The organism is Enterobacter quasihormaechei (assembly GCF_004331385.1).
Classification (GTDB): Bacteria; Pseudomonadota; Gammaproteobacteria; order Enterobacterales; family Enterobacteriaceae; genus Enterobacter; species Enterobacter quasihormaechei.
Map to the genome: position 1 here is coordinate 113,481 of NZ_SJON01000009.1, position 57,671 is coordinate 171,151.

The 57,671-nt window shown below is 56.8% G+C and carries 49 protein-coding genes and 1 pseudogene (1 of these 50 only partly in view); 29 read left to right on the forward strand and 21 right to left on the reverse strand.

The genetic code is table 11. From position 1 onward, the window contains the following. Positions 1-2 precede the first annotated feature (2 nt). Positions 3-1,292, forward strand: coding sequence for a glycoside hydrolase family 10-like protein (locus E0L16_RS13490; protein ID WP_131637130.1), 1,290 nt, complete (start codon positions 3-5; stop codon positions 1,290-1,292). Between the two features lie 37 nt (positions 1,293-1,329). Here the strand turns inward: E0L16_RS13490 and dsbG are convergent, their stop codons facing one another. The 9 genes from dsbG to E0L16_RS13535 all read right to left on the reverse strand — a co-directional run bounded on the left by dsbG (position 1,330) and on the right by E0L16_RS13535 (position 13,152). After that, positions 1,330-2,106 (reverse strand): thiol:disulfide interchange protein DsbG, encoded by a 777-nt coding sequence (gene dsbG, locus E0L16_RS13495; RefSeq protein ID WP_107535383.1) that lies wholly within the window; start codon positions 2,104-2,106, stop codon positions 1,330-1,332. A 64-nt stretch (positions 2,107-2,170) separates the two neighbouring features. Beyond that, the gene (locus tag E0L16_RS13500; protein ID WP_131637131.1) at positions 2,171-3,721 is read right to left on the reverse strand and encodes a methyl-accepting chemotaxis protein; all 1,551 of its coding nucleotides are present in this window, start codon (positions 3,719-3,721) and stop codon (positions 2,171-2,173) included. A gap of 98 nt (positions 3,722-3,819) precedes the next feature. Continuing rightward, complete coding sequence (locus tag E0L16_RS13505; protein WP_063451279.1) at positions 3,820-4,836, reverse strand: LacI family DNA-binding transcriptional regulator; 1,017 nt, start codon at positions 4,834-4,836, stop codon at positions 3,820-3,822. A gap of 28 nt (positions 4,837-4,864) precedes the next feature. Then, positions 4,865-6,271 (reverse strand): sucrose-6-phosphate hydrolase, encoded by a 1,407-nt coding sequence (locus tag E0L16_RS13510; protein WP_131637132.1) that lies wholly within the window; start codon positions 6,269-6,271, stop codon positions 4,865-4,867. Then, positions 6,271-7,641 carry a sucrose-specific PTS transporter subunit IIBC gene (locus tag E0L16_RS13515; protein ID WP_003857085.1) on the reverse strand — a complete coding sequence of 457 codons (1,371 nt, stop codon included), beginning with the start codon at positions 7,639-7,641 and terminating at the stop codon, positions 6,271-6,273. The genes E0L16_RS13510 and E0L16_RS13515 overlap by 1 nt, the downstream gene beginning before the upstream one ends. A gap of 66 nt (positions 7,642-7,707) precedes the next feature. Next, a complete protein-coding gene (locus E0L16_RS13520) occupies positions 7,708-9,225 on the reverse strand; it encodes a carbohydrate porin (RefSeq protein ID WP_131637133.1) in 1,518 nt (505 codons plus the stop codon). Between the two features lie 170 nt (positions 9,226-9,395). Then, entirely contained in the window at positions 9,396-10,292 is an 897-nt protein-coding gene (locus E0L16_RS13525; RefSeq protein WP_131637134.1) for an aminoimidazole riboside kinase, read from the reverse strand. Between the two features lie 88 nt (positions 10,293-10,380). After that, complete coding sequence (locus E0L16_RS13530) at positions 10,381-11,592, reverse strand: diguanylate phosphodiesterase (protein WP_131637135.1); 1,212 nt, start codon at positions 11,590-11,592, stop codon at positions 10,381-10,383. 84 nt (positions 11,593-11,676) lie between these two features. Beyond that, entirely contained in the window at positions 11,677-13,152 is a 1,476-nt protein-coding gene (locus tag E0L16_RS13535) for an alpha/beta hydrolase (protein WP_131637136.1), read from the reverse strand. 267 nt (positions 13,153-13,419) lie between these two features. Here E0L16_RS13535 and E0L16_RS13540 point away from each other — a divergent pair, with 267 nt between their 5' ends. Genes E0L16_RS13540 through E0L16_RS13570 form a run of 7 tightly spaced genes read left to right on the forward strand, consistent with a single transcriptional unit; the run spans position 13,420 to position 20,248 of the window. Further along, positions 13,420-14,274, forward strand: coding sequence for a MurR/RpiR family transcriptional regulator (locus E0L16_RS13540; protein ID WP_131637137.1), 855 nt, complete (start codon positions 13,420-13,422; stop codon positions 14,272-14,274). A gap of 12 nt (positions 14,275-14,286) precedes the next feature. Next, complete coding sequence (gene ddpX / locus E0L16_RS13545) at positions 14,287-14,859, forward strand: D-alanyl-D-alanine dipeptidase (RefSeq protein ID WP_131637138.1); 573 nt, start codon at positions 14,287-14,289, stop codon at positions 14,857-14,859. Between the two features lie 15 nt (positions 14,860-14,874). Further along, a complete protein-coding gene (locus E0L16_RS13550) occupies positions 14,875-16,407 on the forward strand; it encodes an ABC transporter substrate-binding protein (protein WP_131637139.1) in 1,533 nt (510 codons plus the stop codon). A gap of 23 nt (positions 16,408-16,430) precedes the next feature. Continuing rightward, positions 16,431-17,453, forward strand: coding sequence for an ABC transporter permease (locus E0L16_RS13555; RefSeq protein WP_006810693.1), 1,023 nt, complete (start codon positions 16,431-16,433; stop codon positions 17,451-17,453). After that, positions 17,450-18,346 carry a D,D-dipeptide ABC transporter permease gene (gene ddpC / locus E0L16_RS13560; protein ID WP_131637140.1) on the forward strand — a complete coding sequence of 299 codons (897 nt, stop codon included), beginning with the start codon at positions 17,450-17,452 and terminating at the stop codon, positions 18,344-18,346. Before E0L16_RS13555 ends, ddpC begins: the two co-directional genes overlap by 4 nt. Next, the gene (locus E0L16_RS13565; protein ID WP_131637141.1) at positions 18,343-19,329 is read left to right on the forward strand and encodes an ABC transporter ATP-binding protein; all 987 of its coding nucleotides are present in this window, start codon (positions 18,343-18,345) and stop codon (positions 19,327-19,329) included. Before ddpC ends, E0L16_RS13565 begins: the two co-directional genes overlap by 4 nt. Then, a complete protein-coding gene (locus E0L16_RS13570) occupies positions 19,322-20,248 on the forward strand; it encodes an oligopeptide/dipeptide ABC transporter ATP-binding protein (RefSeq protein WP_131637142.1) in 927 nt (308 codons plus the stop codon). Before E0L16_RS13565 ends, E0L16_RS13570 begins: the two co-directional genes overlap by 8 nt. Positions 20,249-20,279: 31 nt before the next feature. Here the strand turns inward: E0L16_RS13570 and E0L16_RS13575 are convergent, their stop codons facing one another. Next, entirely contained in the window at positions 20,280-20,708 is a 429-nt protein-coding gene (locus E0L16_RS13575) for an OsmC family protein (protein ID WP_063866672.1), read from the reverse strand. Between the two features lie 69 nt (positions 20,709-20,777). Continuing rightward, the gene (locus tag E0L16_RS13580) at positions 20,778-21,665 is read right to left on the reverse strand and encodes a LysR family transcriptional regulator (RefSeq protein ID WP_233157664.1); all 888 of its coding nucleotides are present in this window, start codon (positions 21,663-21,665) and stop codon (positions 20,778-20,780) included. 111 nt (positions 21,666-21,776) lie between these two features. Between E0L16_RS13580 and E0L16_RS13585 the strand changes: the two genes are divergently transcribed. The 7 genes and pseudogenes from E0L16_RS13585 (at position 21,777) to adhP (ending at position 28,937) form a co-directional block, all read left to right on the forward strand. Further along, positions 21,777-22,628, forward strand: coding sequence for a Vmh family MBL fold metallo-hydrolase (locus E0L16_RS13585; protein ID WP_112792353.1), 852 nt, complete (start codon positions 21,777-21,779; stop codon positions 22,626-22,628). A gap of 51 nt (positions 22,629-22,679) precedes the next feature. Beyond that, positions 22,680-23,201 (forward strand): VOC family protein, encoded by a 522-nt coding sequence (locus E0L16_RS13590; protein WP_131637143.1) that lies wholly within the window; start codon positions 22,680-22,682, stop codon positions 23,199-23,201. 141 nt (positions 23,202-23,342) lie between these two features. Further along, on the forward strand, positions 23,343-23,558 hold the full coding sequence (bdm, locus tag E0L16_RS13595) for a biofilm-dependent modulation protein (protein ID WP_022648192.1): 216 nt from the start codon (positions 23,343-23,345) through the stop codon (positions 23,556-23,558). 95 nt (positions 23,559-23,653) lie between these two features. Beyond that, positions 23,654-23,791, forward strand: coding sequence for a stationary-phase-induced ribosome-associated protein (gene sra / locus E0L16_RS13600; RefSeq protein ID WP_003857059.1), 138 nt, complete (start codon positions 23,654-23,656; stop codon positions 23,789-23,791). A 176-nt stretch (positions 23,792-23,967) separates the two neighbouring features. Continuing rightward, a complete protein-coding gene (locus E0L16_RS13605) occupies positions 23,968-25,665 on the forward strand; it encodes an NAD-dependent malic enzyme (RefSeq protein ID WP_131637144.1) in 1,698 nt (565 codons plus the stop codon). Between the two features lie 344 nt (positions 25,666-26,009). Further along, entirely contained in the window at positions 26,010-27,719 is a 1,710-nt protein-coding gene (locus E0L16_RS13610) for an ABC-F family ATP-binding cassette domain-containing protein (RefSeq protein ID WP_131637145.1), read from the forward strand. 208 nt (positions 27,720-27,927) lie between these two features. Then, a pseudogene (gene adhP / locus E0L16_RS13615) lies at positions 27,928-28,937 on the forward strand (alcohol dehydrogenase AdhP). A 40-nt stretch (positions 28,938-28,977) separates the two neighbouring features. On the opposite strand, the gene E0L16_RS13620 reads toward adhP, so the two are convergent. Next, entirely contained in the window at positions 28,978-29,487 is a 510-nt protein-coding gene (locus E0L16_RS13620) for an RrF2 family transcriptional regulator (RefSeq protein WP_063451263.1), read from the reverse strand. A gap of 130 nt (positions 29,488-29,617) precedes the next feature. Here E0L16_RS13620 and E0L16_RS13625 point away from each other — a divergent pair, with 130 nt between their 5' ends. Continuing rightward, positions 29,618-30,820 carry an NAD(P)/FAD-dependent oxidoreductase gene (locus tag E0L16_RS13625; RefSeq protein ID WP_131637146.1) on the forward strand — a complete coding sequence of 401 codons (1,203 nt, stop codon included), beginning with the start codon at positions 29,618-29,620 and terminating at the stop codon, positions 30,818-30,820. Positions 30,821-30,860: 40 nt separating this feature from the next. On the opposite strand, the gene araJ is transcribed toward E0L16_RS13625, so the two are convergent. Continuing rightward, complete coding sequence (gene araJ, locus E0L16_RS13630) at positions 30,861-32,036, reverse strand: MFS transporter AraJ (RefSeq protein ID WP_107535400.1); 1,176 nt, start codon at positions 32,034-32,036, stop codon at positions 30,861-30,863. Between the two features lie 161 nt (positions 32,037-32,197). Between araJ and ppk2 the strand changes: the two genes are divergently transcribed. Continuing rightward, complete coding sequence (gene ppk2 / locus E0L16_RS13635) at positions 32,198-33,016, forward strand: polyphosphate kinase 2 (RefSeq protein ID WP_112792358.1); 819 nt, start codon at positions 32,198-32,200, stop codon at positions 33,014-33,016. A 61-nt stretch (positions 33,017-33,077) separates the two neighbouring features. On the opposite strand, the gene fdnI is transcribed toward ppk2, so the two are convergent. The 3 genes from fdnI to fdnG are packed head-to-tail and all read right to left on the reverse strand — an operon-like array spanning position 33,078 to position 37,670. Continuing rightward, the gene (fdnI, locus tag E0L16_RS13640; RefSeq protein ID WP_063451259.1) at positions 33,078-33,734 is read right to left on the reverse strand and encodes a formate dehydrogenase-N subunit gamma; all 657 of its coding nucleotides are present in this window, start codon (positions 33,732-33,734) and stop codon (positions 33,078-33,080) included. Further along, the gene (gene fdxH, locus E0L16_RS13645; RefSeq protein ID WP_003857048.1) at positions 33,727-34,611 is read right to left on the reverse strand and encodes a formate dehydrogenase subunit beta; all 885 of its coding nucleotides are present in this window, start codon (positions 34,609-34,611) and stop codon (positions 33,727-33,729) included. Before fdxH ends, fdnI begins: the two co-directional genes overlap by 8 nt. Before the next feature lie 11 nt (positions 34,612-34,622). After that, positions 34,623-37,670, reverse strand: coding sequence for a formate dehydrogenase-N subunit alpha (gene fdnG, locus E0L16_RS13650; RefSeq protein ID WP_131637147.1), 3,048 nt, complete (start codon positions 37,668-37,670; stop codon positions 34,623-34,625). A 220-nt stretch (positions 37,671-37,890) separates the two neighbouring features. On the opposite strand from fdnG, the gene yddG reads away from it, so the two are divergent. Beyond that, positions 37,891-38,769 (forward strand): aromatic amino acid DMT transporter YddG, encoded by an 879-nt coding sequence (gene yddG / locus E0L16_RS13655; RefSeq protein ID WP_063451255.1) that lies wholly within the window; start codon positions 37,891-37,893, stop codon positions 38,767-38,769. Between the two features lie 624 nt (positions 38,770-39,393). Next, complete coding sequence (ompC, locus tag E0L16_RS13660; RefSeq protein WP_063866659.1) at positions 39,394-40,467, forward strand: porin OmpC; 1,074 nt, start codon at positions 39,394-39,396, stop codon at positions 40,465-40,467. 43 nt (positions 40,468-40,510) lie between these two features. On the opposite strand, the gene E0L16_RS13665 is transcribed toward ompC, so the two are convergent. Further along, positions 40,511-42,001: an MFS transporter gene (locus tag E0L16_RS13665; protein ID WP_063451253.1), complete on the reverse strand. Its 1,491-nt coding sequence runs from the start codon at positions 41,999-42,001 to the stop codon at positions 40,511-40,513. 116 nt (positions 42,002-42,117) lie between these two features. On the opposite strand from E0L16_RS13665, the gene E0L16_RS13670 reads away from it, so the two are divergent. The 6 genes from E0L16_RS13670 to narI all read left to right on the forward strand — a co-directional run bounded on the left by E0L16_RS13670 (position 42,118) and on the right by narI (position 51,011). Continuing rightward, positions 42,118-42,693, forward strand: coding sequence for a TetR family transcriptional regulator (locus tag E0L16_RS13670; protein WP_131637148.1), 576 nt, complete (start codon positions 42,118-42,120; stop codon positions 42,691-42,693). 211 nt (positions 42,694-42,904) lie between these two features. Continuing rightward, on the forward strand, positions 42,905-44,290 hold the full coding sequence (locus tag E0L16_RS13675) for a NarK family nitrate/nitrite MFS transporter (protein WP_063451251.1): 1,386 nt from the start codon (positions 42,905-42,907) through the stop codon (positions 44,288-44,290). A 67-nt stretch (positions 44,291-44,357) separates the two neighbouring features. Beyond that, positions 44,358-48,098, forward strand: coding sequence for a nitrate reductase subunit alpha (locus E0L16_RS13680; RefSeq protein ID WP_131637149.1), 3,741 nt, complete (start codon positions 44,358-44,360; stop codon positions 48,096-48,098). Then, a complete protein-coding gene (gene narH, locus E0L16_RS13685; protein WP_063451249.1) occupies positions 48,095-49,639 on the forward strand; it encodes a nitrate reductase subunit beta in 1,545 nt (514 codons plus the stop codon). Before E0L16_RS13680 ends, narH begins: the two co-directional genes overlap by 4 nt. Further along, a complete protein-coding gene (gene narW, locus E0L16_RS13690) occupies positions 49,639-50,334 on the forward strand; it encodes a nitrate reductase molybdenum cofactor assembly chaperone (protein WP_063866655.1) in 696 nt (231 codons plus the stop codon). The genes narH and narW overlap by 1 nt, the downstream gene beginning before the upstream one ends. After that, on the forward strand, positions 50,331-51,011 hold the full coding sequence (narI, locus tag E0L16_RS13695) for a respiratory nitrate reductase subunit gamma (protein WP_063451247.1): 681 nt from the start codon (positions 50,331-50,333) through the stop codon (positions 51,009-51,011). The genes narW and narI overlap by 4 nt, the downstream gene beginning before the upstream one ends. 65 nt (positions 51,012-51,076) lie before the next feature. Here the strand turns inward: narI and nhoA are convergent, their stop codons facing one another. Next, on the reverse strand, positions 51,077-51,922 hold the full coding sequence (nhoA, locus tag E0L16_RS13700) for an N-hydroxyarylamine O-acetyltransferase (protein ID WP_131637150.1): 846 nt from the start codon (positions 51,920-51,922) through the stop codon (positions 51,077-51,079). A gap of 105 nt (positions 51,923-52,027) precedes the next feature. Here nhoA and E0L16_RS13705 point away from each other — a divergent pair, with 105 nt between their 5' ends. Further along, positions 52,028-52,600 carry a flavin reductase family protein gene (locus tag E0L16_RS13705; RefSeq protein ID WP_131637151.1) on the forward strand — a complete coding sequence of 191 codons (573 nt, stop codon included), beginning with the start codon at positions 52,028-52,030 and terminating at the stop codon, positions 52,598-52,600. A gap of 204 nt (positions 52,601-52,804) precedes the next feature. Beyond that, entirely contained in the window at positions 52,805-53,236 is a 432-nt protein-coding gene (locus tag E0L16_RS13710; RefSeq protein ID WP_131637168.1) for a YqhG/Tai3 family protein, read from the forward strand. Positions 53,237-53,299: 63 nt separating this feature from the next. Here the strand turns inward: E0L16_RS13710 and fusA are convergent, their stop codons facing one another. After that, positions 53,300-55,402 (reverse strand): elongation factor G, encoded by a 2,103-nt coding sequence (gene fusA / locus E0L16_RS13715; RefSeq protein WP_131637152.1) that lies wholly within the window; start codon positions 55,400-55,402, stop codon positions 53,300-53,302. Positions 55,403-55,563: 161 nt separating this feature from the next. On the opposite strand from fusA, the gene E0L16_RS13720 reads away from it, so the two are divergent. Further along, positions 55,564-55,875, forward strand: a complete 312-nt coding sequence (locus tag E0L16_RS13720) for an ArsR/SmtB family transcription factor (RefSeq protein WP_131637153.1) — start codon at positions 55,564-55,566, stop codon at positions 55,873-55,875. On the opposite strand, the gene E0L16_RS13725 is transcribed toward E0L16_RS13720, so the two are convergent. Beyond that, positions 55,864-56,796 carry a LysR family transcriptional regulator gene (locus E0L16_RS13725; RefSeq protein ID WP_131637154.1) on the reverse strand — a complete coding sequence of 311 codons (933 nt, stop codon included), beginning with the start codon at positions 56,794-56,796 and terminating at the stop codon, positions 55,864-55,866. The genes E0L16_RS13720 and E0L16_RS13725 overlap by 12 nt on opposite strands. Before the next feature lie 85 nt (positions 56,797-56,881). On the opposite strand from E0L16_RS13725, the gene E0L16_RS13730 reads away from it, so the two are divergent. Further along, positions 56,882-57,358 carry a GNAT family N-acetyltransferase gene (locus E0L16_RS13730; RefSeq protein ID WP_131637155.1) on the forward strand — a complete coding sequence of 159 codons (477 nt, stop codon included), beginning with the start codon at positions 56,882-56,884 and terminating at the stop codon, positions 57,356-57,358. Between the two features lie 141 nt (positions 57,359-57,499). Here the strand turns inward: E0L16_RS13730 and E0L16_RS13735 are convergent, their stop codons facing one another. Continuing rightward, positions 57,500-57,671 carry the 3' portion of an ECs1377 family protein gene (locus tag E0L16_RS13735; RefSeq protein ID WP_063867068.1) on the reverse strand. It continues 464 nt past the right edge of the window, so 172 of the gene's 636 nt are visible here — the last part of the coding sequence; its start codon lies off the right edge, out of view; it ends in the stop codon at positions 57,500-57,502.

The following is a 57,671-nucleotide window of genomic DNA, read 5'->3' on the forward strand; positions in this document are numbered from 1 at the left end:
AAATGATGCGACACGTAAAACGGACCGGCACGCTGCTTGGCTGCGCGCTTTTACTGGTAAGTTGCACCTCCAAACCACCCAAATCACTCGTTACCCCACTGCCGCAGGCGAAACCTGTACAGCAGACCAACGAACCCATGCGCGGGATCTGGCTGGCGACCGTCTCCCGTCTCGACTGGCCACCCGTTTCCTCGGTGAATGGCCGCAGCGCGGACCAGCGTATCGCCCAGCAGCAGCGGGCGCTGACGGACAAGCTCGATAAGCTGAAAACCCTGGGGATCAATACCGTCTTCTTTCAGGTAAAACCGGACAGCACGGCGCTGTGGTCCTCTAAAATCCTGCCGTGGTCGGATACCCTGACGGGGACTATCGGGGAAGATCCCGGTTACGATCCGCTCCAGTTTATGCTGGATGAAGCGCACAGGCGCGGCATGAAGGTTCACGCCTGGTTTAACCCGTACCGCGTTTCCACCAATACGAAGCCGTCGACCATTGCCGCGTTAAACCGGACCTCGTCGCTTCATCCCTCCAGCGTGTACGTTCAACATCCGGAGTGGATCCGCACCTCGGGGGATCGTTTTGTTCTCGACCCGGGCATTCCCGAGGTGCGGGACTGGATAACCCAGGTGGTGATGGAAGTGGTGAATCGCTACCCTGTCGACGGCGTTCAGTTCGATGACTATTTTTATACCGAAACGCCGGGTTCAGCCCTCAATGATGCCTGGACCTTCAGGCGCTACGGCGAGGGATTTGCGTCAAAAGCCGACTGGCGGCGGCACAATACCCAGGAGCTGATTGTGCAGGTCTCCCGGGCGGTTAAGCAGGCTAAACCTGAGGTAGAGTTTGGCGTAAGCCCGGCGGGCGTCTGGCGCAACCGCTCCTTCGACCCGGCAGGTTCGGACACGCGCGGTGCCGCAGCCTACGATGAATCCTACGCTGACACACGCAAGTGGGTACAGCAGGGGTTACTGGATTACATAGCGCCGCAGATTTACTGGCCCTTCGCCCGCGACGCAGCACGTTACGATGTGCTGACAAAATGGTGGGCTGACGTGGTGAAACCGACCCATACCCGCCTGTATATCGGGATCGCGTTCTACAAGGTGGGCGCGCCTTCCAGAAATGAACCGGACTGGACGGTGAACGGCGGCGTGCCGGAGCTGAAAAAACAGCTCGATCTCAACGATTCCCTGCCTGACGTAAAAGGCACTATCCTGTTCCGGGAAGATTATCTTAACCAGCCCCAGACGCAGGACGCGGTGAATTACCTGCGGGGACGCTGGGGTAGCTGATAAAGAAAAGGCAGAAACGCCCTGTTCTGCCTTTCTTTTAGGGCTTCGGCCCGAACATCGCCTCAAGCTGTTTCGCGTCGGGCATGCCCACGACCTGTTGCAGTTCGTTTTGTTCATTCAGGTAATAAATCGCCGGCGTGGCATTCGCGCCGAGGCCGTCCATTAACGTCTGATGATTTTGCAGGATCTCAACGGTTTCCCGGGAGGCCGCGCCTTCCGGTTTCGGCAGCTTTTTGCCGCCGGAGAGTTCGTACTCTTTCCAGGCCGATACCGGATCTTTCGCATTCAGGATCGCCGAAGCATTGCGCCCGCTGTTCGGGTTGAGGAACGCGACCAGCAGCGTGTTGAGCTGGACTTTCCCGGCCTTCACCCACGGCTGCGCTTCTGCCCAGAACTGTTTGCAGTACGGGCAGAACGGGTCGGCAAAGACAAAAACTTTCTTCGGCGCAGTCTCCGCGCCCTCTTTTAGCGGATGCGCCGCATTGAGCTTCTTCCACATCTCGCGGCCCATCGGGGCGTATATTTCCTTCTGGAAATAGGCCTCGCTGAGGTTTGTTCCCTTATCATCATAAAGATAGCCAGACACCACGTGCTTTCCGTCAGGGGTCAGAAAGAGCGTCACGCCCATGTCCTGATACTGCCCCAGCCACGCAGGCGCGCCGCCGGGGGCATCAATTTTCTTTATGATTTTGATGTCCTGCTGTTCGCTGAAGTGCTTCACCACATCCGGAAGCGTCTCCTCTGCCCTGACCAGCCCTGACGCCAGCAGAGCAGAAAGTAACAGCACCTTTTTCTTTGCAAACCGTTGAAGCATAACGACCTCTCTAAGATAGAGTTTTAGAGTGGTCGAAGATGCGTGCCCTGTCAACGCTTGCCCGTTACGCCGTCCTGGGCAGACTGAAACTTGAAATACTCTGCGACAGCTGCTGCGCCTGCTCCTCCAGCGAGGCTGCCGCAGCGGCGGACTGCTGCACCAGCGCCGCGTTCTGCTGGGTTACGCCGTCCATCTCGGTTACGGCCTGCCCAACCTGACCAATTCCGCGGCTCTGCTCTTCAGAGGCAACCGAAATCTGCTCCATCAGCGCATTCACTTTATTCACAGAGCTGATAATAGAATGAATCACCTCTCCCGAGCGGTTCACCAGCTCCGCCCCGTTTTTCACGCTGGAAACAGACTGGGCGATAAGGCTTTCGATATCCTTCGCCGCCACCGCGCTTTTCTGCGCCAGCGTGCGGACTTCACTCGCCACGACGGCAAATCCTCGCCCCTGCGTACCGGCACGCGCCGCTTCAACGGCCGCGTTCAGCGCCAGAATGTTGGTCTGGAAAGCAATGCTGTTGATGACGCTGGTGATGTCTTCGATGCGCTTCGAATTGGACGCGATGGTATTCATCGTCTCGATGACTTCACGGGTTACCGCTTCGCCGGTACGGGCATTTTTCACGGCATCCTGCACCAGCTTACCGGCCTGGAAAACGTTATCGGTGTTATTCGCCACCGTCGCGCTCAGCTCTTCCATGCTGGCCGCCGTCTGGGTCAGGGCGGAGGCCTGCTGCTCGGTACGCGAGGCCAGGTCGATATTACCGGAGGCAATTTCCTGCGCCGCGTGGGTTACGGTATGGCTGGCATCGCGCACCTGAGAAAGCGTGGAGAGTAGCGCCTGACGCATCTGCTCCATCGAGCCCATCAGGCGATCGATTTCATTCCCGGAATCACCCTTGACGGGTACCGGTACATCCAGCTTCCCTGCCGCAATCTGGCTACAGTGCTCACGCGCCAGGTCAACCGGCGCAAAGACAAGGCGTTTCATCAGCAGGCTGACGGCGAGGATCACCACCACGAACAGCGCGGCAATGCAGGCGATAATGACCAGCCCCGACACGAAATTACGGCTCGCATCCTCGTTCAGCGTTTTCGCGTACTTCTGGTGAACGGAAAGCACCTGATCGAGCACGATTTCATATTGGCGATCGAGCTGGGACACCACGGGGATGAGGGTATTGAAGCGTGACACATCGTGAGCGGCAGCCGCAGCGATCAGCGGCGCCAGCCCCTGATTACGGTAGTTTTGCCACGCCACCTGGTAGTCATTGACCAGTGGGGCTTCATCCTGCAAACGCGGCGAGGCCATAAACGCCGAAAAGGCACGGTCGGCTTTGGTCAGCGCCTCTTTTACCGAGGCCAGTTTTGCGGACGAAACGGCTGCGTCCCCCGCTTCCACCATTTTCACATACTCCATGACCCTGACGCGCAGGGTTCGGCTGTGGTTAATGGGGTCAATAATCGACAGAACCACCTGAATTTCTTTGTTCACGTTATCCAGCGAATTATTACTTTTGATGATGAGCCCAACGCTGGTGATGGTGCTCGCCACAAAGAAGAAAAGCAGGGAAAACAGGATAATCAGTGATGATTTTTTCAACGACATAACAACAAACCTCAGGAATATAGTTTCCCTTTGGTTATCGGCGAAAACAGATCTTTAATTAATTAAAGTTATGGCCGTATTCGCGAGTTGCTCATCTTTTATTCGGCTGACCGGTAACGACGTTGCAGGGTTGCATCCAGCTTGCGCTGAATCGGCTCCGGCGTCTCCCCCTCAATCAGTTTGCCAATCAGATCAAAGCAGTGCCAGGCGAGCTGTCGGTTATCCTGACGAACGGTATCGACAGGAATAGACAGAGAGTCATAGAGATAGTGATCGTCGAAGCTGGCCAGACGGATATCACTTTGCAGCAGGTTATGTTGCCCCATGTAGCGCAACACCCCTTCCAGCAGGCCACAGGCGGCGGTAAAAAGGGCTTTTGGCGGGCGGCCCAGGCGAGCGCAAAGCTCGGCAAACATTTCGTAGCCGGAGCTCGGATGGTAATTACCATGAATGATCCACTCCGGACGTAACTCGACGCTGGCGTCGCGCAGCCCCTGCTTAAAACCTTCAAGACGGTCACGGGTTGGGGAAAGCCGCGGCTGCCCGCCGAGGAAGTAGAACTCGTCCGGATGCTGGCGCGCAATGTCGGCCACCAGTCTGGCGGTTGGGGTAATCGAATCGGTGATGACCAGCGGCAGAGAGCTGTCGTTCATATGACGGTCAAAGAGCACAACGGGCAGCTGTTCGCTCAGCTTTTGATAGTCCGCGTCGTTGAGCATGCTGGAGGCGACAATCAGCCCGTCCACCTGGCGGGCCACCATGTTGTTGACCACCACCGTCTCCTGGCCCGGATTTTCATCGCTACAGGAGATCAGCAGCTGAACGCCCGCCTCGCGGCAGAGGGTCTCAAGCTCGTGCGAAAAAACGGCAAAACCGTAGTTGGTGATTTCGGGCACCACCAGTCCAATGGTGTGGCTGCGGTTATCCCGCAGCGAACGGGCGTGAATACTGGGCTGATAATGCTGTTCTTTGGCAATCGCCAGCACGCGCTCCCGCGTCTCTTCCGCCACGCGAAGCTCTTTGCTGCGGCCGTTCAGAACCAGGCTGGCGGTGGCTTTTGATACCCCCGCCAGCTCCGCGATATCTTTGATGGTGACGCGTTTTGTTTTTCTCACAACGACTTAGATCCGGCTGCCAAAACGCCTATTCTATCATGCAGGTGCGCAGCGACCAGTAGCGTAATGTGATGTCGGACGCACCTTCGACGCGCACCCGTGCCGGATGGTCAGGAAAATAGCGGCTGCTCATGACCCCTTCACCGTGATTGATGAAAATTTCGACGCTGGAACGGTCACACAGCACGCGCAAATGATTAACGTCACCCTTCCAGTAGCGGGTCAACGTTTCTCCGGTTTCCAGACTGGTGCGCGCCAGACGTAAACCCTCATCATCCATAACCAGCCGCAACGCACCGGCAAAATTCACCTTCACGTGCGAAGCGCTTAACTCGAACTCAAGGCGCGTCCCGTCCAGGTCCGGCGCATCGTCGGCGCGCCCCTGCCAGTGATGTTCATCCTCGCGCAGCGCTTCCAGCTCACGCACCGGCGTTTGCCAGAGCTTACCGTCGCGGTAGCGCAGCTCGCGTGGACAGGTCATCTGGTGGATCCAGCCGTGCGCGCGGGTGGGCTGAAGCATCTCCTCGCCGTCCGGCACGCCCATCCAGCCGATGAGAATGCGGCGGCCATCCTCTGCCACCGCGGTTTGTGGCGCATAAAACTCAAAGCCAGCGTCAAGCTCGTGCAGTTCGCCATGCGCAAAGGCAGACGTTTGATAATCAAATGCCCCGCTCATCCAGACGGCCGGATAGGTATTGAGATAGCGATGCGGCTCGCGCGCCAGCCCCTGCGGGCAGCAGATCAGCACGTGCGTGCCGTCGAGCGCAAAGAGATCCGGGCACTCCCACATATAGCCTGCGTCCGTAAGCCCGTTGACGCCGTGACCGGCGATTTCGCCGCAGGAGACCCAGGCGTGCAAATCGGCTGACGTAAACAGCAGCACCTTGCCGCGCTTATGCCGATCCTGCGCCCCGAGCACCATGTACCACTGCCCGTCATGGCGCCACACTTTCGGATCCCGAACGTGGCCGGTATACCCTTCCGGCAGGGGCAACACCGGCCCCAGCTTGGCAAAAGTGCCATCGTCGTTTTGCACCGCCAGACACTGCCAGGCGGTGCGGCCACCATCGTCAAACTTCACGTTGCCGGTATAGCACAGGGTCAGCACGCCGTTGTTATCCACGGCGCTGCCGGAGTAACAGCCGTTGCGGTCGTACTCTTCGTCGGGCATCAGCGCCATGGGCTCGTGCCGCCAGTGCACCAGATCCGCTGAACTCCAGTGTCCCCAGCACTTATAGCGATGATCGCTGTCCAGCGGGTTCCACTGATAGAACAGGTGGTAACGTCCGGCAAACCAGATAAAGCCGTTCGGATCGTTCATCAGCCCCGTCACCGGCGCGGGATGCCACTGCGGATAATGGCTGTCTGCCAGCGCGCGCGGCTGGCCTTGCATCACGGCCTGCAACACGGCAGGCCAGCGGGAAGGTAACGTCATTATTCAGAGTCCGTTTTATATTTCAGCAGCAGAGAGACGGTGAACGCCACGCCAAAAGCAATCACCATACCGATGATATAGTTGAGCAGCGAACTGGCCTGGACGATCGCCATCCCGGGGAGCGCCGTCAGCCCAACGGCGGTCATGTAGACATGCACCGATACCACCCAGGCACCGCCCGCCGCGCCACCGATCAGCGCCGCGATAAACGGCTTCACGAAGCGCAGGTTAATACCAAAAATCGCCGCTTCGGTGATACCCAGCATCGCAGAAAACGCCGACGGTAAGGTAATGGCCTTGATTTTGGCATCGCGGGTTTTGAACCATACCGCCAGACACGCCCCGCCCTGTGCCACGTTCGCCATCGCCCAGATCGGCAGCAGGAAGTTAACGCCGATTGACGGATTACCCAGCAGCCCGGCCTCAATGGCGTGGAAGCTATGGTGAATGCCGGTAATGACAATCACCGAATAAAGCCCACCGAACAGCAGCCCGGCCAGCCAGCCTGCGTGGGCAATGAGGGTGCTGAGAATGAAGGAGATCCCGTCGCCCAGCGCGCGCCCCGCCGGGCCAATAATCAACAGCGCAATAAAGCCGGAGATAATGACGGTCAGGAACGGCGTCAGGATCAGATCTAACGCATCCGGAATCGCCCGGCGCAGCTGTTTTTCCACAATGCTCATAAACCATACCGCTAACAGCACCGGGAAGACGGTTCCCTGATAGCCAATCATGGCGATTTCGAGGCCGAAGAAGTTCATGGTGTGGAAGCCGGACGCCACGCCCCAGGCGTTGGTCAGCGCCGGGTGCGTCAGAATGCCGCCCAGCGTCGCGCCCAGATACGGGTTGCCGCCAAACTCGCGCGCGGCGGTGAAGCCAATCAGGATCGGCAAAATAATAAACGCCGCCGAGCTGCACATATCCAGCATGATATACAGCGCGTTATCCGGGTTGACCCAGCCGTAGGTTTTAACCATCCCGAGCAGGCCCATCAGCAGCCCCGAGGCCACAATCGCCGGGATAATCGGCACGAAAATATTGGAGAGCAAGCGCGCGATACGCTGGAACGGGTTCAGCTTGCGGGCCGCAATATCCGCCGCTTCCGATTTACTGGACTCGCTAATTCCTGCCGCCTGAATAAATGCCGCGTAAACCTTATTTACCACGCCCGTGCCGAAGATCACCTGCATCTGCCCGGCATTGCGAAAACAGCCCTTTACGCCTTCAACCTTGCCGATAGCCTGCTGGTCGGCAAGCGCATCGTCGACCAGCACCAGACGAAGGCGCGTGGCGCAGTGCGCCGCGCTGGCAATGTTCTCTTTGCCACCGAGCAGCGGAATAAGCTCGCGAGCAATATGATTAAAATCCATAGATACCTCTTCCTGACCTCTTTTTATGATGTTCGAAACGCCCCCGCGATGCGGGAGCGTGAAGGGTTAAAACCAGGTTTCCATCTGCACCCCAAAGTTCCATTCCCCGCCCGCGTTGAAGCCGCTGCTGCCAAAGGCGTCATCGCTGGCGTAGTTATCCAGCCTGCTGCTCCAGTCCATCCAGGTGGCGAACAGGCGCAGCTCCGGACGGCTGAAGAAATCGCCAATCTTGCCCGCCTTTAGCGTCGGGGCGAAGGTCAGCTTGTAGAAGCTGCCGTTAACCGCATTGCGATCCTTGTAGCCTTCCGGATTCAAATCCATGTACTGATAGCTGCCCTCGAACGCGAGGGCGAAATTCTGGGTCACCTCTTTGATCAGACGCGTGTTGAGCGTGACCCACTCATAGCGGTCGCCCTTCACGTAGCGGTCCTTACTGCTTTGCGCCAGCACGGCGGGCGCTATATGCCAGCCACCGCCCAGCGGCGTGACACCGTAACTTGCGAAGCGCCAGGTATCGGCCTCAGACAGCAGCGCGCCGTCAGAACCGATGCTTTTCACCTCGGCACCCAGACCGTGGCCGTAAAGCAGCGCCGTTTTGGCGGAACCTTCCCGCAGGCCGTAGAAGCTCTCGTAATGCAAACCAACCAGCGCATGCACCCCGTTGTTCGCCGCGTCGGTTTTAATCGGATCGCCGTTGCTGTCCTTACGGTCGTCATTATCTTTTGCCCGCAGGCCGCTGACCATCAGCTGCACCGGCCCGGCGAAGTGATTCATGCTGAGGATATAGTTCTGAACGTTATTGTCGATCTCCTCTTCGCTGCCGAAATTACGGCCATAAAGGGAAAAGTTACTGCGCAGCGTATCGTTCCATTTCACGTCATAGACGCCGCCGCCGGTCCCGGCGAGGAATATCACGTCGGAATCCAGCCAGTGAATGTCGAAGTTGTCGCGATCGAAACGCTTGCCCGCCCAGAAGGTGCTGCCCTTCAGCGCGCCGGTGAAGTCCGGCAGATTGCCCAGTTCGGCAAAGGCCTGACGGACGTTCAGGTCGCTGCTGTCTGCTGACCAGTCGTTATAGGTTTTCTGTCCGTCGGCCAGCATCGCCTTGAAGCGCGTCGTCGCGCCGTTATCCAGCGTCTGCTTGTGCTCAACGTTCAGCTCCACGTAGGTATCCGCTTCGTTCCCCAGACGCCCGATGGCCCCGCCCGTTTCCCCTGCGGGAGTCAGATAGGGACCGCTTTTGCTGCTGGAGGCCGCGTCGTTCATCAGCAGGCCGGAACGGGCATAACCGTGAAATTCAAACCCGCCGGTCCGATCGGCTTTCTCCTCCAGGGCCGTGGTACGCTGCGCCACCGCCTGGGTGGTGGTTTGCGCTTTTTGCTGCGCGGTGACCAGCTGCTGCGTTTTCTCTTCCGCTATCGTGGCGCGCTTTTCAGCGGCCTGCGCGCGGGTTTCCGCCTCCTGCAAGCGCTGCTCCAGCGCCGCCAGACGTGCTTCGATACGCGTCATATCCGTCTGGGCAAAAACAGAGGTACTGCCGGCCAGCATGCCTATCATCACGGCAAGTCTGCGTTTTTTATACATTTTGTCGCATCCCGAAAATATTGGTGAAAGTGCTAAATTGCTAAACCGGTTTAGGTTGCTGATACTAAACTGCCAAATTTTGGATCGGCAACTGTTTTTGCTAAACCGTTTTAGTAAGTGTGATCGAGGCGACAATTCAGGCCGCCGACCGGCGGCCCATGAGAGGAGAATTACAGTTCGTGATGGTAAGGCAGCGCGGTCATTGCCCCTTTTGCGGTTGTCGCCAGCGCCCCGCAGCGCTGGGCGAGCGTGATAACGTCTGAGAGGCTGGCTTCGCTATCACGTGCCAGGCCGAACAGCAGCCCGGCGACGAAAGCATCTCCCGCCCCGGTGGTATCAATGCATTCCACGGGTGATGCAGGATAGTGCGTCAATGTGCCTTCCTGCCAGGCGGTCACCCCCGCTTTTCCCTGCGTCACCAGTACCCGTCTGGCCGGACAGGTACGCGTCAGTGCCGCCAGCCCCTCCTGCACCTGCGCATTTCCGGTTAAAAACGCCAGTTCTTCTACCGAGAGTTTCACCACGTCTGCACAGGCCAATGCCCGCTCAAGACAGTGGCGCAGCTCGGCTTCATCGTGCCAGAGATCGGCGCGAATATTGGGGTCAAAGCTGACGAAACCGCCCGCCTGTCTGACAGCGGCCATCGCCTGAAACGTCGCGGAACGGCTGGGTTCGGCGCTGAGCGCGATGGAACAAACGTGCAGCCACTCTCCGGTGCGAAATGGCGGGAGGTCGCCAGCATCGAGGAATAAATCCGCGCTCGGGCGAACCATAAAGGTAAAGGAACGCTCACCGTCGTTATCGAGATCCACTACCACCGTGGAGGTCCGCTGCTGCGGGTCCAGACGCAGCCATTCTGTATTAACCTGCTCATCCGCAAGCGTTTTTTGCATAAAACGCCCAAACGGATCGTCGCCCACCCGGCCGATAAACGCGCTCCTGCCGCCCAGACGCGCAATCCCCACCGCAACGTTGGCCGGCGCGCCGCCCGGACATTGCAGCAGTTTGCCTTCGCCATCGGGCAAAAGATCCACCACCGCATCGCCAAGTACCCAGATCGTCTCCATATCACCCTCTTAGCTAAATAATGTTAAACCGGTTTAGCTATTTAAGCACAGGCGTGGTATTGGGGAAATAAGGCGAGGGAAAATTTGCTTAACGCACCCGATGGGGCCAGTGGATATCACCCACGCCGTTGAGCTGTGGACGGGCGAACAAAAAGCCCTGAAAGCGGCGAATACCGGCAGACTCAAGCCAGCACCACTCCTCTATCTTCTCAATTCCTTCCGCGACCAGGGTAATCTCCAGATCGGTGCAGCAGCTGATTATCGACTTCACAATCGCCTGTTTGGGGCCGCTCAGGTGGATATCGCTGACGATCTCCCTGTCGATTTTAAGCTTGTCCGGCTGGAATCGCGTGAGCAGCGACAGGCCGGCATAGCCGGAACCAAAATCATCTATCGCCAGCCCAACCCCCTCCGCGCGCAGCTGTTTGATGGCGCTGTTGAACTGGTTGAAGCCGGAAATCATCTCGTTCTCAGTGACTTCAATGACCACCTGCTCTGGCTGGAGACCGTGCTGTTTGATCTGCGTCACCAGAAACTCAACCGCACCGGGCACGTTAACCAGCGACATCGGCAGCAGATTCACCGCCAGCTTGTGGCTACCAATGCCCAGCTTTTTCGCCAGCGCAAAGGTCCAGGCTTTGGTTTGCAGGTCGACTTCGTAAATCCGTTGGTGATCGAGGCTTCTGAAGAAATGCTCCGGGCTACCGCCATCGTTTCCGCGTATGAGCGCCTCAAGAGAGCTGATTTTGCCTTCGGACGGCTCGACAATTGGTTGCAGCGCAAACTGGCAGGGCTGGCCCGCAAGCAGTCCTAACCCTTCACCAAACGGCGTGCTTTCCCGCGACAGCGTCCATTTATCAGGCTCATAGTTCGAAGCCCGTGGCGCAGAGATTTTGCCGGTGATAAAGGTCTGGATGAATTTGAAGACCCGATCCTCAGAAGTGAGGTAGCTTTCCAGCTTGCTGTAATGCAGTACCGACGCCAGAATCGCCTTCGGGGTCTGAACCTCCAGGTCGAACCGCAGCATCCCCACGTTATCGAACCGTCTGCGCGGACCGTAGTCGCGCATCAGTTCCACTACGCCAGTATGTCGGTTATCTTCGCGGATGGTATTAAACAGCGCGACTACGCTCTGTTCCGTTCCTTCAAGAATTTGCAGGACGTCACGGCCACTGGAGAGAAGAATGCCGGAGATGCCCTGCTCCGTATTGCGGATCCTGGCCTGTTCAACCAGCTCGCTTAACGCTGCGGAGGTGCAGGTTAAGCTCAGCTGGCTTCGATAAATGAGAGTTGTCAGCACAAAAGAGGTCCGATAGGGATATAGGCCAGAGCGGTACTGTTTAACACAGTTCCCCGGCGGGACCTAATCTATTCCGCAGCGGAATTAATTTTCCCCGATACGGCTGTCGATCCGCGCCTGCATGTAATCGTAGAACGGATTCGACGTCACGCGCATTAGCGCATCTTTGCCGACGCTCAGCACCGATGTTTCTCCCCACAGGGCAATCGTCCCGAGGCTAATGCCATAGTGATTTTTTACCTCAGGATGTCGGCCATACAGATCGTCATTGGGCGGGAACGGAATGGCAACGTGCGACAGGGAATACACCTCTTGCGGATAAGAGACCGTCAGCGGCACCACCGTTTCCCGGGTGCTACCCGCTGGCGTTGCCTTTGCCACCATATCGAAGCTGTCGGGGCTGGCATTGGTTACAATCGTGACACTGTAACGTCTTTTTACCACGGGCAGCAGATCGGCCACCGCCGTCCAGGATGAAGGCCTGAACAGCGGACGGAAGCTCCCGGCCTGGTTGATATCAAATACCACCAGTTCGCTACCGTTAGCCGGAAGCCGATCAAACAGTCCGGTAACCACGGCGCGGGTACTGACCGTTGAATCCATAACCGACTGAAACGCCAGAACCGGCGGGAGCTGCGCCAGTTTGTGGGCCTGAACATCGCGATTTAACTGCTCATGCAGCGCCTGGGTAAGCAGCCAGGACTGACGTGCCGCATTCACCGGAAACGAGTTGTATTTGTAAGGGTTGTATTCCGGCGCAATGTTGAGCCATGCGGCTTTGGCAAACGCCGGTAACATGGCCGGTAGCCCGGCGAAACCGGCAAAGCGAGCAAACGCCGTGACGCCAATCATCGGTGACAGCAAAACAATCTGCTGGGGTTTACGCAGTGCCGGCGCATCAAGGGCGTCGAGGGCATATTTCATCGCCAGCGCCCCGCCGTTGGAGTAGCCCACCAGATGCAGGGGAAGATCGCTACCCGTCAGACGCGTCGCTTCACGAACCGCCAGGCGCGTCGCCGCGAGCCACGCTTCCCACTCGACGTTTGTCAGCGCGCCCGGCGCCGTGCCGTGTCCGGGCAAACGAGGAACAACGGCCACAAAGCCGTGCTTTTGATAATTAAGAGCCAGATGCCTGACGCTGTAGGGTGAATCCGTCAGACCGTGAAGCAGCACCACCGCCCCGCGCGGCTTTCCGGCAGGCATCAGCACAAACGACCGGTTCGCATCCGGAGAAAACTGTCCTGGCCACACCAGGCTCTGGCGATAATAGCGGTTTAAGGGCGTGCGCTCCGCTGCGGTGGCTTTCGCCGTCACCTCAGCGTCGAGATCGGTGAAGATGGCGTTTTCACGGGCGACATAGGCCGCGAAGCTCGCGTTATCCATCTCCTGCACGGACATCTCGTCAGCGCGCCAGGTGTGCCAGTGATGCAGGGCCGGTCCCTGCTGGGACAGATAAACCCGCACCGCAAGCAGGACGAGCACAACGATCCCGATAACCATCGCCAGTTTTTTTGCGAGAGCCATCAGGCGCACGCTGACCCGCCAGGGCAAATTCGCCATGTGAGGCTCCCTCTCTTGTCCACAGATCCTTCATATTACCAAAAAATGTGAAGAGACTGACGTATTCACCAAATAGATATCTCTCGGCTCGGACACTGCACCAAAAGTGAACTACGCTGCACAAATGTTGATCATCTGTTAAACAAATATTGCATTAACTTTGCTGCACAGCGCGTTTTCGCCGCAATGTGAACATGGCACGCGTCCTGCATTGTTAATGCAATAACAGAAACCCGGCCAATGACAGCCAGTTAACAGCGAGGCGGTATGACGACCAAACCTGAGGTGTTAAGCCGTATCGAAGCGACTTTCAGCCAGCTCACCCCGAGCGAAAAGCGGGTGGCAAGCTGGATGCTGGCGCACGTCGGGCAGATCCCGTTCGAAACGGCAGAAAGCGTGGCGCTGGCCACGGCCACCAGCGGGATCACCGTCGGGCGTTTTCTGCGCAAGCTGGGCTATCGCAATTTGGACGATGCCAAAAAAAGCCTGCGCGATCCCCATCAGCCCTGGGGCATTAACGAGCGTCTTGATTCCTGGAAGCAGCAACAGCCGCTGTCGGATCGCGTTCAGCACTCCCTGTCGCTGGAGGTGGAGGCCATTGCCCATGTCTACCAGCTGGCGCAAAGCGAAACGTTCAGGCAGGTGGTCCATCAACTTGCCAATGCCGATGCCGTCTTCGTGCTGGGGATCCAGTCCACGCGCGGGATCGCCAATGCGTTCTTTAGCCATCTGGAGTACCTGCGCCCGCGCGTGAGCTATTCCGAAGGGCTCTCCGGCAGCTGGGTGGAGTCGCTTAACTCCGGCTTTACGCACCCGTATATCGTGCTGACGGATACCCGCGCCTACTCCGCCATTGCCCGCCAGTACTGCCGCGTGGCGAGCGAAAAAGGGCTGCCGATGGCGCTGATCACCGATATCTGGTGCCCGTGGGCGCGGGATTACCCAATTGATTTACTCCAGGTGAAGACCGATACCGGCCATTTCTGGGATTCGCTGGCGCCGGTGAGCTGCCTGTTCAACCTGCTGCTGTCGGGCGTGGTGGAGGCGCTGGGGGATGCGCTGCCGGAGCGTCTGGCAGTCAACCGACAATTACAACAAGAGTTTGGTCAATTTGAACGCTAAAGGAGCGGAGCTATGCCTGAAGAGAGTCAACTGATTGATGTGGCGAAAACCTTTCCCACGCTGCATATCGATCTGAAATACGCCACTGCCGATAACATTACCGGACGCCCAATCTACCAGCACGCCGCGTGTCTGCTGCATACGGATGCTGCCACCGCACTGGCAAAAGCGATCGGCATCGCCGCGCTGGCCGGTCTGAAACTGGTGGTCTACGACGCCTACCGACCCCAGCAGGCGCAGGCGCAACTCTGGGATGCCTGCCCCGATCCGCAATACGTGGTGGACGTCGCGATTGGCTCCAACCACAGCCGGGGCACCGCCATTGACGTCACGCTGATGGATGAACACGACAACGTGCTGGATATGGGCGCCGCGTTTGACGAAATGCACGACCGCTCTCATGCCTGGCACCCTTCCGTTCCGCCCGCGGCACAGCGTAATCGTCTGCTCCTGAACGCCGTGATGTCCGGCGGCGGTTTTGTCGGCATCAGCAGCGAGTGGTGGCATTTCGAGCTGCCGAACGCCGCAAGCTACCCGCTGCTGGACGACCAGTTCGCCTGTTATTCGACCACACCCTCACTGTAATTCTGGAGCCCGGCCATGAAAACAACGCTGCTGACTACCCTGATTGCCGCTACGCTCGCCCTCAGCGCCCCGCTCGCGCTGGCGGCAGTGCCAAAAGATATGCTGGTAATAGGTAAAGCTGCCGATCCGCAAACGCTGGATCCGGCGGTGACTATCGATAACAACGACTGGACGGTGACCTACCCCTCGTACCAGCGTCTGGTGAAATACAAGCCTGGCACCACGGAGGTGGAAGGCGATCTGTCGACGGGCTGGAAGGCGTCAGACGATCAGAAAGAATGGACGTTTACCCTGGCGGACAATGCAAAATTCTCCGACGGCACGCCGGTGACCGCTGAAGCGGTCAAGCTGTCGTTTGAACGCCTGCTGAAAATTAACCAGGGGCCATCCGAAGCGTTCCCGAAAGATTTGAAAGTGGACGCGGTGGATGAACATACGGTGAAATTCACCCTCAGCCAACCGTTTGCCCCGTTCCTCTACACGCTGGCGAATGACGGTGCCTCAATCGTCAACCCGGCGGTGCTGAAGGCCAATGCCGCCGACGATGCGCGGGGTTTCCTGGCGCAAAACACTGCGGGTTCCGGGCCATTTATGCTGAAAAGCTGGCGCAAAGGTCAGCAGCTGATAATGGTGCCCAACCCTCACTGGTCGGGCGAAAAGCCGCACTTTAAGCGCGTCTCGGTGAAGATTATCGGTGAAAGCGCCTCGCGTCGCCTGCAACTTTCCCGTGGCGATCTGGATATCGCCGACGCCCTGCCGGTGGATCAGCTTGCCGCCCTGAAGCAGGAAGGCAAAGTGGCCGTGGCGGAATACCCGTCCCTTCGGGTGACCTATCTCTATCTGAACAACAGTAAAGCTCCGATGAATCAGGTGGATTTGCGCCGTGCTGTCTCCTGGGCGACCGATTATCAGGGAATGGTGAAAGGCATTATCAGCGGGAACGGCAAGCAGATGCGCGGCCCGATCCCGGAGGGCATGTGGGGCTTCGATGCAAACGCCATGCAGTACAGCTTTGACGAGGCCAAAGCCAAAGCGGCGCTGGAAAAAGTCAACGATAAACCCGCCAGCCTGACGTTCCTCTACTCCGATAACGACCCGAACTGGGAGCCTATCGCCCTCTCCACCCAGGCGAGCCTGAGCAAGCTCGGGATTAACGTCAAGCTGGAGAAACTGGCGAACGCCACCATGCGCGACCGCGTCGGCAAAGGTGATTATGACATCGCGATTGGTAACTGGAGCCCGGACTTCGCCGATCCGTACATGTTCATGAACTACTGGTTCGAATCGGACAAAAAAGGGCTGCCGGGCAACCGCTCATTCTATGAGAACAAAGAGGTCGATGCGCTGTTGCAGGCGGCACTGAAAACCACCGATCAGGCGGAACGCACCAAAGACTATCAGCAGGCGCAGAAAGTGGTGATTGACGAGGCGGCTTACGTTTATCTGTTCCAGAAGAACTACCAGCTGGCGATGAACAAAGAGGTCAAAGGCTTCACCTTTAATCCGATGCTGGAGCAGGTCTTTAACATCGCCACCATGAGTAAGTAACGGTCCATGCCGGGGGAAAGTGTATGACGTTCTGGAGCATCGTGCGCCAGCGCTGCTGGGGGTTAATCCTCGTCGTAGCCGGTGTCTGTATTATTACCTTTATTATTTCACACCTGATCCCCGGCGATCCGGCCCGCCTGCTGGCCGGTGACCGCGCGAGCGATGACATTGTGCAGGGCATCCGCCAGCAGCTGGGCCTGGACCAGCCGCTTTATATTCAGTTTGGCCGCTATGTTGAGGCGCTGGCTCACGGTGATTTGGGCACGTCCATTCGCACCGGTCGTCCCGTTGCGGAAGATTTGAAAGCCTTTTTCCCCGCCACGCTGGAACTGGCCTTCTGCTCCCTGCTGCTGGCGCTGGTGATTGGCGTACCGCTGGGAATTTTATCGGCGGTGTACCGTAACCGCTGGCTGGATCACCTGGTGCGGCTGATGGCGATGACGGGCATCTCGACCCCTGCCTTCTGGCTGGGTCTGGGGGTCATCGTGCTGTTCTACGGGCAGCTGCAAATTCTGCCCGGAGGCGGCAGGCTGGACGACTGGCTCGATCCCCCTGCCCACGTGACCGGCTTTTACCTGCTGGACGCCCTGCTGGAAGGCAACGGTGAAGTGTTCTTCAACGCGCTTCAGCACCTGATTTTGCCGTCCCTGACCCTGGCCTTTGTGCATCTGGGAATTGTGGCGCGTCAGGTGCGCTCCGCCATGCTGGAGCAGCTGAGCGAGGATTATATTCGTACCGCTCGGGCGAGCGGGCTGCCGGGCTGGTACATTGTGCTGCGCTATGCCTTACCCAACGCCATGATCCCCTCCATTACCGTGCTCGGGCTGGCGCTGGGCGATCTGCTGTACGGGGCCGTCCTCACCGAAACCGTGTTTGCCTGGCCGGGAATGGGCGCCTGGGTCGTGACCTCCATTCAGGCGCTGGACTTCCCTGCCGTCATGGGCTTCGCGGTCGTGGTGTCGCTGGCCTACGTCTTCGTCAATCTGGTGGTGGATCTACTGTATCTGTGGATCGACCCGCGAATCGGGCGCGGAGGTGCCGAATGATGTTAACTCAGGAAACGCCTGTCCCTGTTAGCACCGCTAAACAGCGCATCCACTGGGCGAAGCTGTTCTGGATGCTACGCAAAAGCCCGCTCACGCTGATCGGCGGGGTCATTATGATCCTGATGCTGCTGATGATGGTGGTTTCGCCGTGGATAGTGCCGCACGATCCGAACGCGCTGGATCTCACCGCGCGTTTGCAGGCGCCGTCACTCCAGCACTGGTTCGGCACCGATGAGGTGGGCCGGGATCTGTTCAGCCGGGTGCTGGTGGGCAGCCAGCAGTCCATCACGGCGGGGCTGGCGGTGGTGGTGATTGCGGGCGGCATTGGCTCGCTGCTCGGCTGCTTGTCCGGCGTACTCGGTGGGCGCGGCGACGCCATCATCATGCGCATCATGGACATTATGCTCTCAATCCCCTCGCTGGTGCTGACCATGGCGCTGGCCGCCGCGCTCGGCCCAAGCCTGTTTAACGCGATGCTGGCGATTGCGATTGTCCGCATTCCGTTTTACGTACGGCTGGCCCGTGGTCAGACGCTGGTCGTGCGCCAGTTTACCTATGTGCAGGCCGCCCGTACCTTTGGCGCATCGCGCTGGCACCTGATTCGCTGGCATATCCTGCGTAACGCCCTGCCGCCGCTGATCGTTCAGGCGTCGCTGGATATCGGTAGCGCTATTCTGATGGCCGCCACGCTGGGCTTTATTGGGTTAGGCGCGCAGCAGCCCACCGCCGAATGGGGCGCGATGGTGGCCGTGGGACGTAACTACGTGCTTGACCAGTGGTGGTACTGCGCGTTTCCCGGGGCGGCCATTTTGATTACGGCAGTCGGGTTTAATCTGTTTGGCGATGGTCTTCGCGACCTGCTGGATCCCAAATCAGGAGGGAAGCAGTCATGAGTGATTCCGTATTATCGATTGAAGATTTACACCTGAGCTTCCCCATTTTTCGCGGCGATGTACATGCGCTCAACCACGTCTCGCTGGAGATTGGACGGGGTGAAATTGTTGGCGTAGTGGGCGAATCCGGCTCGGGAAAATCGGTCACCGCGATGCTGGCGATGCGCCTGCTGCCGGAAGGCAGTTACCATGTTCACCATGGGCGGGTCACGCTGCTCGGGGAAGATGTGCTGAACGCGTCAGAAAAACAGCTTCGCCAGTGGCGCGGCGCAAAGGTGGCGATGATTTTTCAGGAGCCGATGACGGCGCTCAATCCCACGCGGCGGATCGGCAAGCAGATGGTGGAGGTGATCCGCCAGCATCAGCCGCTTTCACGGCGTGAAGCGCAGCAGAAGGCGATCTCCCTGCTTGGCGAGATGCAAATTCCGGACGCGGCGCAGGTGATGGATCGCTATCCGTTTGAGCTTTCCGGCGGCATGCGCCAGCGAGTGATGATCGCCCTTGCCTTCTCCTGCGAGCCGGAGCTGATCATTGCCGATGAACCCACCACCGCGCTGGATGTGACCGTCCAGCTCCAGGTGCTGCGGCTGTTGAAACATAAAGCGCGCGCCAGCGGAACGTCGGTGCTGTTTATCAGTCACGATATGGCGGTAGTGTCGCAGCTTTGTGACCGGGTGTACGTCATGTACGCGGGCAGCGTAATCGAAAGCGGCAGCACGCAGACCTTGATTTACCATCCTGTGCATCCCTATTCGATTGGCCTGCTGCGGTGCGCGCCGGAAAATGGCGAACCGCGTGAGATCCTCCCGGCCATTCCCGGCACGGTGCCTAATCTCAGCCACCTGCCGCGCGGATGTGCCTTTCGCGAGCGCTGTTTTGCGGCCGGTGCGAAATGCGGTGAAACGCCGCGCTTACACTCCACGGGCGCAGAAGGCCAGCAGGCAGCCTGCTGGTATCCACAACAGGAGACACGCCATGTCTGAGGTATTGCTGGAACTGGACGACGTGCACGTGAATTTTCCCGCGCGAAAAAACTGGCTAGGGCGCGTGACGGAACAGGTGCACGCTCTGAACGGCATGGATCTCCAGATCCATCGCGGCGAAACGCTGGGCATTGTGGGGGAATCCGGCTGTGGAAAGAGTACGCTGGCGCAGCTGCTGATGGGTATGCTCAAACCGAGCACCGGCGCCTGTCAGCGCGCGAACGCGGCGGGCGGTATGCAGATGGTATTTCAGGATCCGCTCTCATCCCTCGATCCGCGTTTACCCGTCTGGCGCATCATCACCGAGCCGGTGTGGATACAGCAACGCCGCAGCGAGCGGGAGCGACGTCAGCTGGCCGAATCCCTGGCGAAGCAGGTAGGCATTCGTGCTGAATACCTTGACCGTCTGCCGCATGCGTTTTCGGGCGGACAGCGTCAGCGAATCGCCATTGCCCGGGCGCTCTCCTCCGATCCGGACATCATCGTGCTGGATGAACCTACCAGCGCGCTGGATATTTCCGTCCAGGCGCAGATCCTCAATTTGCTGGTTGCCCTGCAACAGCAGCGAAATCTCACCTACGTGCTGATCTCTCACAACGTCTCGGTGGTCCGGCACATGAGCGATCGCGTGGCGGTGATGTATCTGGGGCAGATTGTTGAGCTGGGCACGGCGGACCAGGTGCTGGGCCAGCCGCGTCATCCGTATACGCAGCTGCTGCTTGACTCCGTTCCCCGCACCGGCCAGCCGCTTGACGACGCGCTGGCGCTGCGAAAAACCGACCTGCCCGGAAACCGGCACCTGCCGATCGGATGCTATTTCCGAGACCGTTGCCCACTGGCAACGCAGGGATGTGAACAGCCGCAACAACTTCAATCCTCTTCCGGAAACCGAAGCGTGCGCTGCTGGCGTAACCGTTAAAAAATAAGCCGGGCATCTGCCCGGCCTGTAATCAGTTCAGCTTATAGTCCAGCGTAATTTCCGCTTTCAGCAGCTGCGAGACCGGACAGCCCGCCTTCGCTTTCTGGATAATGCCGTCGAACTGCTGAGGATCGATACCCGGTACCGTCACCTTGCTTTGCAGCGCGACCTTGCTGATGGCAAAACCCCCGTCGGTTTTATCCAGCGAGACGTCCGCCGTGGTATCGATGGAGTCAGCGGTGTAGCCCGCTTCACCCAGCATCAGCGACAGGGCCATGGAGAAACACGCTGCGTGCGCTGCGCCAATCAGCTCTTCCGGGTTGGTTCCCTTCTCGCCCTCAAAGCGGGTGTTAAAGCCGTAAGGTTGCTGGTTAAGGACGCCGCTTTCGGTTGATACCGTCCCTTTGCCGCGCTTAATGTCGCCTGACCAGTGTGCTGAACCGTGCTTATGAATCGTCATTCTTGCTCTCCTTTTGGCTTACAAAGGGTTAAGTATAGGACGCCTCACCCGTTTTGCAGGGAACACAGACTAGTCCGAAGGCGCAGCGAGGTGGTTTGCCAGCGCGTCGAGAAACACGCGCTGCGCCGCAGGCTGATAGTCACGCGACTGATAAATGCCAAATATGCCGATCGGTTTTGGCGTGAAGGCGTTAAGTACCGGCACCAGGCTGCCCTCTCTGAGCGCCGCGCTGGCCTCGCGTTCGGGCAGCATGGCAATACCGCAGTGGTTTATCGCTGCCTCCATCAGCAGAGACGAGATACTGGCGCTCAGATTGCCGCTCACCGCCGTTGCGATCGCTTCGCCTTCGGGCGTCAAAAAACGCCATGATTGCCCCGCGAAGAAGCTGTAATGCAGGCAGTTGTGCCGGGCTAAATCTTCAAGCTGTTCAGGAACGCCCCGGCTGGCAAGATACTGCGGCGAGGCGCAAAGCACGGACCGGCACTCTCCCAGCCTGCGGGCGATCATGCCGGGCTCGGGGCTATCGGTGATGCGTATCGCCACGTCAATTCGCTCTCCCACCAGGCTCACCGGATGGTTATTGACATCCAGTTCGATGCGCAGCTGAGGGTAACGCTGCAACAGATCCGGCAAAACCGGAGCGATCAGCTGGGTTGCGGTAAAATGCGCGCAGGCGACGCGCAGGGTGCCTGAGGGCAAATCCTTCACGGACTGATCTTCAATTTCCTGAGATATTTGCGACAGCGTACGGGTCTTTTGCAGCACTTTCTCTCCCGCCGCCGTTAGCGTCAGCTTGCGGGTGGAACGGTTCACCAGCCGCGCACCGGCCCACTTCTCCATCTGCTCCAGATAGCGGCTCACCATCGGGCGAGAGATCCCCAGCGCCCGCGCCGCCGCGCTTAAACTACCCAGCTCACAGATACGGTTGTACACCTGGGCGGCAATTACGCGATCCATTCTGACCTCCATTTGCTCGATTTATGAAACTAAGCATCTCCTGTTTCAGGAATTCTGGCAAATGCAGAGATCCGTACAATAGAGACTTTCCTGATAAAAAGAGAGTTGACCATGACCATCGCCCGCCTTGCTTTGCTGACCACCCTTGTTACTCCGGCCGCGTTTGCCGCGCCGTTAACCATTGATACGTACAACCCGCAAGAAAAAGGGATTTTTGCCGTCTCATCCACCCTGGTATCTGGGCCGAAAGAGGCAGTGCTGTTTGACGCGCAGTTCAGCGTGAAAGATAGCGAAGCGCTGGTGGAAAAAATTCGCCACAGCGGTAAAACGCTGAACAAAATTGTGATCACCTCCGGCGATCCGGATTTCTATTTCGGTCTGCAACCGCTGGTGAAAGCCTTCCCGAACGCCAAGGTTGTCGCCACGCAGCAGGTGGTGGATCATATCAACGCCACTAAAGACGCCAAGCTCGCCTTCTGGGGGCCGCAGATGAAAGACGGCGCGCCCACGCAGCTTTACGTACCGCAGGTGCTTGCCTCAACCACCTTTATGATTGACGGTGAGAGAGTGAGCATTGAAGAGCCTGAAAGCTATGCGGCGTACGTCTGGATCCCCTCCGCGAAAACCATCCTCGGCGGCACGGGCGTCGCCTGGGGCATTCACGTCTGGACGGCGGATACCCAAACGCCAGATAGCCGCAAACAGTGGCAGCAGACCCTGGATAATATGGCCGCCCGTAAGCCCGATCGCGTGATTCCAGGCCACTATCTGGGAACACCGCCCGCGGGAACCGGCGCGATTGACTTTACCCGCAACTATCTACAGCGTTTTGAACTGGCCCTCACGACGCATAAAGAATCAACCGGCGTCATCAACGCGATGAAAAAACAGTGGCCGAACCTTGCGGAAGAAAGTTCTCTGGAACTGAGCGCCAAAGTGAATACCGGCGAAATGAAGTGGTAATAGTCTGATTATCTCCTGCTATATTTAAATTTTTTATAGCAGGAGTTTTATATGCAATCGCCAGTAAGGGGCATCGACCATATCGGTATTACCGTGCCCGACATTGAAAAAGCCACCCTATTTTTTGAGCACGCTTTCGGTGCGAAGGTTTTATATCATTCTGTCGATGCTGAAACCGATAATATTGACCAGTCCGCTCAGCAACACACCTTAAAATTATTTCCCGGCACTAAAATTCACGCCATCCGCATGCTCGCCATGCCTCACGGACCCGGCATTGAACTCTTCGAAATGCACGGACCTGAGCAGGGTATGCCCGCCCGCGCCAGCGATTTTGGGCTTCAGCATTTTGCTATTTATGTTGATGATTTTGATAGTGCCATCGCGGCTTTCACCGCCGCCGGCGGCGAGATGTTTACCGCGCCGAAGCCGCTTAGCTTTACGGATGAGCAAGGTGAAGGCAATGCTTTTTGCTATGGTCAAACCCCCTGGGGCAGCGTTGTGGAATTGATCTCCTGGCCGACCCCCATGCCTTATGAAAAAACGACGAATTTACGCCGCTGGAAGCCCTAAAATTTATTTCTGTGCTACGGCATGTGATATTTTTATTTCCAGGACGAATCTGAGCCACAACGACGAAAATATTTGTCACTCTGAATGTGAATTACGATTTTGCACGCCGTAACATTAAACAGACAACGACACGGAGGCAGCATGTTTACTTATTACCCGGCACATACCACAGCAGCACAACCGGAACTTGTTAACGCGATCGCACAAGGTCTTCACGCCGAGCACGGTGTTGTTACTGAAGATGACATTTTGATGGAACTGACCAAGTGGGTGGAAGCCACGGACAATGACATCCTCAGTGACATCTACCAGCAAACCATCAACTATGTGGTTAGCGGGCGCAACGCACCTTTATAAAAACCTGCTAAGCTGGATCTGCAACCTAAGGGGTTACATTTCGTTTGCGTAAGCAAGCTTGTCCTTAAAACTATCAACAGGATTGAGGAGTTAATATGAAATCGAACCGTCAGGCACGCCACATTTTGGGACTGAACTACAAGCTCTCTAACAAGCGTAAAGTGGTTATTGAGGAGGGTAGCGAAACGCAGGTTACCCACGCTACCGGCAGAAAACGCCCTTCCGGCAAGTAAGTTCCGGCACGATATTCACAACACCATCGGTAATCCCGATGGTGTTTTTGTTTATGTGTTGCGGTAATTAATATTCAGCTCCTTTATAATACCAACCGACCGCACCCCGTAGCACAGGCCAGAAAGATGACAAACAGCAGTGTCAGGGACGGATCTTCTTAAAAAGAGTGAGTGACATGGACAACAAACTGAAAAAACATCGTTCCCTTTATATTCCTTACGCCGGTCCGGTTTTACTGGAGTTCCCTCTTCTGAACAAAGGCAGCGCCTTTAGCATGGAAGAGCGCAGCAGCTTTAACCTGCTGGGTCTGCTGCCTGAAGTGGTTGAAACCATTGAAGAACAGGCAGAACGTGCCTGGATCCAGTATCAGGGCTTTAAAACCGAAATCGATAAACACATCTACCTGCGTAATATCCAGGATACCAACGAAACCCTTTTCTACCGCCTCGTGCAGAACCATCTCGAAGAGATGATGCCGGTGATTTACACCCCAACGGTCGGCGCGGCGTGCGAACGCTTCTCCGAGATCTACCGCCGTTCCCGCGGCGTGTTCATCTCCTATCAGAACCGTTACAACATGGACGACATTCTGCAAAACGTGCCGAACCACAACATCAAAGTGATCGTGGTGACCGATGGAGAACGTATTCTTGGCCTTGGCGACCAGGGCATTGGCGGGATGGGTATTCCTATCGGTAAGCTTTCTCTCTATACCGCCTGCGGCGGCATCAGCCCGGCCTATACCCTGCCGGTGGTGCTGGACGTGGGGACCAACAACCAGCAGCTGCTGAACGATCCGCTTTACATGGGCTGGCGTCACCCGCGCATTACCGACGACGAGTACTATCAGTTTGTTGATGATTTCATTCAGGCCGTGAAGCACCGCTGGCCGGACGTTCTGTTGCAGTTCGAAGACTTCGCGCAGAAAAACGCCATGCCGCTGCTTAACCGTTATCGCGATGAAATCTGCTCGTTCAACGACGACATTCAGGGCACCGCGGCAGTGACCGTCGGTACGCTGATTGCCGCGAGCCGTGCGGCGGGCAGCCAGCTCAGCTATCAGAAAATTGTCTTCCTGGGCGCGGGCTCTGCGGGCTGCGGCATCGCCGAGCAAATTATTGCCCAGACCCAGCGTGAAGGCCTGAGCGAAGAGCTGGCCCGTTCCCGCGTCTTTATGGTGGACCGCTTTGGCCTGCTGACCGACGGCATGCCGAACCTGCTCCCGTTCCAGACCAAGCTTGTGCAGAAGCGCGAGAACCTGAAAAACTGGGATACCGACAACGAAGTGCTTTCCCTTCTTGACGTGGTGCGCAACGTCAAGCCGGACATTTTGATTGGCGTGTCCGGGCAGACTGGCCTCTTTACGGAAGAGATCATTCGCGAAATGCACAAGCACTGCGAACGTCCTATCGTGATGCCGCTGTCAAACCCGACCTCACGCGTGGAAGCAACGCCGCAGGACATCATCGCCTGGACCGAAGGCAACGCCTTGGTCGCGACCGGCAGTCCGTTCGATCCGGTGGTGTGGAAGGACAAACTTTACCCCATCGCGCAGTGCAACAACTCCTACATCTTCCCGGGTATTGGCCTGGGGGTCATCGCCTCCGGCGCATCACGCATCACCGACGAAATGCTGATGTCCGCGAGCGAAACGCTGGCGGGTCACTCTCCGCTGGTGAACAACGGTGAAGGACTGGTACTGCCGGAGCTGAAGGACATACATAAGGTGTCCCGTGCCATTGCCTTTGCGGTGGGCAAAATGGCGCAGCAGCAAGGCGTAGCGGTGAAAACCTCTGCCGATGCGTTGCAGCAGGCAATTGACGATAATTTCTGGATGCCGGAATACCGTAGCTATCGTCGTACTTCGATTTAAATATTGTCCCTTACCCCAGCCCTCTCCCTAAAGGGGAGAGGGTCAGGGTGAAGGGAATATACGGCACTTCCCGCTAGCCAAACCCACATTCCCCCGCTACACTCCCTTCATCCATCAACCCACTGAATATATAAGGAGGCCAATTATGCTGTACTGTGAAATTTTCAATGTTTCACATACATTAGGTGATCGCACCGGCTCAAGCGTTATCGGTATCGTGCTGCGATAACTTCCGCTTGAGCGAAGACACCAACCCCTGAAATCCCTTCTCTCGGGCTTACTGAGTTATCGTCAGCGATGTTTGACGAGGCATAAACATGCCTGTAACTCCTGGGTAAGCAACAATGAGCACTCTACTCACTGCACATTCTTTACGTGTTGATACAGCGTTTAGCACGCTCTTCGACTCTCTCTCCTTTACGTTGAAAAAAGGCGACCGCATTGGCCTGCTGGGTGATAACGGCTGCGGAAAAAGTACGCTGCTGAAGATCCTCGACGGGACGCAGTCCCCTGCTGCCGGAACCGTTTCACTGGCGGGACATTGCCTGCTGGCGCGCGTGGAACAACATCTGCCGGAGACCCTTTATCCCCTGACCATGCTGGATGCAGTGCTGGCGCAGCTGCCGACCGCTGAGCGCGACAGTCTGCGCTGGAAGGCCGAGACGCTGCTGGCCGAAATGGGCTTTACGGCGCAGGAAACGGCGCTGCAATCCGCCACGCTGAGCGGCGGTCAGCATACGCGTTTATTGCTGGCGAGAGCGCTGATAAACGATCCGGATCTGCTGTTACTGGACGAACCGAGCAACCACCTCGACCTGCCGACCCTGCTGTGGCTGGAGCAGTTTTTACAGCGCTGGTCCGGCAGCTTTGTGTTGGTCTCTCACGACAGACAGCTGCTGGACGCGGTAACCAACGGCAGCTGGATCCTGCGCGATAAAACACTGCACTACTTCGCCCTTCCCTGCACTGCCGCCCGTCAGGCGCTGGAGGCGAAAGACGAAAGCGATACGCAGCGCCACAAGGCAGAGCAAAAAGAGATCGACCGCGTAACGGCCAGCGCCAAACGCCTCGCGACCTGGGGCAAGGTCTACGACAACGAAGATCTCTCCCGTAAGGCTAAGCAGATGGAAAAACAGGTCGAACGGCTGAAAGAAAACCAGACAGAACTGACGGCGGGAAGCCCGTGGACATTAACCCTGTGCGGGGACGCGCTGCGGGCCGATCGCCTGCTGGAAATAACCGACCTCGGCGTGCCTCCGGAGCCGGGTTTGCCAGCGCTGTTTACCCTCGACAGCGCGCGGCTGAAAAGTGGGGATCGCGTGGCGATTGTGGGGCGTAACGGCTGCGGGAAATCGTCGCTGATGAAGCTTATCTGGCGTCATTTTTGCGACGAGATTGTAGACGACAGGCTTAAGCGTCATCCGCGCGTCTCGATCGGCTACTACGACCAGACGCTGCACCAGCTGCCGGACGATGCGGCGTTGCTGGATGCGCTGGAACCTTTCGCGCCAGATCCGCAGACCCGTAAAATGGCGCTCATCAGTGCCGGCTTCCCGTGGGCGCGGCACGGGCAAAAAGTCAGTACGCTGAGCGGCGGGGAACGTTCGCGCCTGCTGTTCGTCGGCCTGACGCTTGCCCGCTATAGCCTGCTGATGCTGGATGAACCGACAAATCATCTGGATATGGAAGGCAAAGACGCGCTGGCTGTTACCCTGCAACAGTTTGAAGGCGGCGTGCTGCTGGTAAGCCATGACCGTCAACTGATCGGCCAGAGTTGTAACCGTTTCTGGCTGATTGAGGACGGCAGGCTGAGCGAATGGCACGATGCGGAGGCGGTGTTCGATCGTCTGCGCGAGGGGACCGCTCCGGTTGTCCCCGAGCCGTCGATATCAGCGCTAAACGCGCCACCTGCTGCGTCTGATGATTTGCTCGAACGCCTGGTCGCGCTGGAAACGCTGCTGGAAGAAGATTTGGCGCGCAAGCCCAAACATCAAAAACCGCAGTTGCAGGCGCAATGGCGAAAAGAGATTGAGGTGATAGAAGCCCAACTGTAAATCTGCACCCGGCGGTCGCTACGCCGGGTCTTTTTTGATGTCAGTGTTTTCCCCTACTGATTATTAGAGGATCGCCGTATTCTTAATCTGAAACTGCACTAAATGATGACATTATGTTGCGGCTGCCTTGCATTACTGCGCCAAAGTATTAATCCTTAATGGGTATTACACCTGCAATGCAGATACTCATCATGAAAAGGAGAAACACATGAAGGCTGCTGTTGTCACCCAGGATCATCAGGTTAACGTTACAGAGAAAACCTTACGCGCGCTCAAGCATGGTGAAGCGCTGCTGAAGATGGAGTGCTGTGGCGTTTGCCATACCGATCTCCACGTTAAAAATGGCGATTTTGGCGACAAGACCGGGGTGATCCTCGGCCACGAAGGGATTGGTATCGTCAAAGAAATTGGTCCGGGCGTCACCTCGCTGAAAGTAGGCGATCGTGCGAGCGTAGCGTGGTTCTTCGAAGGCTGTGGCCACTGTGAATATTGTAATACCGGCAACGAAACCCTGTGTCGCGACGTGAAAACGCGGGTTACTCCGTTGACGGCGGCATGGCGGAAGAGTGCATCGTAACCGCGGATTACGCGGTTAAGGTCCCGGAGGGGCTGGACTCTGCTGCGGCCAGCAGCATCACCTGCGCCGGGGTCACCACCTACAAAGCGGTGAAAGTGTCCGAGATCAAACCCGGCCAGTGGATTGCGATCTACGGTCTGGGCGGATTGGGTAACCTCGCCCTGCAATACGCGAAAAACGTCTTTAATGCAAAAGTCATCGCCATTGATGTGAACGATGAGCAGCTTAAACTGGCTGCCAGCATGGGCGCAGACTTAACCGTGAACTCCCGTAATGAAGATGCGGCAAGAGTCATTCAGGAGAAAACCGGCGGCGCCCATGCGGCGGTGGTGACGGCGGTAGCGAAAGCGGCCTTCAACTCTGCCGTTGACGCGGTTCGCGCCGGTGGGCGCGTGGTGGCCGTTGGCCTGCCGCCGGAAGCGATGAGCCTGGATATTCCTCGTCTGGTGCTGGATGGTATTCAGGTGGTGGGCTCCCTGGTGGGTACCCGTCAGGATCTGCTTGAAGCCTTCCAGTTTGCCGCGGAAGGTAAGGTGGTTCCGAAAGTCACGATGCGCCCGCTGGAAGATATCAACGCCATCTTCAAAGAGATGGAACAGGGCCAGATCCGTGGCCGTATGGTGATTGATTTACGTTCTTAAACAGCGGTTGCCGGGTGGCGGCTTTGCCCTGCCCGGCCTTTCACGTGGATGAACGCCGATCGGAAATCCATTCCTGAACTTCAATCTGGAACGTGTCCGGCGCTTTTCGGTACATTTTTCGCGCCAGGTCGAGGATAGTATGGCGCCCTAACTCCTCTTCCATCCGCTGCTGAGCGCTGTCCATAACTGACCGCACTCCGCACGGGCCGTCGCACACCCAGGCCGGTGGCGTTTCATCAAACACCGCCAGGCGTTGTCGCACTTCCCGACACTCAAACATATTTTTCTCGCCGTCGATGGCATGCGCCACGTCCAGCACGGTAATCAACTCAGCCGGACGCGCCAGCCGGAACCCGCCCCCTTTGCCTTCGGTGCTGATAACCAGCCCCGCGCGGGACAATCGGGTGAAGATCTTTCCAAGATAGTCGTACGGCACGCCCTGCAAGGCCGCCATCTCCCGGACGCTCATCTCACGCTCATTACCTTTAGCATCCACCATACACATCAGGCTGTGAATGCCATATTCCACACCAGAACTGTAAAACGCCATGGCTTACTCCGGGTTATCGTTCGCTGCATTATAACGATTTTTAACTCAGAAAAAAGTTGTCGCAGTTAACTCCGACAAGTATAGTGGCAGTTATGTCAGACATACGGCCTGACGATCAAAAGGATCGAGTATGAAAAAGCAGATTTTAATTGTGGGTAGTGGGTTTTCCGGCATGTGGGCTGCGGTCAGCGCCGCGCGTCTTTCTGCTCTGGCGGGTAACAACAGCCTTAACATTGCTGTGCTGGCCCCCGTCCCGGAACTGCGCGTTCGCCCCCGCTTTTATGAGGAAAATGTATCAACGATGGTCGCGCCGCTGACCGATCTGTTTGCTGAGCTGGATATTGCGTTTATTTCAGGTGAAGCACAACACATTGATACAAAATCAAAAACCGTTTTTTATCGCGATTCAAACGGCGCCACAGCTGAAGTCTCCTACGAACGCCTGATCCTCGCAACCGGTAGCCAGACTAAGCGTCCCCCGATTGCCGGCCTGGCGGAATACGCCTTCGATATCGACCAGCTTGAATCCGCCAGGCTGCTCGAGCAACACCTGGACGCCCTGGCTACACGCCCTTCCTCCCCGGAGCGTAACACCGTGGTAGTGTGCGGCGGCGGTTTTACCGGCATTGAGCTGGCAACGGAACTCCCAGCCCGACTCCGCACTCGTTTTGGTGCTGATACAGAGACCAAAGTAATCGTAGTTGAAAGAGGTGCAACCCTTGGCGGACGTTACAGCGAGGCGCTGCGTAACACAATTGAAGAAGCCAGCAACGCGCTGGGGGTTGAATGGCGTTTAAACAGTGAAATTGAAGCCATTGATGCCTGCGGCGTGACGCTCAAAAACGGAGAGCGCATTGCCAGCGCTACCGTGGTATGGACGGCAGGTGTCGAAGCGAACCCCCTCAGCCAGCACGTTACCGGGGAACGCGACTCGCAGGGACGTCTGAAAGTCACCGACACGTTGCAGGTGCCTGCGCATCCGGAAGTTTACGCGACGGGTGATATGGCGCACGCTAAAACAGACGACGTGGGCAACACGGCGCTCATGACCTGCCAGCACGCGATCCAGCTGGGAAAATTCGCCGGACATAACGCCGCCGCCAGCCTGTTAAATCTGGCGCCGTACCCTTACCGTCAGGTGAATTACGTTACCTGTCTGGATCTGGGTGGCTGGGGCGCGGTGTATACCGAGGGGTGGGAACAGCGTGTTAAATCCGTGCGCGATGAGGGCAAGAAAATCAAAGTGGCCATCACCAACGAACTGATTTACCCGCCAGCAGCAGACAGAGCGGTCGCATTTGCCGCCGCTGACCCGCTGGCGACATTTGTGTAGTTCACGCTTACGTGCCGCGACCTGCGGGCAACGTGTGAAATCAGGCCAATGCCCCCGCGTTGGCCTGACGCTTTTTAGCGCACCGGTGGCCATACAGCAGCAGTGAGGTCATCGCGGAGAAGGATAAGATCGCTGCCGGGAGCGTGACATAACTCCAGCTAAAGCCAAGGGTAATCATCATTCCACCAAAACAGGCGCCAATCGCGCTGCCGAGATTGAACGCCATTTGCCCGCCTGCGGCCCCCAGCATCTCGCCTCCCTTCGCATTTTGCAGCAGCAGAATTTGCAGCGGCGCAGAGAGCGCAAACAGCCCGGCGCAGCAGACAAATCCCATCACCAGGGAGGCCGTTTTCAGTTCTCCAAACGCAAACAGTAACAGCAGCGAAGCCACAATCACCAGGTCGGTGGTGGCGGCAATACGCAATGGACTAAATCGCGCCGATAGCTTACCGCTGAGCAGATTGCCCAGCACCATACCCAGCCCCATCAGCATCATGATCGCGGTCATGACGCCCTCGGAGAAGCCTGACACGTTGACCATAAACGGCTTCACGAAGCTAAACCAGGCAAACACCCCGGCGTTACCAAACATCGTTGCGGCAAATATCAGCCACGGTTCAGGCTTCTTCAGAAAGTGGAATTGCTCTGCCAGGCGAGTGGTGGAATTGTCATAGAGAGAGGGAACCCAGAGCAGGACAGACAGGATCACCAGGGCGTCAAACACCGCAATTAAAAAGAAGGTGTAACGCCAGTTAAATTCATGTCCCAGCCACGTCCCGAGCGGAACGCCAAGCAAATTGGCAACGGTCATCCCGGCTATCATCCCGGCCACAGCGACCGTTACTTTTCCCGGCGGTGCAATTTTTGACAGGATGATCGCCCCCACACCGAAAATCGCGCCATGCGGGAAACCAGAGATCAACCGCCCCGCCGCCAGCCCTACGTACGAGTCAGAGAAAGTAAAGAGCGCATTACCGACGACGCACATCGCCACCAGAAACAGCAGCGTGGTTTTCAGCGAGAATTTGCTGGAGAACAGCGCCACAATCGGCGCGCCGATCACCACGCCAAAAGCATAAAAGGAAATCATATTCCCGGCGGAGGGAATCGAAATGCCCGTGTCATGAGCCAGTTCTGTCAGCACGCCCATGATGCCAAATTCAGCCATCCCCAGGCCAAAGGTAGCCAGTGCTAACGAAAAAATTGTTTTTTTCATACCGCGACCACTGTTGAAAAATATGCAGCGAGCATTATTGAATAAACTTGTATGGTGAACCAGTTCAAATCAGCTTTCTGACACATTAATCCATTCATTCAGGTCGATTACACTCTTAGTACGGCCTCGAATCCGCGACCGCACACAAAGGGAAACCCACCATGGTCAGTAAGAAGAAAACCCGTATTGATGATGATGTCGCTAAAAATGCGCCACTCAAAACCAAAGCGTATGAGCAAGAACTTCGCCGCCTCCATGTTGAACTGGTTAAGCTCCAGCTATGGGTGGTCGCCAAAGGGTTAAAGGTCTGTATTGTTTTTGAAGGACGGGACGGCGCCGGTAAAGGCGGCACCATCAAAGCCATCACCGAGCGCGTCAGCCCTCGGGTTTTCCGCGTCGTTGCGCTACCGGCCCCTACCGATAAAGAGAAAAGTCAGCTCTATTTTCAGCGTTACGTATCCCATCTGCCCTCTGCCGGTGAAATCGTGATTTTCGACCGCAGCTGGTACAACCGCGCAGGCGTGGAAAAGGTAATGGGTTTCTGTACCGAAGAGCAGGTCGAAAAATTTCTTGATGGAACACCGGTGATGGAAAAAGCGATGGTCGATGCCGGGATCATTTTGCTGAAATACTGGCTTGAGGTCACGCCAAAAGAGCAGGAGCGCCGCCTGCGCGACCGCATTAACGACGGTCGCAAGATCTGGAAGTTGTCTCCAATGGACATTAAATCTTTCAACTTATGGGATGAATATACCCTCGCACGCGACGCCATGTTTAAAGCGACCGACACCGCCTGGGCGCCGTGGTTTGTGGCGCGTTCAGAAGACAAAAAAAGGGTGCGGCTGAATATTATTTCGCATCTGCTTTCGCAGATCCCTTATAAAGACGTTCACGTCGACAAGGTGGATTTACCGAAACGAAAAATCGGCAAAGTGAAGCCAACAAAATATCCCTTCCGGTATATTGCAGAGCGGTTTTGATATCGAGAAGTAGGCCCGCGCAAGCGCAGCGCCGCCGGGCAAAGCCGACGGCGCAGGGCATTTACTTCATCCCTTCTGAACTCTCTTTTTGCGCTTCAAGACGCTCAACGTCCCGGTACCAGCGCGGGTGGTGCTTCTGCGCCCAGCGGCGGCTCACCTTCCCTTCAATCATGCCTTTAATTGAACCTTTTACCCAGAATGCCATATACATATGGATTAGGATGGCATGGATCAAAATAATGGCTGACGTCGCGTGGATCAGCAGTGCATAGCGCACCACCTGAATCGGGAAATAGTGCGCAAAATACGGTCGCCAGATGATCACTCCGGTCACCAGCAGCACAAAAATCATGCTCATGATGGTCCAGAACATCATCTTCTGCCCGGCGTTGTATTTGCCTACCTTCGCGACCTTATGCTCGTTGCCTTTCAGCACCTCAACAATCCCTTTAATCCAGGGAATATCCTGCTTGTCAGGGATGTTGTGATGAACGAAACGCACGAACATAAACATCAGCACCACGAAAATCAGCACGCCGAAGAACGGATGCAGAATGCGCCCCATTTGCGGCGTCCCGAAGGTTTCCGTAAGCCACTGTAGCGTCGGGAAAAAGAACGAAATGCCGGATACCGCCACCAGGAAGAAGCAGATCACCACCGTCCAGTGACAGGCGCGATCGACAAACTTTGTGCGCACTATCATTTTCGACTTACTCATGATGCTCCTCCTCGTCGTCATCCACCTCTTTATTCGGCCCGATACCAATGTAGTGATAAATCAGCCCGGCAAAGGTGGCGATAAAGCCCGCCGCAGAGAGCGGTTTAAGCGCCCCTTTCCAGAGGTTGATTGAGGTATCGATCGCCGGATCTTTCGGCAGATTGTGATACAGCTCCGGCTGGTCATTGTGGTGCAGAACATACATGACGTGCGTACCGCCCACGCCCTGCGGGTTATAAATCCCTGCCTTGTCATAGCCGCGCGCTTTGAGCTTATCCACCCGCTGCTGCGCCACTTCCAGCATCTCTTTTTTGGTGCCGAAGTGGATCGCCCCGGTCGGACAGGTCTTCACGCACGCAGGCTCCTGGCCGACGCTGACGCGATCGACGCACAGCGTGCATTTGTATACCCGGTTATCCTCTTTATTGAGGCGCGGGATATTAAACGGACAGCCCGCGATGCAGTAGCCGCAGCCAATGCAGTTGTCCTGCTGGAAGTCGACGATGCCGTTGGCATACTGAATAATGGCGCCAGCAGACGGGCACGCCTTCAGGCAGCCCGGATCTTCACAGTGCATACAGCCGTCTTTGCGGATTAGCCACTCCAGCTTGCCGTTCTGGTCGGTTTCGCTAAAGCGCATCACCGTCCAGGACTTGGCGCTCAGGTCAGCCGGGTTATCGTAAACCCCGACGCAGTGCCCTACCTCGTCGCGGATATCGTTCCACTCCGAGCAGGCCACCTGGCAGGCTTTACAGCCCACGCAGGAGGAGACATCAATCAGCTTGGCGACTTCTGCCTTGTAGTCCCGCGCACGAGGCGCGGGGGTTATCGGGTTGGTCGCGGAGCGTTTAATAATGTCTTGTGTTTCCATCGCCATTTAATCGCTCCTTACGCTTTCTCGATGTTGACCAGAAACGCTTTGTACTCCGGCGTTTGCGAGTTGGAATCGCCGACGTTTGGCGTCAGGGTGTTGGCGATATAGCCTTTCTGCGCCACCCCTTCAAAGCCCCAGTGCAGCGGAATACCCACCGTCTCGACCTGCTGGCCGTGCACGTTCAGCGACTGCAAACGACGGGTCACCACCGCCACCGCGCGAATAAAGCCGCGCTTGCTGCTCACCTTCACGCGATCGCCGTTGGCAATGCCCTTCGCTTTCGCCAGCGTTTCGCTGATCTCCACAAACTGTTCTGGCTGCGCGATAGCGTTAAGCCGCGCGTGCTTGGTCCAGGTGTGGAAATGCTCGGTCAGGCGGTAGGTCGTTCCGACATACGGGAACGTGTCCTTTTTACCTAAACGCAGCACGTCGTCTTCATAGATGCGCACCACCGGGCTGGAGACCACGTTCGGGTGCAGCGGGTTAGTGCCGAGCGGCGTTTCCATTGGCTCGTAGTGTTCCGGGAACGGCCCTTCCGCCAGCTTGTCGATAGAAAACAGACGTCCCAGCCCTTCCGGCTGCATGATAAACGGCCCGGTGTTGCTTCCCGGCGCGGCGGTATTGAAGTCCGGGATATCATTTCCCGTCCACTTCGTGCCGTTCCACTCGATCAGCATGCGTTTCGGATCCCACGGCTTGCCGTTCACGTCGGCGGATGCACGGTTGTACAATACGCGACGGTTCAGCGGCCACGCCCATGCCCAGCCCAGGGTATTGCCCAGGCCTGACGGGTCAGCGTTATCGCGGTTGGCCATCTGGTTACCCTGCTCCGTCCAGCTGCCGGTGTAGATCCAGCAGGAAGAGGCGGTGGTCCCGTCGTCACGCAGCAGCGCAAAGCTGTTCAGCAGCTGGCCTTTCTTCGCCACCAGGTTGCCGTTGGCGTCGTAGAGATCCGCCAGCGCCACGCCGTTGTTCTCTTTGGCGACTTCCTCAGACTCAGGACGATCCGGCTGCTTGTAGTTCCAGCTCATCTTCAGCAGCGGCTCGGCGCCTTTGCCGCCTTCGGTGCGGTACATTTCGCGCAGACGATGGTAAATGCCGGCCAGAATTTCGCCGTCATTACGCGCTTCGCCCGGCGCATCCTGCCCTTTCCAGTGCCACTGAAGCCAGCGGCCAGAGTTGGCAATAGAACCATCTTCTTCCGCAAAGCAGGTAGATGGCAGGCGGAAGACCTCGGTCTGGATCGCTGCCGGATCGACATCGTTCGATTCACCGTGGTTCTGCCAGAAGGTAGACGTTTCGGTGACCAGCGGATCGATAACCACCATGTACTTCAGCTTGCTCAGGCTGCGAACGACTTTGTTTTTATCCGGGAATGACGCAACCGGGTTAAAGCCCTGGCAGATATAACCGGTGACGTCGCCCTTATCCATCATGTTGAAATACTTGATGACGTCATACGCCTGGTCCCATTTCGGCAACCACTCAAAGCCCCAGTCGTTTTCCTTCTGCGCCGCGTCGCCGTAGAAGGATTTCATCAGGCTAACGGCAAACTTCGGATAGTTGCTCCAGTAGTTCACCTGATCCGGACGCGTCGCTTTCGGCGTATTGGCGTCAAGCCAGCTTTGCCAGTCGCTCTGCTTCTCGGACGGCAGCGTCAGGTAGCCCGGCAGGCTGGTTGACAGCAGGCCGAGGTCGGTTAAGCCCTGAATGTTGGAGTGTCCGCGCAGCGCGTTCACGCCGCCACCGGCCATACCCATATTGCCGAGCAGCAGCTGTATCATCGCCATGGTGCGAATGTTCTGCGCCCCGACGGTGTGCTGTGTCCAGCCCAGCGCATACAGGAACGTGGTGGTCCTGTCGGCGGCGCTGGTGGAAGCCAGCACTTCACACACCTTCAGGAAATCGGCTTTTGGTGTTCCGCAGATGTTTTCAACAACGTCCGGCGTGTAGCGGGAAACGTGCTGCTTCAGCAAATTCCACACGCAGCGCGGATCGGTCAGGGTGTCGTCGCGTTTCGCGTAGCCGTTTTCGTCGAACTGGTAGTTCCAGGACGATTTATCGTACTGACGTTTTTCCGCGTCATAGCCGCTGAACAGGCCATCTTCAAAGGCGAAATCTTCCCGCACCAGCAGGCTGGCGTTGGTGTAGTGCTTAACGTATTCCGCGTTGATTTTGTTGTTTTCAATCAGGTACAGCAGCACGCCGGAAAGGAACGTAATGTCCGTACCGGAGCGGATCGGCGCATAAATATCCGCCACCGATGCCGTACGCGTAAAGCGCGGATCGACGACGATGAGCGTCGCATCGTTGTTATTTTTCGCTTCCATCGCCCAGCGGAAACCCACCGGATGGGCTTCAGCGGCGTTACCGCCCATCACCACCACGACGTTAGCGTTTTTGATATCAACCCAGTGGTTGGTCATCGCACCGCGACCAAATGTTGGAGCAAGACTTGCTACCGTTGGTCCGTGTCAGACGCGCGCCTGGTTATCTACCGCCAGCATGCCAAGGGAGCGCACAAACTTCTGCGTCAGCATGCCGGTTTCATTACTTGCCGCAGACGCGCACAGCATCCCGGTGGAGGTCCAGCGGTTAACCGTGACGCCCTGCTCGTTCTTTTCAATAAAGTTGGCGTCGCGGTCCGCTTTCATCAGTTTTGCAATACGTGAGAAGGCCTCGTCCCAGGAGATGCGCTGCCATTTGTCGGAACCCGGTGCACGGTATTCCGGATAGCGCAGGCGGTTTTCACTGTGAACGTAGTCCAGCAGTCCCGCCCCTTTCGGGCAAAGTGCCCCGCGGCTCACCGGATGATCCGGGTCCCCTTCAATATGATAAATCGCTTCTTTGGCGTTCTTCGCGCCATCACCCAGGCTATACATTAATAGCCCACAACCCACGGAGCAGTATGTGCAGGTGTTACGGATCTCTTTCGCACGCAGCAGTTTATAGTTGCGTGCCTGAGCCAGCGCCATTTTGGGAGCGAATCCCAGCATTGCGGCTGTTGTTCCGGCCATACCGCCCGCGCAGATTTTAAAAAATTGTCTGCGGCTGACGTCCATTGCTGTCCTCGTTATCTGAAAAGACTTCGCGCCGCAAACTAACAGCAAAGCCCCTGTTTTTTTTGCGTCAAATCAAGGTCGCCGAACTTCGCCCCCTTAATAGTCACCGCCGGTATGATTTATTACTCCTTTCGGGTTAACCGCGAAACAGAAAATTCGCCTGGTGAATGGGTTAGATGCTATAAGTTTACCCTTTGATTTTTATAAGACTGGCAGGGTTATGGACAGAAAAAAAGCAACGCTGATTGGTCTGGCGGCCATACTGCTGTGGAGCACCATGGTGGGTCTCATCCGCAGCGTCAGTGAGGGACTGGGCCCGGTGGGGGGCGCAGCGATGATCTACACCGTCAGCGGGTTATTGTGTCTGGCGACGGTAGGTTTCCCGGATATTAAACGGTTTTCGAAAGGCTATCTCATTGCGGGCAGCGTCCTGTTTGTCAGCTATGAAATGTGCCTTGCCCTGTCGCTTGGTTTTGCCGCGACACGCTCGCAGGCAATTGAGGTGGGCATGGTCAACTATCTCTGGCCAAGCCTGACGATTGTGTTCGCCATTTTGTTCAACGGGCAAAAATCCACCCTGTGGGTGATCCCCGGCTTAGCGATCTCCCTGCTGGGCGTGGGCTGGGTCTTAGGCGGCGAAAACGGGCTGCACGTTCACGACATCATGCAAAACATCGTTTCCAGCCCGCTGAGCTACGGGCTGGCATTTGCCGGCGCCTTTATCTGGGCCGCCTACTGCACCGTCACCAGCAGGTATGCCAGAGGGCAAAACGGCATTACCCTATTCGTGCTGCTGACCGCCTTAAGCCTGTGGGTGAAATATGCCCTAAGCGACCAGCCCGATATGGTGTTCAGCGTGCCGGTAGTGGTGAAGCTGCTGATGTGCGGCGTTGCTCTAGGCTTCGGCTATGCCGCCTGGAACATTGGGATCCTCCACGGTAACGTGACGGTGCTTGCAGCCGTCTCCTACTTCACCCCGGTACTTTCTGCCGCGCTGGCGGCTATTGTGCTGAGCTCGCCGCTTTCATTCTCATTCTGGCAAGGAGCATTAATGGTTTGCGCCGGGTCATTACTGTGCTGGTATGCCACCCGTAAATAGGCATTTTATTTCTGGCCGGGGTTGCCATGCCCGGCTATTAATTAACATAAATTTAAAATGTGATCACACTTGAGAATATTATTTATAACATTAGATAGGGTGACGAATTCCGCTTATATTGCCCTTATGCAACTTTGCCTGCGGCGTTAAATTGACAAAAACTGACAACGCACGTAATTAATTGCAGCGAAATATTCCCACCCTATATAGCACAAACTGCAATAGTTTATTTCTGAATGTGTCTATTAAGGACAATTTCCCTGTTTTCAATAACACTCCTAACATACTGTTTTTACAGCAATTAAAAATAATTTCACTTAAGTAACGTCATTCCATCGCTCTGAATTAGAAAATAAAGCGTCCGCTATTAAATTATAAGCCGCTAAATTATCATGGCGAGTTAATAAACGTTTTATGTGTAAATATTAATCTAATTATCCACATTTACGGCAATTTTTCAGATCGCGATCACACTAATTGAAATTTTCTTTAATATTTTGAAACTTATTATTGAAAGCAGTCTACGGAATTTTAAAAATAGTCTGCCATTGACGATAAGCCTCGTTTAAAAATCGCTCATATGGTTTAGGAAATACCTAATTAAAATTATAAAGGTCAATTAAGATGAAACTTAAATTAGTTGCAGTGGCAGTCACTTCCATGTTGGCAGCAGGCGTTGTTAACGCGGCTGAAGTTTTTAACAAAGACGGTAACAAGCTGGATCTGTACGGTAAAGTTACAGGTCTGCACTATTTTTCTGATGATGCAGGTAGCGACGGCGACAAAACGTATGTTCGTCTGGGTTTCAAAGGTGAAACGCAGATCAACGATCGTCTGACCGGTTACGGCCAGTGGGAATATGAGTTCAAGGGCAACCGCTCTGAAGCTCAGGGTTCTGACGGCAACAAAACCCGTCTGGCCTACGCGGGTCTGAAGTTCGATGAATTCGGTTCTTTCGACTACGGTCGTAACTACGGTGTTGCTTACGACGTTGGCGCATGGACTGACGTTCTGCCAGAATTCGGTGGCGATACCTGGACGCAGACGGACGGCTTCATGACCGGCCGTACCACCGGCGTTGCAACCTACCGTAACACCGACTTCTTCGGTCTGGTTGACGGCCTGAACGTTGCCGCTCAGTACCAGGGTAAAAACGACCGTACTAATATCACCGAATCAAACGGTGACGGATGGGGTCTGTCTTCTACCTATGAATTCGACGGCTTCGGCGTGGGCGCAACCTACGCGAAATCTGACCGTACTGACCGTCAGGTTCGTGCAGCAAGCAACCTGAACGCAGGCGGCGATAACGCAGAAGTATGGGCAGCGGGCCTGAAGTACGATGCGAACAACATCTACCTGGCAACCACCTACTCTGAAACCCGCAACATGACCGCGTTCGGTGACGGCCACGTTGCAAACAAAGCGCAGAACTTTGAAGTTGTTGCACAGTACCAGTTCGACTTCGGCCTGCGTCCGTCCATCGCTTACCTGAAATCCAAAGGTAAAGACATCGGCTCTTACGGCGACCAGGACCTGGTGGAATACATTGATGTTGGCGCGAGCTACTACTTCAACAAAAACATGTCCACCTACGTTGATTACAAAATCAACCTGGTTGATGACAGCCAGTTCACCAAAGATGCCAAAGTGGCAACCGACAACATCGTTGCTGTTGGTCTGACCTACCAGTTCTAAGACAGGTTCGTTATGAAAAGCCAGCCTCTGCGGCTGGCTTTTTTTATGCCTGCTCTCCTGCCTTCGCCAGACTAAACCAGATCCCGACCGCCAGGATCAGCAGCATGCCTCCCGCACTGCCTAACGCTACGCTGTGTGACGTGATAAACGCCGTTTTGGCTGCGTCAATCACCGAGTCAGCGAGGGCTGGCGTCAAGTCCTGCGCTACCTTGACCGCTTCGCCAATGGATGACGAGGCCTTATCTACAAGCGACGCGTCCAGCGCCTGCGGCAGCTCAATAGATGCCGAGAAGCTGCGGGTTAACAGCAGACCGAAAATGGCAATCCCCAGACCTGCCCCCAGCTCATAGGACATGGTTTCGATCGCGCCCGCGGCGGCGGCTTTCTCTTTCGGCGCGGCGGCCATGATCGCCGACGTGGAGGCGAGCAGCGCACTGGCGGCGCTAAAGCCCAGCAGCACCATCAGGCTCCACGCCTGCCACTGTTGCGTACTGAAATCGAGCGTCGACAGGCCGATAAAACTGACCGCGCTTAGCCCCATGCCCCCGGCAGCGACAATGCGCAGCCCCAGACGTCCCACCAGCACGCCGGCAATCGGCCCGCTGAAGCCGCTCGCCACCATCACCGGCAGCATAAACATCCCTGCTTCAAACGGCGTAAAACCATGCACGAACTGCAACTCCTGCGCCATCAGCAGCTCAAAGCCCACCAGCGCAATCATGGCGGTCATCGCCATCACCACGCCGCTTAGAATGATGCGGTGGCAAAACAGGCGCATGTCGATCATCGGCACGCTCGCGCGCAGCTGGATACGGACGAAGACAAACAGCATCGCCGCCCCGGTCAGTAAGGTGCTGGCCACGATCCACGGGGACAGTACCCCTTTCAGGGCCGTTTTTGCGCTGTAAACCAGCAGCAGGATCGCCACAATCAGCATGATCGCATGGCTGATATTCAGCGGCTGCTCTGGCCGTCCCTGCTGAGCAGGCACAAAGCGCGCTGCGAGCGACACCACAATCAGGACAATGGGCACGTTAATCAGGAACACCGATCCCCAGTAAAAGTGTTCCAGCAGCATGCCGCCAATCAGCGGGCCAAACGCCGCCCCGCCCGAGCCCACCGCCGCCCAGACGCCAAGCGCGATATTACGATGCCGCGCGTCGACAAACAGCGTGCGGATGCCCGCAAGCGTGGCCGGGATGATCATCGCCGCGCCAATCGCCAGCGATGCGCGGGCGGCAATCAGCCAGCCCGCCGTAGGTGCGAAGGCCGCCGCCAGCGACGACAGGCCAAACAGCGTACTGCCAATCATCAGCAGGCGCTTGAAGCCAATGCGATCCCCCAGCGCGCCCATGGGAAGCACCATTCCCGCCATCACCAGCGAGTAGATATCAATAATCCACAGCAATTCGTTGCCGCTGGCACCCAGCGTCATGCTCAATGTCGGTGCGGCCACGTGCAGCACCGTCGCGTCAATCGCCACCGGGATATACACCAGCACGATAATCACTAACGCTAACCACTGACGAAACATAAATTTCCTTTTCAGTTAAAAACTGGACACATGTCCAGAATGCGATCCTACGTAAAGTTGAACACTTGTCCAGCTCTTTGTTACACTCGTTGCGTTGCTATTGAGAGTGAGGAAATATGCGTTATCTGAGCAAGGACGAGCGTCGCGAAGAAATATTACACGCTGCAATGCGCGTGGCCCTGTCTGAAGGGCTGTCGGCGATGACCGTCCGCCGTATCGCTACCGAAGCGGGCATCGCGACCGGACAGGTTCATCATCATTTTGCTTCGGCGGGGGAACTCAAAGCGCTGGCGTTTGTACGGCTGATCCGCGATCTGCTGGATGCGGAGGTCGTGGGTGAAAATGCCGGCTGGCGCGAACGCCTGCACGCCATGCTTGGCAGCGATGACGGCGGGTTTGAGCCCTACATTCGCCTCTGGCGCGAAGCCCAGATCCTGGCAAGTCGGGATAGCGACATAAAAGGTGCGTACGTTCTGACCATGGAAATGTGGCACCAGGAGACGGTGGCGATAATTTGTGCCGGGGCGGAGGCCAACGCCTTTACCCTCACCGACCGGCCAGAAAATATTGCCTGGCGCTTAATCGGGCTGGTCTGCGGTCTCGACGGTATTTACGTTTTAAATATGCCGGAAATGGACGATGCGGCATTTAATAAGCATCTGGACAAACTTATCTCCCTCGAATTGTTTTAATACTCCCATCGGAGTATTAATTTCCGTAAAAAGTTACATTTCGTAACACATAAAGCGAACCCTGATTCCCTTTCTAAACTCAGGGATTCGCTTTTTTTATCTATCCTTTCAGATGTATCCCAAAACATCCAATAACATCTACATACCACCAACAGATATCTGACTGTTTTTAATTGTTTTTTCTCTTAATCTGGTTGAGCAAGAGGGCGATATGTCACAACAAAGTGAGAAAAGTAATCAGCATCTATTGAGTAACTGGAAACCGGAAAACGCGCAATTTTGGGAAAATAAAGGGAAACATATCGCACGAAGAAACCTATGGATTTCCGTTGCTTGTTTACTGCTGGCGTTTTGCGTATGGATGTTATTTAGCGCCGTTGCGGTTAATCTTAATAAAGTCGGATTTAATTTCAGCACCGATCAGCTTTTTATGCTAACGGCATTGCCTTCCCTGTCCGGCGCGATATTGCGTGTCCCCTACTCTTTTATGGTCCCGATATTTGGCGGGCGTTACTGGACCGTGTTAAGCACCGTCATTCTGGTGGTTCCATGCGTCTGGCTTGGGTTCGCCATTCAGAATACGGCCACGCCATACTGGGTGTTTATCATCATCGCGCTGCTGTGCGGCTTTGCCGGGGCTAACTTTGCCTCCAGCATGGGCAATATCAGCTTCTTCTTCCCGAAAGCCAAACAGGGCAGCGCGCTGGGCATTAATGGCGGGCTGGGTAACCTGGGCGTCAGCGTCATGCAACTGGTCGCGCCGCTGGTGATTTTCCTGCCAATGTTCACCTTCCTCGGCGTGCACGGCGTGCCGCAGGAAGACGGCTCAACGATGTGGCTGGCGAATGCCGCCTGGATCTGGGTGCCGCTGCTCATTCTGGCCACGATTGCCGCGTTCTTTGGCATGAACGATATCGCCAGCTCGAAAGCGTCCATTGCCAGCCAGTTGCCGGTGCTGAAACGCTTTCACCTGTGGCTGCTGAGCCTGCTGTATCTCGCCACCTTCGGCTCGTTTATCGGCTTCTCGGCGGGCTTTGCCATGCTGTCGAAAACCCAGTTCCCGGACGTTAACATCCTGCATCTCGCCTTCTTCGGCCCGCTGATTGGCGCGCTGGCGCGTTCGGCGGGCGGAATGATCTCTGACCGGCTCGGCGGCGTGCGGGTTACGCTGATCAACTTCGTCTTTATGGCCGTCTTCAGCGCCCTGATTTTCCTGACGCTTCCCGGCTCCGGCTCCGGCAGCTTTATGGCGTTCTACCTGGTGTTTATGGGGCTGTTCCTCACCGCGGGTCTCGGCAGCGGATCGACCTTCCAGATGATTGCGATCATCTTCCGCCAAATCACCCTCGACCGCGTCAAAAAGCAAGGCGGCACCGACGAGCAGGCGCAGCACGAAGCGGTGACGGAAACCGCCGCCGCGCTGGGCTTTATCTCCGCCATCGGCGCGGTGGGTGGATTCTTTATCCCTAAAGCGTTCGGCACATCGCTGGCCATGACCGGTTCGCCGGTTGGGGCCATGAAAGTTTTCCTCGTGTTTTACATCGTCTGCGTGTTCGTCACCTGGCTGGTGTACGGCCGCAAATCCTCAAAAAAATAATAACTACATTTTCGCCGGAGCGTGATGCATCGCCCTCCGGCAATGCTATCGAAGCAGGAGAAATGTCATGAGCAAACTGTTGGACCGCTTCCGTTACTTCAAAACAAAAGGCGACAGTTTCGCCGAGGGGCACGGGCAGGTGTATCACACCAACCGCGACTGGGAGGACAGCTACCGTCAGCGCTGGCAGTTCGACAAAATTGTGCGTTCCACCCACGGCGTGAACTGCACCGGCTCCTGTAGCTGGAAGATTTATGTTAAAAACGGCCTGGTGACCTGGGAAACCCAGCAGACCGACTACCCGCGCACCCGCCCAGACCTGCCTAACCACGAGCCGCGCGGCTGTCCGCGTGGCGCAAGCTACTCCTGGTATCTCTACAGCGCCAACCGTCTTAAGTACCCGCTGGTGCGCCGCAGGCTGATCGAACTCTGGCGCGAGGCGCTGGCGCAGCACAGCGATCCGGTGCTGGCCTGGGACGCCATCCAGAACGATCCGCAAAAGGCGCAGAGCTACAGGAAGGTGCGCGGTAAAGGCGGGTTTATCCGCTCGAACTGGAAAGAGCTGAACCAGCTGATTGCCGCCGCTAACGTCTGGACCATCAAACATTACGGCCCGGACCGCGTGGCCGGTTTCTCCCCTATTCCGGCGATGTCGATGGTTTCTTACGCCGCCGGTACGCGCTACCTCTCCCTGCTCGGCGGCACCTGCCTCAGCTTCTACGACTGGTACTGTGACCTGCCGCCCGCGTCGCCGATGACGTGGGGCGAACAGACGGACGTACCGGAATCCGCAGACTGGTACAACTCCAGCTATATCATCGCCTGGGGCTCGAACGTGCCGCAGACGCGTACTCCGGACGCCCACTTCTTTACCGAGGTGCGCTATAAAGGCACCAAGACCGTTGCGATTACGCCGGACTTCTCGGAGGTCGCCAAGCTGAGCGACCAGTGGCTGGCGCCCAAACAGGGCACCGACAGCGCCCTCGCCATGGCGATGGGCCACGTGATCCTCAAAGAGTTCCACCTCGATAACCCGAGCGACTACTTCCTCAACTACTGCCGACGCTACACCGACATGCCGATGCTGGTGCTGCTCGACGAGCAGGCAGACGGCCGCCTGGTGCCGGGCCGGATGCTGCGCGCGTCCGATCTGGCCGACGGACTGGGGGAAGCCAACAATCCGGAATGGAAAACTATCGCCTTTAACGTAGCCGGGGATCTGGTGGTGCCAAACGGCTCCATCGGCTTCCGCTGGGGCGAAAAAGGCAAATGGAACCTGGAGTCGCTCGCCGCAGGCCAGGAAACCGAGCTGACGCTTTCCCTGCTCATGACCCACGACAGCGTGGCGGACGTTGCCTTCCCGTACTTTGGCGGCAACGAGAACCCGCACTTCCGCAGCGTGAAGCAGGAGCCGGTGCTGATGCGCCGCGTACCGAGTAAAACCCTGACGCTGGCCGACGGCAGCCAGAGACGCGTGGTGAGCGTGTACGATCTGGTGCTCGCAAACTACGGCCTCGATCGCGGCCTGGACGACAGCAACGCCGCGTTAAATTACGCCGAGATTAAGGCCTATACTCCGGCCTGGGGCGAGCAAATTACCGGCGTACCCGCGAACCTGATTGAAAAAATTGCCCGCGAGTTTGCCGACACGGCGCACAAAACCCACGGCCGCTCGATGATCATCCTCGGTGCCGGTGTGAACCACTGGTATCACATGGACATGAACTACCGCGGGATGATCAACATGCTGGTCTTCTGCGGCTGCGTCGGGCAGAGCGGCGGCGGCTGGTCCCACTATGTCGGGCAGGAAAAACTGCGCCCGCAAACCGGCTGGCTGCCGCTGGCCTTCGCGCTGGACTGGAACCGCCCGCCGCGCCAGATGAACAGTACGTCGTACTTCTACAACCACGCCAGCCAGTGGCGCTATGAGAAGCTCACCGCGCAGGAGCTGCTCTCCCCGCTCGCGGACGCGTCGAAGTTTACAGGTCACCTGATTGACTTCAACGTTCGCGCCGAGCGCATGGGCTGGCTGCCGTCCGCACCGCAGCTCAACCTCAACCCGCTGCACGTGAAGGCCCGCGCCGACGCCGCCGGAATGTCGCCGCAGGAGTACACCGTTCAGGCGTTGAAATCGGGCGATATTCGCTTCGCCTGCGAACAGCCGGACAACGGCAAGAACCATCCGCGTAACCTTTTCGTCTGGCGTTCAAACCTGCTCGGTTCGTCCGGTAAAGGCCACGAGTACATGCTGAAATACCTGCTCGGCACCGAGAGCGGGATTCAGGGTGAAGATTTAGGCTCAACGGACGACGTGAAGCCTGAAGAGGTCGAGTGGCAGACCGCCGCCATTGAGGGCAAGCTCGACCTGCTGGTGACGCTCGATTTCCGCATGTCCAGCACCTGCCTGTTCTCCGATATCGTTCTGCCTACCGCCACCTGGTATGAAAAAGACGATATGAATACTTCGGACATGCATCCGTTTATTCACCCGCTTTCCGCCGCCGTTGACCCGGCGTGGGAATCACGCAGCGACTGGGAGATCTACAAGGGTATCGCCAAAGTTTTCTCGGAGGTGTGCGTCGGCCACCTTGGCACCGAAACCGACGTGGTGCTTCAGCCGCTACAGCATGACTCTCCGGGGGAGCTGTCGCAGCCGTTTGATATCCTGGACTGGCGCAAAGGGGAATGCGACCTGATCCCCGGCAAAACCGCACCGAATATTGCGGTCGTCGAGCGCAACTATCCGGAAACCTATGAGCGCTTTACGGCTCTTGGGCCGCTGCTGGACAAACTCGGCAACGGCGGGAAAGGCATTTCGTGGAACACGCAGAACGAGGTCGATTTCCTCGGTAAGCTCAACTACGTCAAGCTCGACGGTCCGGCGAAAGGCCGTCCGCGCATTGAAACGGCCATTGACGCCTCCGAGGTGATCCTTGCCCTTGCGCCGGAAACCAACGGTCAGGTGGCGGTCAAAGCCTGGGAAGCGCTCGGCGAACTGACCGGGCGCGACCACACCCATCTGGCGCTAAACAAGGAAGACGAGAAAATTCGCTTCCGCGATATTCAGGCGCAGCCGCGTAAAATCATCTCCAGCCCGACGTGGTCTGGCCTTGAGAGCGAACACGTGTCGTATAACGCGGGCTATACCAACGTGCATGAGCTGATCCCGTGGCGCACGCTGTCTGGTCGCCAGCAGCTGTATCAGGATCATGCCTGGATGCGCGCCTTCGGGGAGAGCCTGGTGGCTTATCGCCCACCGATTGATACCCGCAGCGTGACCCACATGCGCGAGATCCCGCCGAACGGCTTCCCGGAAAAAGCGCTGAACTTCCTGACGCCGCACCAGAAATGGGGCATCCACTCCACCTACAGCGAAAACCTGCTGATGCAGACCCTGTCGCGCGGGGGGCCCATCGTCTGGATCAGCGAAACCGACGCGCGCGAGCTGGGCATTGAGGACAACGACTGGATCGAAGCCTTTAACGCCAACGGCGCCCTCACCGCCCGCGCAGTGGTCAGCCAGCGCGTGCCGCCGGGCATGACCATGATGTACCACGCCCAGGAGCGCATTCTGAACATCCCGGGTTCGGAAGTGACCGGACGGCGCGGCGGGATCCACAACTCGGTCACCCGCGTCTGCCCAAAACCGACCCATATGATCGGCGGCTATGCGCAGCTGGCCTATAGCTTCAACTATTACGGTACCGTCGGCTCGAACCGCGACGAGTTCATCATGATCCGCAAAATGAAAAACATTAACTGGCTGGACGGCGAAGGTCGGGATCAGGTTCAGGAGGCGAAAAAATGAAAATACGCTCACAGGTTGGCATGGTACTGAATCTCGACAAATGCATTGGCTGCCACACCTGCTCGGTCACCTGCAAGAACGTCTGGACCGGGCGCGAAGGGATGGAGTATGCGTGGTTTAACAACGTGGAGACCAAGCCGGGCATCGGCTATCCGAAAAACTGGGAAGATCAGGACGAGTGGCAAGGCGGCTGGATACGCGGGATCCACGGCAAGCTGACCCCGCGCCTCGGCGGCAAAATGGGCGTGCTGTCGAAGATTTTTGCCAACCCCGTTCTGCCGCAGATTGACGATTACTACGAACCGTTCACCTTCGATTATCAGGATCTGCACCGCGCGCCGGAAGGCGATCACCTCCCTACCGCCCGCCCGCGCTCGCTGATTGACGGTAAGCGGATGGACAAAATCGTCTGGGGGCCAAACTGGGAGGAGCTGCTGGGCGGCGAGTTCGAAAAGCGCGCCCGCGACCGCAACTTCCAGAAGATCCAGAAAGAGATGTACGGCCAGTTTGAAAACACCTTCATGATGTATCTGCCGCGCCTGTGCGAGCACTGCCTGAACCCGAGCTGCGTGGCCACCTGCCCGAGCGGCGCAATATACAAGCGCGAAGAGGACGGTATTGTGCTGATTGACCAGGACAAATGCCGCGGCTGGCGCCTGTGCATCAGCGGCTGTCCGTACAAGAAAATTTACTTCAACTGGAAGAGCGGCAAGTCCGAGAAATGCATCTTCTGCTATCCGCGCATCGAGTCCGGCCAGCCGACCGTTTGTTCGGAGACCTGCGTCGGTCGCATCCGCTATCTCGGCGTGCTGCTGTATGACGCGGACCGCATCGAAGAGGCCGCCAGCACCGAGCATGAGACCGACCTGTATGAGCGCCAGTGCGACGTGTTCCTGGATCCGAACGACCCGGCGGTGATTGAAGAAGCGCTGAAGCAGGGCATCCCGCAGAACGTCATTGACGCGGCGCAGCGTTCACCGGTCTATAAAATGGCGATGGACTGGAAGCTCGCCCTGCCGCTGCACCCGGAATACCGCACCCTGCCGATGGTCTGGTACGTGCCGCCGCTGTCGCCAATTCAGTCCTACGCGGATGCCGGCGGCCTGCCGCAAAGCGACGGCGTTCTGCCCGCCGTCGAGAGCCTGCGCATCCCGGTGCAGTATCTGGCAAACATGCTCAGCGCGGGCGATACCGGCCCGGTGCTGCGCGCCCTGAAGCGCATGATGGCGATGCGTCACTACAAACGCTCCCAGACCGTGGAAGGCGTGACCGATACCCGCGCCATTGAGGAAGTGGGCCTGACCGAAGCGCAGGTTGAGGAGATGTATCGCTACCTCGCCATCGCTAACTACGAAGACCGCTTCGTGATCCCGACCAGCCACCGCGAAATGGCGCGCGACGCCTTCCCGGAAAAAAATGGCTGTGGCTTCACCTTTGGCGACGGCTGCCACGGCTCCGACACCAAGTTCAACCTCTTTAACAGCAGCCGCATCGACGCGATTAACATCACCGAAGTACGCGATCACGGGGAGGGAGAATAATGCAGATCCTTAAAATCATCGCGCTGCTGATTGAGTATCCCGATGAGCTGCTGTGGGAAAACCGCGAAGAAGCGCTTTCCCTGGTGGAACAGGACGCGCCCATGCTGCTGCCCTTCGCGCAGCAGCACCTGAGCGCCCCGCTGCTGGACAAGCAGGCAGAATGGTGCGAGGTATTTGAACGGGGCCGCGCGACGTCGCTGCTGCTGTTCGAGCACGTTCACGCCGAGTCGCGCGATCGCGGTCAGGCAATGGTCGACCTGATGAGCCAGTATGAGAAAGCCGGGCTGGAGCTGGACTGCCGCGAGCTGCCCGACTACCTGCCGCTCTATCTGGAATATCTCAGCCTCGTCACCGACGACGAGGCGCGTGAAGGTCTGCAAAACGTCGCGCCGATCCTGGCGCTGATTGGTGGTCGCCTCAAGCAGCGCGGCGTGGCGCATTATCAGCTGTTTGACGCCCTGCTGACGATGGCCGGTACGCGGCTTTCCAGCGACAGCGTGGCGAAGCAGGTGTCCGGTGAAAAACGGGATGATACCCGTCAGGCGCTGGATGCCGTGTGGGAAGAGGAACAGGTGAAGTTTATCGAAGACAACGCGACGTCGTGCGACAGTTCGCCGATGCAGCAATATCAACGACGCTTTAGCCAGGACGTCGCGCCGCAGTACGTGGACGTCAGCGCCGGAGGCCCAAAATGACGCATTACCTGAACGTATTTTTCTATGATATTTACCCGTATATCTGCGCCACCGTCTTTTTCCTCGGCAGCTGGCTGCGCTACGACTACGGACAATACACCTGGCGCGCCTCGTCGAGCCAGATGCTCAGCAAGCGCGGTATGAACTGGGGCTCTAACCTGTTTCATATCGGGATTCTGGGGATCTTCTTCGGGCACCTGTTCGGGATGTTAACCCCGCACTGGATGTATGCCTGGTTTTTACCCGTCGCGGTTAAACAGCAGTTAGCCATGATAGCGGGAGGCATTTGCGGCGTACTGACGCTGATTGGTGGGTCGATGCTGCTGATCCGCCGCCTCTTCAACCAGCGGGTGCGCGCGACCTCGACCACGCCGGATATTATCATCATGAGTATCCTGCTGCTTCAGTGTATCCTGGGGCTGTCGACCATTCCTTTCTCCGCTCAGTATCCTGACGGGAGCGAGATGATGAAGCTGGTCGGCTGGGCGCAGGGGATCGTGACGTTCAGGGGCGGTTCATCGGAAATGCTGAGCGGCGTCGCGCCGATCTTCCGGGTGCATCTGGTACTGGGGATGACGATTTTCCTCATCTTCCCGTTCACCCGCCTGGTGCACGTGTGGAGCGCGCCGTTTGAATATTTCACCCGTCGGTATCAGGTGGTGAGATCGCGTCGTTGATTTTGTCGGGTGGCGGCTTCGACTTATCCGACCTACGGGCCCGGTAAGGCGCAGCCGCCACCGGGCTATTTCCCCGCCTGCGGATGCGTATCAAACCCCGCCATCACCGCCGTTAGTTCTGCCAGCGTAAAGCCGTGCTTCGGATCGTCAACGCCCAACCCAAAGCGTTCCTGCATCAGCTGATACAGCGCCTGTGCATCCGGCAAATGGCTCTGCTCCTCCACGTGACCGTTCTGCCAGTGGGTGAAGTTGAAGTTGGTCAGCGTCAGCTTACCTCCGTCCGGCAGGTGGCGACACATCAGCAGATGATGACGAAAATGGGATTGCGGCCAGTGCGCCGACCAGAAGTTTCCCATCACGTAATCGTTGAAGTATTGCGTCCCCAGGTCAAAATGGTACATCGACTGCCAGTGTTCGTGATGGCAGAACTGTAATACCCAGTCGTTACCCTCGCTCAGAAGACGGTACATGCCGTGCGGGGTTTCCTGCTCCTCGTTGGCGATCAAACGAATCGGTGCCGTCAACGTTTGTCCGCCAAATCCCACATCGGCGATCCAGCGTTCGCCGTTCAGCTCTACCAGCAGCAGCCGATGCGTGCGCGGCGGCATCTGGGACGGATTTGCCAGCACGACCCGCCCCAGCACGCTGCGCACGGTAAACCCGACTTCGCGCAGTACTCGCTCAAACAGACCGTTTTGCTCGAAACAATATCCCCCGCGTCGCCCCGTCACCAGCTTGTCGACCAGATATTGATCTTCAAGATGGATTTCGCGCGGCAGAACGACGTCGATATTTTCGAACGGGATCGCACAGTTGTGGTGTAAATGCAGCCCCCGCAGGGTATCGATATCAACCTGTACGGGCTGCTGCCAGCCCGTGCGGGCGAAATAAGCACTCAGAAATGGGGACATGGTCTGCTCCAGAATGGGATATTCCCTGTTTATAAACTATTTTCCCTTATGCATATGCGCAAAAGTGCTTTTTCGTCATACTCATCGTGTACATGAGGAGATCCTATGAGCCACTTTCGCCCCGTTGAATTACGCCATGCCAGCCGTCTTCTGAATCACGGGCCCACCGTGCTTATTACCAGTCGGGATGAAACGATAGACAGACGCAACGTTATGGCCGCCGCATGGTCCATGCCGGTGGAATTTGAACCGCCGCGCATCGCGATTGTGGTGGACAAAAGCGCCTGGTCACGAGAGCTGATCGAGCGCAGCGGTAAATTCGGCATCGTTATCCCGGGCGTGGCGGCAGCGAACTGGACCTACGCGGTCGGCAGCGTCAGCGGACGCGACGAGGATAAATTTAACTGCTACGGTATCCCAGTTATTTTTGGTCCTGAGCTTGGCCTGCCGGTTATAGAAGATAAATGTCTGGCGTGGATGGAGTGTCGGTTATTACCTGTCACCTCTGCGGCAGAAAAATATGACACCCTGTTTGGGGAGGTCGTTTCCGCCGCAGCAGATGAGCGCGCTTTTGTGGCCGGACGCTGGCAGTTTGACGAGGATAAGCTGAATACGTTGCATCATCTGGGGGCGGGCACGTTTGTGACGAGTGGGAAGATCGTGAAGGCGCTGGATTGAGTTTATCTATCATATCCTTTTCAATTATATCAAATACCTATGGCATTTTATGTTTACCACTGCGTTGTAGAACGGAGGATATTTCTGGAGTTGCTGAGTTAGCAATTCCCCGTTAAGGAAATATTAATGTCCTGGATAGAAATGGCGAAATATTATATTCCAAATAAAATGCTCAACCAAAAAGCATCGGTAATTGGGCACACTATGTCATCGAAGCCACTCTTCTTTTTACTTTTCATCCTTTCTCCCTTAGTTGGCGCGGAAAGCACCTATGCACCGGGGCTAACGGCGGTTAAATTCAATCAATGGTATATCGCTCAGTTGAATCAGGGCAAACCTCCCGTACTTAATCCAGACATCATGAATGACTATGTTGCCTCGGGGACAATCGCAGCAATAAAAGAGTTGTATTCAGGTGACAGTAACGAAAAAGACATGCCCGATGCAGATATGTTCATTAAATCACAGGATTGGGATGAGGACTGGAATCAGATAACCGTCCTGCACTCTGATTTTGACGCCGTTTGCACAAACGTCTATATCGCGTTTGGTATGAAGCAAGATCACGTTGTTGCAGATTGTCTTGTTGAAGAACAAGGGAAATGGAAAGTCCGCTCGGCAACACTCATTAAGTAACATGGATAATCTCTGGGTCGTAAAAAAACACATGGTAGCCTACCGACTACCATGTGTAATTAATTAACTCTTCACGCGCTTCGCAATAATCTCATCCGCCACATTTCGCGGAGCCTCCGCAAAATGGTGGAACTCCATCGTATACGTTGCGCGCCCCTGGGACATCGATCGCAGCGTGGTGGCATAGCCAAACATCTCGGCCAGCGGGACGTCAGCGCGAATAATCTGGCTGCCATACTGCTCTGCCATCCCCTGCACCATGCCGCGACGGGAGGAGAGATCGCCCATAATGTTCCCGGCATATTCCTCCGGCGTTTCCACCTCAACGTGCATCACCGGCTCAAGAATTACCGGATCCGCCCGCCTTGCGCCCTCTTTAAAACCGAGGATCGCCGCCATGCGGAAGGCCATCTCCGAGGAGTCAACATCGTGGTACGAACCAAAGGTCAGGGTCGCTTTCACATCGACAACCGGATAGCCCGCCAGCACACCCGTATTCATGGCTTCACGCAAGCCTTTCTCCACCGACGGGATGTACTCGCGCGGCACCACGCCGCCTTTAGTGGCATCTTCAAACACAAAACCACTCCCGGCCGCTAGCGGCTCGAGGCTCAGGACCACATGGCCGTACTGCCCTTTCCCGCCGGACTGTCGGACAAATTTCCCTTCAATATCCTTCACCGCTTTGCGCAGGGTTTCACGGTAGGTGACCTGAGGACGACCAATGTTCGCCTCGACGCCAAACTCGCGCTTCATGCGGTCGACGATGATTTCCAGATGCAGCTCGCCCATCCCGGAGATAATCGTCTGGCCGGATTCCTCATCCGTGTGCAGGCGGAACGACGGGTCCTCCGCCGCCAGGCGCTGTAATGCGATCCCCATTTTCTCCTGATCGGCTTTGGTTTTCGGCTCGATCGCAAGCGAAATGACCGGATCCGGGAACTCCATCCGCTCAAGGGTGATCACCGCGTTCGGGTCGGTCAGCGTGTCGCCGGTAGTGACGTCTTTCAGCCCGACACAGGCTGCAATATCCCCTGCACGCAACTCGTCTACCTCATGGCGATCGTTGGCATGCATCAGCACAATGCGCCCGATACGCTCTTTCTTGCCCTTCACCGGGTTGTACACCGCGTCGCCTTTACGCAGTATGCCGGAATAGACGCGGATAAAGGTCAGCTGGCCGACGTACGGATCGCTCATCAGCTTGAAGGCCAGCGCCGAAAACGGTTCATCATCGCTTGGATGACGCTCAGCGTGCTGCCCGTCTTCGTCCACCCCATCAATAGCGGGTACGTCCAGTGGAGACGGCATCAGCTCAATCACCGCGTCAAGCATGCGCTGCACGCCCTTGTTCTTGAATGCGCTACCGCACAACATCGGCTGTATTTCACCGGAGATGGTCCGGACGCGCAGCCCCTGGATAATTTCCGCTTCATCCAGATCGCCCGTTTCCAGATACTTGTCCATCAGCGCATCACTGGCTTCTGCCGCAGCTGAGACCATTTTTTCTCGCCACTCCTGAGCGGTACTCAGCAGATCGTCCGGCACCGGCGCGTAGCTAAACGCCATGCCCTGCGTGGCATCGTCCCAGAGGATGGTGCGCATCTTGATGAGATCCACCACGCCGGTGAAGTGTTCTTCCACCCCCACCGGAATCACGATCGGCACCGGATTGGCTTTCAGGCGCTCCTGCATCATCCGCACCACACGGAAGAAATCTGCGCCCGGGCGGTCCATTTTGTTGACGAATGCCAGCCGCGGGACGTGATATTTATTCGCCTGACGCCAGACGGTTTCCGACTGCGGCTGCACGCCACCGACGGAGTCGTACACCATCACCGCGCCGTCGAGTACCCGCATGGAGCGTTCCACCTCAATGGTAAAATCGACGTGCCCGGGAGTATCAATAATATTGATGCGGTGCGGTTCAAAACCTCTGTCCATGCCGGGCCAGAAACAGCTTACCGCTGCCGAAGTAATGGTGATCCCGCGCTCCTGCTCCTGCGCCATCCAGTCGGTGGTTGCCGCGCCATCGTGTACTTCACCCAGCTTGTGGCTCATCCCGGTGTAAAACAGGATGCGCTCGGTAGTGGTGGTTTTGCCGGCATCGATATGCGCGGAGATACCGATGTTGCGATAACGTTCGAGTGGAATGGGTCGGGGCATGATATTTCCTTAAGTCTTTGAGGCTGGTTTGTGACGACCGGGATGGTCGCGTGTGAGTTCGTTTGTTATAATAGTCCTATTGTACGAGTATTATCGAACTATTTTTTAACGGTTGACCTATTGTTGATATAGCTCAATCTGACCCGAGACGCAGGAAAACGATGATCCCAAACCACCCGGAACCTGAACAAATACTGCTGGAAAATGTGCTGTTCGCCCTCGGCAATCCGCTGCGATTAGCGATCGTCCGAAAGCTGGCCGACGGCAGCGAACTGAGCTGTAACGCGCTGCGCCCGGACGACGTGGTGAAATCCACCATGACTCACCACTGGCGCGTGTTGCGCGACAGCGGCGTGATCTGGCAGCGCCCGCAGGGGCGCGAGAATATGATTTCACTGAGAAGAGAGGATCTGGACGCCCGCTTTCCGGGACTGATGGCGATCCTGTTACAGTCGAAATCATCAGCGTTCTGACTGTAGGCCTTCAGCCAGCGCGCCCAGTGTCGCTTTTAGCCAGTTCGTGACGCCTCGTTTACCGCTGCGTTTATGCGAATAAATTTTTACTTCAAAGGGACTGATGTGGAACGGCAAGTCAAAAATTTTGATATTGGTGGCTGGCAGTAGCTTTTGAGCGGCGAATCGGGGTAATGCCATCAGCAGATCGCTTTCTGCAATAACAAACGGGGCGCTGAGCATGGACGGGGTTTTAATCGCAATGTGTCGGGTATAGCCCATGCGTTCAAGCTGCAAATCCAGCACCCCCTGCTTCTCGTTCCACGGCGTAACCACAAGATGCCGGGCGGCGAGATAATCCTCCAGCGTCAGTGCCATCCGGCTCGCATTGCTAATCACCACATACTCATCTTCGAACCAACTAATCTCTTCCAGCTCCGGGTAACGGGGATCCTCGACGGTGCTGAATCCCAGGGCCAGATCCACCTCTCCAGCCAGTAACTCCGTCAACGCTGGGCTGTGCGGCAAATAACGTAATTCCAGACGCAGGCCAGGCGCCTCATGTTGAAGTACATTCATGAGTGCAGGAAATATGCAGAACGCAGTAAAGTCCGTTATCGCGATCTGCAAACACGCTGTACTCACAGCAGGATCAAACTCCGGCTGCGGCGAGAGCTCCCCATCGAGAGCCTTCAGGGCCGAGGCAATAACAGGCGCAAGCTGCGTGGCATAGACGCTGGGACACATTCGATGCCCCTCCCGGTAAAACAGCGGGTCGTTGAGCGAAACACGCAGCCGTGACAAAGCATGGCTGAGCGCCGAGGTGCTCATCGCCAGCTCATCCGCCGCCAGTCGAACGGAACTGTGGCGATAAATCGCGTCAAAAACCGGCAGAAGGTTTAAATCAAGGCGCCTTAAGGCCGGATGCATAATATTCATCATTGGTTGATTTCATTGCACTTAATTCTTCTGACATTAGCCTTTATGCTTACCCCCATCAACTACGAACAGAAATAAAGGGAAACGAATGAGCATTACGATTCGTCAGGCGCAACCTGAAGATGCAGCGGCAATTTACGATATGATTTACGAACTCGCGGTCTATGAAAAAGCGCCAGAAGAAGTGGTCACCACCCCGGACGAGATCCGCAAAACGCTGTTTGGTGCAGACAGTAAAACCGAAGCGCTGATCGCCGAATATGCTGGCCGCGTGGTGGGGTATGCCGTTTTTTTCACCAGCTACTCCACCTGGCTTGGCCGCAACGGTATCTATATGGAAGATTTATATGTTTCCCCGGAATACCGCAACAAGGGAGCGGGAAAAGCACTGCTAAAAAATATCGCGCAATGCGCAGTGGAACGTGACTGCGGCCGGCTGGAATGGAGCGTGCTTGACTGGAACCAGACTGCCATTGATTTTTATTTAAGCATCGGCGCGTTACCGCAGTCCGAATGGGTACGCTATCGCCTTGATGGGGATGCGTTGCGGGCATTTGCTGACTAACGAAGCCATCGTGTGAAAACGCCCCTCTTTCTCAGGGGCATAATGTCAGTGTAAGCGTTACTGAAGCACGGAATATCTGAGAAAGAAATTACCGCCATTTTCCGTCCTCTCTGAGGCACTCGAAGGATCGGTGACCGAGGTTCATCCCGGCTGAGTCAGGCTGTAGACGGGGATCTGCCGGGTTGTCATCGTCAGCGTATCGAACACCTCAGTCTCTGACGTCACTATCCTCATACCCGTTTTTCTTAACCGCTGCACGTCGGCGGCTATGCGCTGAATACCAAACCAGAACAGTCCGTCAAGCGCCGTGACC

Coding starts and splice junctions, on each gene's coding strand:
- E0L16_RS13490 (WP_131637130.1), top strand. CDS start 3: ATGATGCGACACGTAAAACGGACCGGCACGCTGCTTGGCTGCGCGCTT.
- dsbG (WP_107535383.1), bottom strand. CDS start 2,106: ATGCTTCAACGGTTTGCAAAGAAAAAGGTGCTGTTACTTTCTGCTCTG.
- E0L16_RS13500 (WP_131637131.1), bottom strand. CDS start 3,721: ATGTCGTTGAAAAAATCATCACTGATTATCCTGTTTTCCCTGCTTTTC.
- E0L16_RS13510 (WP_131637132.1), bottom strand. CDS start 6,271: ATGACGTTACCTTCCCGCTGGCCTGCCGTGTTGCAGGCCGTGATGCAA.
- E0L16_RS13515 (WP_003857085.1), bottom strand. CDS start 7,641: ATGGATTTTAATCATATTGCTCGCGAGCTTATTCCGCTGCTCGGTGGC.
- E0L16_RS13520 (WP_131637133.1), bottom strand. CDS start 9,225: ATGTATAAAAAACGCAGACTTGCCGTGATGATAGGCATGCTGGCCGGC.
- E0L16_RS13525 (WP_131637134.1), bottom strand. CDS start 10,292: ATGGAGACGATCTGGGTACTTGGCGATGCGGTGGTGGATCTTTTGCCC.
- E0L16_RS13535 (WP_131637136.1), bottom strand. CDS start 13,152: ATGGCGAATTTGCCCTGGCGGGTCAGCGTGCGCCTGATGGCTCTCGCA.
- E0L16_RS13540 (WP_131637137.1), top strand. CDS start 13,420: ATGACGACCAAACCTGAGGTGTTAAGCCGTATCGAAGCGACTTTCAGC.
- ddpX (WP_131637138.1), top strand. CDS start 14,287: ATGCCTGAAGAGAGTCAACTGATTGATGTGGCGAAAACCTTTCCCACG.
- E0L16_RS13550 (WP_131637139.1), top strand. CDS start 14,875: ATGAAAACAACGCTGCTGACTACCCTGATTGCCGCTACGCTCGCCCTC.
- E0L16_RS13555 (WP_006810693.1), top strand. CDS start 16,431: ATGACGTTCTGGAGCATCGTGCGCCAGCGCTGCTGGGGGTTAATCCTC.
- ddpC (WP_131637140.1), top strand. CDS start 17,450: ATGATGTTAACTCAGGAAACGCCTGTCCCTGTTAGCACCGCTAAACAG.
- E0L16_RS13565 (WP_131637141.1), top strand. CDS start 18,343: ATGAGTGATTCCGTATTATCGATTGAAGATTTACACCTGAGCTTCCCC.
- E0L16_RS13570 (WP_131637142.1), top strand. CDS start 19,322: ATGTCTGAGGTATTGCTGGAACTGGACGACGTGCACGTGAATTTTCCC.
- E0L16_RS13575 (WP_063866672.1), bottom strand. CDS start 20,708: ATGACGATTCATAAGCACGGTTCAGCACACTGGTCAGGCGACATTAAG.
- E0L16_RS13580 (WP_233157664.1), bottom strand. CDS start 21,665: ATGGATCGCGTAATTGCCGCCCAGGTGTACAACCGTATCTGTGAGCTG.
- E0L16_RS13585 (WP_112792353.1), top strand. CDS start 21,777: ATGACCATCGCCCGCCTTGCTTTGCTGACCACCCTTGTTACTCCGGCC.
- E0L16_RS13590 (WP_131637143.1), top strand. CDS start 22,680: ATGCAATCGCCAGTAAGGGGCATCGACCATATCGGTATTACCGTGCCC.
- bdm (WP_022648192.1), top strand. CDS start 23,343: ATGTTTACTTATTACCCGGCACATACCACAGCAGCACAACCGGAACTT.
- sra (WP_003857059.1), top strand. CDS start 23,654: ATGAAATCGAACCGTCAGGCACGCCACATTTTGGGACTGAACTACAAG.
- E0L16_RS13605 (WP_131637144.1), top strand. CDS start 23,968: ATGGACAACAAACTGAAAAAACATCGTTCCCTTTATATTCCTTACGCC.
- E0L16_RS13610 (WP_131637145.1), top strand. CDS start 26,010: ATGAGCACTCTACTCACTGCACATTCTTTACGTGTTGATACAGCGTTT.
- E0L16_RS13620 (WP_063451263.1), bottom strand. CDS start 29,487: ATGGCGTTTTACAGTTCTGGTGTGGAATATGGCATTCACAGCCTGATG.
- E0L16_RS13625 (WP_131637146.1), top strand. CDS start 29,618: ATGAAAAAGCAGATTTTAATTGTGGGTAGTGGGTTTTCCGGCATGTGG.
- araJ (WP_107535400.1), bottom strand. CDS start 32,036: ATGAAAAAAACAATTTTTTCGTTAGCACTGGCTACCTTTGGCCTGGGG.
- ppk2 (WP_112792358.1), top strand. CDS start 32,198: ATGGTCAGTAAGAAGAAAACCCGTATTGATGATGATGTCGCTAAAAAT.
- fdnI (WP_063451259.1), bottom strand. CDS start 33,734: ATGAGTAAGTCGAAAATGATAGTGCGCACAAAGTTTGTCGATCGCGCC.
- fdxH (WP_003857048.1), bottom strand. CDS start 34,611: ATGGCGATGGAAACACAAGACATTATTAAACGCTCCGCGACCAACCCG.
- yddG (WP_063451255.1), top strand. CDS start 37,891: ATGGACAGAAAAAAAGCAACGCTGATTGGTCTGGCGGCCATACTGCTG.
- ompC (WP_063866659.1), top strand. CDS start 39,394: ATGAAACTTAAATTAGTTGCAGTGGCAGTCACTTCCATGTTGGCAGCA.
- E0L16_RS13665 (WP_063451253.1), bottom strand. CDS start 42,001: ATGTTTCGTCAGTGGTTAGCGTTAGTGATTATCGTGCTGGTGTATATC.
- E0L16_RS13670 (WP_131637148.1), top strand. CDS start 42,118: ATGCGTTATCTGAGCAAGGACGAGCGTCGCGAAGAAATATTACACGCT.
- E0L16_RS13675 (WP_063451251.1), top strand. CDS start 42,905: ATGTCACAACAAAGTGAGAAAAGTAATCAGCATCTATTGAGTAACTGG.
- E0L16_RS13680 (WP_131637149.1), top strand. CDS start 44,358: ATGAGCAAACTGTTGGACCGCTTCCGTTACTTCAAAACAAAAGGCGAC.
- narH (WP_063451249.1), top strand. CDS start 48,095: ATGAAAATACGCTCACAGGTTGGCATGGTACTGAATCTCGACAAATGC.
- narW (WP_063866655.1), top strand. CDS start 49,639: ATGCAGATCCTTAAAATCATCGCGCTGCTGATTGAGTATCCCGATGAG.
- narI (WP_063451247.1), top strand. CDS start 50,331: ATGACGCATTACCTGAACGTATTTTTCTATGATATTTACCCGTATATC.
- nhoA (WP_131637150.1), bottom strand. CDS start 51,922: ATGTCCCCATTTCTGAGTGCTTATTTCGCCCGCACGGGCTGGCAGCAG.
- E0L16_RS13705 (WP_131637151.1), top strand. CDS start 52,028: ATGAGCCACTTTCGCCCCGTTGAATTACGCCATGCCAGCCGTCTTCTG.
- E0L16_RS13710 (WP_131637168.1), top strand. CDS start 52,805: ATGTCATCGAAGCCACTCTTCTTTTTACTTTTCATCCTTTCTCCCTTA.
- fusA (WP_131637152.1), bottom strand. CDS start 55,402: ATGCCCCGACCCATTCCACTCGAACGTTATCGCAACATCGGTATCTCC.
- E0L16_RS13720 (WP_131637153.1), top strand. CDS start 55,564: ATGATCCCAAACCACCCGGAACCTGAACAAATACTGCTGGAAAATGTG.
- E0L16_RS13725 (WP_131637154.1), bottom strand. CDS start 56,796: ATGATGAATATTATGCATCCGGCCTTAAGGCGCCTTGATTTAAACCTT.
- E0L16_RS13730 (WP_131637155.1), top strand. CDS start 56,882: ATGAGCATTACGATTCGTCAGGCGCAACCTGAAGATGCAGCGGCAATT.